The organism is Ruegeria lacuscaerulensis, assembly GCF_013033355.1.
Lineage (GTDB): Bacteria > Pseudomonadota > Alphaproteobacteria > Rhodobacterales > Rhodobacteraceae > Ruegeria > Ruegeria lacuscaerulensis_A.
Genome location: NZ_WQDY01000005.1, coordinates 172,131 through 228,210 on the forward strand (window position 1 = coordinate 172,131; position 56,080 = coordinate 228,210).

General features: G+C 58.8%; 55 protein-coding genes (1 of these 55 running past the window's edge). 35 read left to right on the top strand and 20 right to left on the bottom strand.

The features are described from left to right. From topA to tldD, 3 genes are all read right to left on the bottom strand, one after another. Window positions 1-654 carry the 5' end (the start) of a type I DNA topoisomerase gene (gene topA, locus GOW48_RS11375; protein ID WP_170753765.1) on the bottom strand. The gene continues 1,986 nt to the left of window position 1, outside the view, so 654 of the gene's 2,640 nt are visible here — the first part of the coding sequence; its start codon is at window positions 652-654; its stop codon lies beyond the left edge, outside the window. 152 nt (window positions 655-806) lie between these two features. Continuing rightward, window positions 807-1,937, bottom strand: coding sequence for a DNA-processing protein DprA (dprA, locus tag GOW48_RS11380; protein ID WP_170753768.1), 1,131 nt, complete (start codon window positions 1,935-1,937; stop codon window positions 807-809). A 238-nt stretch (window positions 1,938-2,175) separates the two neighbouring features. Then, window positions 2,176-3,597 (bottom strand): metalloprotease TldD, encoded by a 1,422-nt coding sequence (gene tldD / locus GOW48_RS11385; RefSeq protein WP_170753770.1) that lies wholly within the window; start codon window positions 3,595-3,597, stop codon window positions 2,176-2,178. 176 nt (window positions 3,598-3,773) lie between these two features. Here tldD and coxB point away from each other — a divergent pair, with 176 nt between their 5' ends. From coxB to GOW48_RS11440, 11 genes are all read left to right on the top strand, one after another. Continuing rightward, window positions 3,774-4,685, top strand: a complete 912-nt coding sequence (gene coxB, locus GOW48_RS11390) for a cytochrome c oxidase subunit II (RefSeq protein ID WP_170354946.1) — start codon at window positions 3,774-3,776, stop codon at window positions 4,683-4,685. 73 nt (window positions 4,686-4,758) lie between these two features. Then, on the top strand, window positions 4,759-5,715 hold the full coding sequence (gene cyoE / locus GOW48_RS11395) for a heme o synthase (protein ID WP_170753772.1): 957 nt from the start codon (window positions 4,759-4,761) through the stop codon (window positions 5,713-5,715). Next, window positions 5,712-5,873, top strand: coding sequence for a hypothetical protein (locus GOW48_RS11400; protein ID WP_170753774.1), 162 nt, complete (start codon window positions 5,712-5,714; stop codon window positions 5,871-5,873). Before cyoE ends, GOW48_RS11400 begins: the two co-directional genes overlap by 4 nt. After that, complete coding sequence (locus tag GOW48_RS11405) at window positions 5,873-6,448, top strand: cytochrome c oxidase assembly protein (protein ID WP_170753776.1); 576 nt, start codon at window positions 5,873-5,875, stop codon at window positions 6,446-6,448. The genes GOW48_RS11400 and GOW48_RS11405 overlap by 1 nt, the downstream gene beginning before the upstream one ends. Before the next feature lie 22 nt (window positions 6,449-6,470). Next, the gene (locus GOW48_RS11410) at window positions 6,471-7,286 is read left to right on the top strand and encodes a cytochrome c oxidase subunit 3 (protein WP_170354950.1); all 816 of its coding nucleotides are present in this window, start codon (window positions 6,471-6,473) and stop codon (window positions 7,284-7,286) included. A 155-nt stretch (window positions 7,287-7,441) separates the two neighbouring features. Beyond that, complete coding sequence (locus GOW48_RS11415; RefSeq protein ID WP_170753777.1) at window positions 7,442-8,119, top strand: SURF1 family protein; 678 nt, start codon at window positions 7,442-7,444, stop codon at window positions 8,117-8,119. Continuing rightward, window positions 8,116-9,504 (top strand): threonine synthase, encoded by a 1,389-nt coding sequence (gene thrC / locus GOW48_RS11420; protein WP_170753779.1) that lies wholly within the window; start codon window positions 8,116-8,118, stop codon window positions 9,502-9,504. Before GOW48_RS11415 ends, thrC begins: the two co-directional genes overlap by 4 nt. Continuing rightward, window positions 9,501-10,763, top strand: a complete 1,263-nt coding sequence (locus GOW48_RS11425) for a M16 family metallopeptidase (protein ID WP_170753781.1) — start codon at window positions 9,501-9,503, stop codon at window positions 10,761-10,763. Before thrC ends, GOW48_RS11425 begins: the two co-directional genes overlap by 4 nt. Beyond that, window positions 10,763-11,347, top strand: coding sequence for a GNAT family N-acetyltransferase (locus GOW48_RS11430; RefSeq protein WP_170753961.1), 585 nt, complete (start codon window positions 10,763-10,765; stop codon window positions 11,345-11,347). The genes GOW48_RS11425 and GOW48_RS11430 overlap by 1 nt, the downstream gene beginning before the upstream one ends. A 132-nt stretch (window positions 11,348-11,479) precedes the next feature. Next, entirely contained in the window at window positions 11,480-12,268 is a 789-nt protein-coding gene (locus GOW48_RS11435; RefSeq protein WP_234900848.1) for an MBL fold metallo-hydrolase, read from the top strand. Between the two features lie 38 nt (window positions 12,269-12,306). Further along, window positions 12,307-13,722, top strand: a complete 1,416-nt coding sequence (locus tag GOW48_RS11440) for an FAD-binding oxidoreductase (protein WP_170753785.1) — start codon at window positions 12,307-12,309, stop codon at window positions 13,720-13,722. Between the two features lie 37 nt (window positions 13,723-13,759). Here GOW48_RS11440 and GOW48_RS11445 read toward each other — a convergent pair whose 3' ends face one another. Both GOW48_RS11445 and GOW48_RS11450 read right to left on the bottom strand, forming a co-directional pair. After that, entirely contained in the window at window positions 13,760-14,239 is a 480-nt protein-coding gene (locus tag GOW48_RS11445; RefSeq protein WP_170753787.1) for a fasciclin domain-containing protein, read from the bottom strand. 171 nt (window positions 14,240-14,410) lie between these two features. Beyond that, complete coding sequence (locus tag GOW48_RS11450; protein ID WP_170354959.1) at window positions 14,411-14,950, bottom strand: adenine phosphoribosyltransferase; 540 nt, start codon at window positions 14,948-14,950, stop codon at window positions 14,411-14,413. A gap of 320 nt (window positions 14,951-15,270) precedes the next feature. Between GOW48_RS11450 and GOW48_RS11455 the strand changes: the two genes are divergently transcribed. Further along, window positions 15,271-15,444: a hypothetical protein gene (locus GOW48_RS11455; protein ID WP_170655156.1), complete on the top strand. Its 174-nt coding sequence runs from the start codon at window positions 15,271-15,273 to the stop codon at window positions 15,442-15,444. Here GOW48_RS11455 and GOW48_RS11460 read toward each other — a convergent pair. Both GOW48_RS11460 and GOW48_RS11465 read right to left on the bottom strand, forming a co-directional pair. Next, window positions 15,441-16,070, bottom strand: coding sequence for a LysE family translocator (locus GOW48_RS11460; protein WP_170753789.1), 630 nt, complete (start codon window positions 16,068-16,070; stop codon window positions 15,441-15,443). The two genes, GOW48_RS11455 and GOW48_RS11460, sit on opposite strands and share 4 nt — an antisense overlap. 52 nt (window positions 16,071-16,122) lie before the next feature. Continuing rightward, a complete protein-coding gene (locus GOW48_RS11465; RefSeq protein ID WP_170753791.1) occupies window positions 16,123-17,127 on the bottom strand; it encodes a DUF418 domain-containing protein in 1,005 nt (334 codons plus the stop codon). Between the two features lie 201 nt (window positions 17,128-17,328). On the opposite strand from GOW48_RS11465, the gene GOW48_RS11470 reads away from it, so the two are divergent. After that, window positions 17,329-18,237 carry an alpha/beta hydrolase gene (locus tag GOW48_RS11470; RefSeq protein WP_234899447.1) on the top strand — a complete coding sequence of 303 codons (909 nt, stop codon included), beginning with the start codon at window positions 17,329-17,331 and terminating at the stop codon, window positions 18,235-18,237. A gap of 6 nt (window positions 18,238-18,243) precedes the next feature. On the opposite strand, the gene GOW48_RS11475 is transcribed toward GOW48_RS11470, so the two are convergent. Both GOW48_RS11475 and GOW48_RS11480 read right to left on the bottom strand, forming a co-directional pair. Further along, window positions 18,244-19,116, bottom strand: coding sequence for an S-methyl-5'-thioadenosine phosphorylase (locus GOW48_RS11475; RefSeq protein ID WP_170753793.1), 873 nt, complete (start codon window positions 19,114-19,116; stop codon window positions 18,244-18,246). 76 nt (window positions 19,117-19,192) lie between these two features. Then, window positions 19,193-19,750 carry a hypothetical protein gene (locus GOW48_RS11480; protein WP_170354965.1) on the bottom strand — a complete coding sequence of 186 codons (558 nt, stop codon included), beginning with the start codon at window positions 19,748-19,750 and terminating at the stop codon, window positions 19,193-19,195. 162 nt (window positions 19,751-19,912) lie between these two features. Here GOW48_RS11480 and GOW48_RS11485 point away from each other — a divergent pair, with 162 nt between their 5' ends. Beyond that, window positions 19,913-21,547, top strand: coding sequence for a SulP family inorganic anion transporter (locus GOW48_RS11485; RefSeq protein ID WP_170354966.1), 1,635 nt, complete (start codon window positions 19,913-19,915; stop codon window positions 21,545-21,547). Between the two features lie 133 nt (window positions 21,548-21,680). On the opposite strand, the gene GOW48_RS11490 is transcribed toward GOW48_RS11485, so the two are convergent. Beyond that, window positions 21,681-22,286, bottom strand: a complete 606-nt coding sequence (locus GOW48_RS11490; protein WP_170753795.1) for a flavin reductase family protein — start codon at window positions 22,284-22,286, stop codon at window positions 21,681-21,683. A 72-nt stretch (window positions 22,287-22,358) separates the two neighbouring features. Between GOW48_RS11490 and GOW48_RS11495 the strand changes: the two genes are divergently transcribed. The 4 genes from GOW48_RS11495 to GOW48_RS11510 all read left to right on the top strand — a co-directional run bounded on the left by GOW48_RS11495 (window position 22,359) and on the right by GOW48_RS11510 (window position 24,872). Next, on the top strand, window positions 22,359-22,853 hold the full coding sequence (locus GOW48_RS11495; RefSeq protein WP_170354968.1) for a GNAT family N-acetyltransferase: 495 nt from the start codon (window positions 22,359-22,361) through the stop codon (window positions 22,851-22,853). Window positions 22,854-22,903: 50 nt separating this feature from the next. After that, complete coding sequence (locus GOW48_RS11500) at window positions 22,904-23,647, top strand: EcsC family protein (RefSeq protein WP_170753797.1); 744 nt, start codon at window positions 22,904-22,906, stop codon at window positions 23,645-23,647. A 127-nt stretch (window positions 23,648-23,774) separates the two neighbouring features. After that, complete coding sequence (locus tag GOW48_RS11505) at window positions 23,775-24,230, top strand: DUF1178 family protein (protein ID WP_170753799.1); 456 nt, start codon at window positions 23,775-23,777, stop codon at window positions 24,228-24,230. A 3-nt stretch (window positions 24,231-24,233) separates the two neighbouring features. Next, complete coding sequence (locus GOW48_RS11510; protein WP_170753801.1) at window positions 24,234-24,872, top strand: SDR family NAD(P)-dependent oxidoreductase; 639 nt, start codon at window positions 24,234-24,236, stop codon at window positions 24,870-24,872. On the opposite strand, the gene GOW48_RS11515 is transcribed toward GOW48_RS11510, so the two are convergent. Beyond that, window positions 24,866-25,222, bottom strand: a complete 357-nt coding sequence (locus GOW48_RS11515; protein WP_170753803.1) for a hypothetical protein — start codon at window positions 25,220-25,222, stop codon at window positions 24,866-24,868. The genes GOW48_RS11510 and GOW48_RS11515 overlap by 7 nt on opposite strands. 165 nt (window positions 25,223-25,387) lie before the next feature. On the opposite strand from GOW48_RS11515, the gene GOW48_RS11520 reads away from it, so the two are divergent. The 6 genes from GOW48_RS11520 to GOW48_RS11545 all read left to right on the top strand — a co-directional run bounded on the left by GOW48_RS11520 (window position 25,388) and on the right by GOW48_RS11545 (window position 34,173). Beyond that, on the top strand, window positions 25,388-26,626 hold the full coding sequence (locus GOW48_RS11520) for an aspartate kinase (protein WP_170753805.1): 1,239 nt from the start codon (window positions 25,388-25,390) through the stop codon (window positions 26,624-26,626). Between the two features lie 46 nt (window positions 26,627-26,672). Beyond that, the gene (ptsP, locus tag GOW48_RS11525) at window positions 26,673-28,916 is read left to right on the top strand and encodes a phosphoenolpyruvate--protein phosphotransferase (protein WP_170354974.1); all 2,244 of its coding nucleotides are present in this window, start codon (window positions 26,673-26,675) and stop codon (window positions 28,914-28,916) included. A gap of 125 nt (window positions 28,917-29,041) precedes the next feature. Then, window positions 29,042-30,487 (top strand): glucose-6-phosphate dehydrogenase, encoded by a 1,446-nt coding sequence (gene zwf, locus GOW48_RS11530; protein ID WP_170753807.1) that lies wholly within the window; start codon window positions 29,042-29,044, stop codon window positions 30,485-30,487. 2 nt (window positions 30,488-30,489) lie between these two features. Next, window positions 30,490-32,295 carry a phosphogluconate dehydratase gene (edd, locus tag GOW48_RS11535; protein WP_170753809.1) on the top strand — a complete coding sequence of 602 codons (1,806 nt, stop codon included), beginning with the start codon at window positions 30,490-30,492 and terminating at the stop codon, window positions 32,293-32,295. A gap of 3 nt (window positions 32,296-32,298) precedes the next feature. Next, window positions 32,299-32,931, top strand: coding sequence for a bifunctional 4-hydroxy-2-oxoglutarate aldolase/2-dehydro-3-deoxy-phosphogluconate aldolase (locus tag GOW48_RS11540; RefSeq protein WP_170753812.1), 633 nt, complete (start codon window positions 32,299-32,301; stop codon window positions 32,929-32,931). A gap of 51 nt (window positions 32,932-32,982) precedes the next feature. Then, window positions 32,983-34,173: a pyridoxal-phosphate-dependent aminotransferase family protein gene (locus tag GOW48_RS11545; protein ID WP_170753814.1), complete on the top strand. Its 1,191-nt coding sequence runs from the start codon at window positions 32,983-32,985 to the stop codon at window positions 34,171-34,173. 89 nt (window positions 34,174-34,262) lie between these two features. Here the strand turns inward: GOW48_RS11545 and GOW48_RS11550 are convergent, their stop codons facing one another. After that, window positions 34,263-35,366, bottom strand: a complete 1,104-nt coding sequence (locus tag GOW48_RS11550; protein ID WP_170753816.1) for a pyridoxal phosphate-dependent aminotransferase — start codon at window positions 35,364-35,366, stop codon at window positions 34,263-34,265. A 93-nt stretch (window positions 35,367-35,459) separates the two neighbouring features. Between GOW48_RS11550 and GOW48_RS11555 the strand changes: the two genes are divergently transcribed. Both GOW48_RS11555 and GOW48_RS11560 read left to right on the top strand, forming a co-directional pair. Then, window positions 35,460-36,536: an SMP-30/gluconolactonase/LRE family protein gene (locus GOW48_RS11555; RefSeq protein ID WP_170753819.1), complete on the top strand. Its 1,077-nt coding sequence runs from the start codon at window positions 35,460-35,462 to the stop codon at window positions 36,534-36,536. Window positions 36,537-36,594: 58 nt separating this feature from the next. Then, on the top strand, window positions 36,595-37,377 hold the full coding sequence (locus tag GOW48_RS11560; RefSeq protein WP_170753822.1) for a crotonase/enoyl-CoA hydratase family protein: 783 nt from the start codon (window positions 36,595-36,597) through the stop codon (window positions 37,375-37,377). Here the strand turns inward: GOW48_RS11560 and GOW48_RS11565 are convergent, their stop codons facing one another. The 4 genes from GOW48_RS11565 to GOW48_RS11580 form a co-directional block, all read right to left on the bottom strand. After that, window positions 37,378-37,710, bottom strand: a complete 333-nt coding sequence (locus tag GOW48_RS11565; protein ID WP_170753824.1) for a DnaJ family domain-containing protein — start codon at window positions 37,708-37,710, stop codon at window positions 37,378-37,380. It abuts the gene before it with no gap. Between the two features lie 32 nt (window positions 37,711-37,742). Beyond that, the gene (locus GOW48_RS11570; protein WP_170753965.1) at window positions 37,743-38,906 is read right to left on the bottom strand and encodes a benzoate/H(+) symporter BenE family transporter; all 1,164 of its coding nucleotides are present in this window, start codon (window positions 38,904-38,906) and stop codon (window positions 37,743-37,745) included. A 124-nt stretch (window positions 38,907-39,030) separates the two neighbouring features. Then, complete coding sequence (locus tag GOW48_RS11575) at window positions 39,031-42,183, bottom strand: valine--tRNA ligase (protein WP_170753826.1); 3,153 nt, start codon at window positions 42,181-42,183, stop codon at window positions 39,031-39,033. A 78-nt stretch (window positions 42,184-42,261) separates the two neighbouring features. After that, on the bottom strand, window positions 42,262-42,993 hold the full coding sequence (locus GOW48_RS11580) for a dienelactone hydrolase family protein (protein WP_170753828.1): 732 nt from the start codon (window positions 42,991-42,993) through the stop codon (window positions 42,262-42,264). 116 nt (window positions 42,994-43,109) lie between these two features. On the opposite strand from GOW48_RS11580, the gene GOW48_RS11585 reads away from it, so the two are divergent. The 3 genes from GOW48_RS11585 (at window position 43,110) to GOW48_RS11595 (ending at window position 47,257) form a co-directional block, all read left to right on the top strand. Then, window positions 43,110-45,401, top strand: coding sequence for a xanthine dehydrogenase family protein molybdopterin-binding subunit (locus tag GOW48_RS11585; RefSeq protein ID WP_170753830.1), 2,292 nt, complete (start codon window positions 43,110-43,112; stop codon window positions 45,399-45,401). Continuing rightward, the gene (locus GOW48_RS11590; RefSeq protein WP_170753832.1) at window positions 45,379-46,455 is read left to right on the top strand and encodes a DUF2235 domain-containing protein; all 1,077 of its coding nucleotides are present in this window, start codon (window positions 45,379-45,381) and stop codon (window positions 46,453-46,455) included. The genes GOW48_RS11585 and GOW48_RS11590 overlap by 23 nt, the downstream gene beginning before the upstream one ends. 340 nt (window positions 46,456-46,795) lie before the next feature. Next, the gene (locus tag GOW48_RS11595) at window positions 46,796-47,257 is read left to right on the top strand and encodes a GNAT family N-acetyltransferase (protein ID WP_170753990.1); all 462 of its coding nucleotides are present in this window, start codon (window positions 46,796-46,798) and stop codon (window positions 47,255-47,257) included. 242 nt (window positions 47,258-47,499) lie between these two features. On the opposite strand, the gene GOW48_RS11600 is transcribed toward GOW48_RS11595, so the two are convergent. After that, window positions 47,500-48,078: a GcrA family cell cycle regulator gene (locus GOW48_RS11600; RefSeq protein ID WP_170354987.1), complete on the bottom strand. Its 579-nt coding sequence runs from the start codon at window positions 48,076-48,078 to the stop codon at window positions 47,500-47,502. Between the two features lie 126 nt (window positions 48,079-48,204). Here GOW48_RS11600 and GOW48_RS11605 point away from each other — a divergent pair, with 126 nt between their 5' ends. From GOW48_RS11605 to GOW48_RS11615, 3 genes are all read left to right on the top strand, one after another. Continuing rightward, entirely contained in the window at window positions 48,205-49,008 is an 804-nt protein-coding gene (locus GOW48_RS11605) for an ABC transporter permease (protein WP_170354988.1), read from the top strand. A 100-nt stretch (window positions 49,009-49,108) separates the two neighbouring features. After that, complete coding sequence (locus GOW48_RS22430) at window positions 49,109-50,218, top strand: Hint domain-containing protein (RefSeq protein ID WP_234899445.1); 1,110 nt, start codon at window positions 49,109-49,111, stop codon at window positions 50,216-50,218. Next, window positions 50,215-50,634, top strand: a complete 420-nt coding sequence (locus tag GOW48_RS11615; protein WP_170753834.1) for a NusA N-terminal domain-containing protein — start codon at window positions 50,215-50,217, stop codon at window positions 50,632-50,634. The genes GOW48_RS22430 and GOW48_RS11615 overlap by 4 nt, the downstream gene beginning before the upstream one ends. Here GOW48_RS11615 and GOW48_RS11620 read toward each other — a convergent pair. After that, window positions 50,606-51,514, bottom strand: coding sequence for a DMT family transporter (locus GOW48_RS11620; protein ID WP_170753992.1), 909 nt, complete (start codon window positions 51,512-51,514; stop codon window positions 50,606-50,608). The two genes, GOW48_RS11615 and GOW48_RS11620, sit on opposite strands and share 29 nt — an antisense overlap. Window positions 51,515-51,802: 288 nt before the next feature. Between GOW48_RS11620 and GOW48_RS11625 the strand changes: the two genes are divergently transcribed. Both GOW48_RS11625 and argF read left to right on the top strand, forming a co-directional pair. Further along, complete coding sequence (locus GOW48_RS11625; protein ID WP_170753837.1) at window positions 51,803-52,990, top strand: aspartate aminotransferase family protein; 1,188 nt, start codon at window positions 51,803-51,805, stop codon at window positions 52,988-52,990. A 28-nt stretch (window positions 52,991-53,018) separates the two neighbouring features. After that, complete coding sequence (gene argF, locus GOW48_RS11630) at window positions 53,019-53,945, top strand: ornithine carbamoyltransferase (protein WP_170753840.1); 927 nt, start codon at window positions 53,019-53,021, stop codon at window positions 53,943-53,945. On the opposite strand, the gene GOW48_RS11635 is transcribed toward argF, so the two are convergent. Next, window positions 53,942-54,538 (bottom strand): ferric reductase-like transmembrane domain-containing protein, encoded by a 597-nt coding sequence (locus tag GOW48_RS11635; protein WP_170753843.1) that lies wholly within the window; start codon window positions 54,536-54,538, stop codon window positions 53,942-53,944. The two genes, argF and GOW48_RS11635, sit on opposite strands and share 4 nt — an antisense overlap. 3 nt (window positions 54,539-54,541) lie before the next feature. After that, on the bottom strand, window positions 54,542-55,021 hold the full coding sequence (locus GOW48_RS11640) for a peptidase associated/transthyretin-like domain-containing protein (protein ID WP_170753845.1): 480 nt from the start codon (window positions 55,019-55,021) through the stop codon (window positions 54,542-54,544). A gap of 149 nt (window positions 55,022-55,170) precedes the next feature. On the opposite strand from GOW48_RS11640, the gene GOW48_RS11645 reads away from it, so the two are divergent. Further along, a complete protein-coding gene (locus GOW48_RS11645; RefSeq protein ID WP_170753847.1) occupies window positions 55,171-56,013 on the top strand; it encodes a phytanoyl-CoA dioxygenase family protein in 843 nt (280 codons plus the stop codon). The last annotated feature ends 67 nt before the right edge of the window (window positions 56,014-56,080 follow it).

Consider the following 56,080-nt stretch of genomic DNA (forward strand, 5'->3'; position numbering starts at 1 on the left):
GTTCCCGGCCAGCGTGACCAGACGCGCCTCATAAGTCTGGCCGCGCGGAGTTTCGAACAGAGCTTTGACCGACCAGTATTCGACTGGTTTGAACGCCTCGATCTCCATCTCGCGCTCGACGATCAAGCGCAGGCAGACGGATTGTACGCGTCCTGCCGATTTCGCACCGGGCAGCTTGCGCCACAGGACGGGGGACAGGTTGAACCCCACCAGATAGTCCAGCGCGCGGCGGGCCAGATAAGCCTCGACCAGCGGCATATCGACCTGACGCGGGTTCTGCATCGCTTCGGTCACGGCGTCCTTGGTGATGGCGTTGAAAGTCACACGGCTGACGGGCGTGTCCTTCTTGATCGAGCGGCGCTTGGTCAGCGCCTCTTGCAGGTGCCAGCTGATCGCCTCGCCCTCGCGATCGGGGTCAGTGGCGAGGATCAGGGCGTTGTCTTCTTTCAGCGCGTCAGCGATGGCTTTGACATGCTTGCGGCTGTCATTGCCGACCTCCCATTTCATCTCGAATTCATGTTCGGGATCGACGGATCCGTCCTTGGGTGGAAGGTCGCGCACATGGCCATAAGACGCCAGAACCGTGTAGTCGGGGCCAAGATATTTGTTGATCGTTTTGGCCTTGGCAGGGGATTCTACAACAACTACAGGCATTTAAGGTGAAACCTCGCTCGACGGATTATGCGCCTTCTATGATGGTGCAAAATGTGGAGGGCAAGAGCCAATTGTCAATGCGTTCCTTTGGGCACAGGAATTTGGCGGGAATTTCAAATTGATACGCACAGAATAACGGTGCGTCCGGCAGGTCAGGCCGAGAGGGACAACAACCCGCCGGGCTGTCTTTGTATGCGTCCATCCAACTCCAGATCGACAAGCGCGGGGCCGATCTCGCCCGCCGTCGCGGCGATATCGCGGATCAGTTGATCTTCGGCCATGGGCGAGGGGCCAAGGCATGTTAGAATCGCCTCGTGCAACGCTGCAACCGCCGTGGGGGTTGTCGATTGAACAGGCGGTTCTTTGGGTTGGTCGCCAGTAAGAAGATCGCGTTTCGGCAGAGATTCGATCACATCCTCGGCCGATCGCACCAAAGTTGCGCCATCGCGGATCAAAAGGTTGCAGCCGCCCGCGCGAGCATCAAACGGGTGGCCGGGGACGGCCAGAACCTCGCGCCCCTGATCCAGCGCGTCGCGCGCGGTGATCAGGCTGCCGGATTTTGCGGCGGCTTCGACCACCACAACCGCTTGGGCCAGGCCCGAGATGATCCGGTTGCGGCGCGGAAAATGCCGGGCTTGCGGTGCCACGCCCATGGGCTGCTCCGATACACGCAACCCGGATTCGGCGATTTTATGGGCGAGATCAGTATTCTCGGCGGGATAGATCACATCGACGCCGCCGGCCATTACAGCAACAGTACCTGTATCCAAAGCGGCCACATGCGCCGCGGTGTCGATCCCGCGTGCAAGGCCCGAGACGATGACATGTCCCTTTTTGCCCAGGTCCGTCGCCAGCCCTCGCGCCATCCGCGCGCCGAGTGACGAGCAATTGCGCGCGCCAACCATCGCCACCGTGGGGCGGTGCAATATCGACACGTCGCCGATGGCCCACAGCATTGGCGGGGCATCATTGAGATCGTTCAAAGCGTCAGGAAAATCGGCGGACCCAAGGCACAAAAGCTGCGCTTTGGCAGCTTTTGCGGCCTTGAGTTCCGCCTCAATCACGCCGGGCGGGCACGTTTCATACCCTGCAATACCGGCGGCGCGTGCCATTTCGGGCAGCGCGGCCAGCGCATTCTGCGCTGATCCATGTTCCCGCAGCAGCCGACGAAACGTCGCCGGACCAACCTTGCGAGAGCGCAACAGACGAAGCCAGAAAAACCGATCCTCTTCCGTGGTGGGTGGGAGTGTGGGGTGATAGGAAGAAAGCTGCTCTTCGGTCATCCGTTGCTCCGCCTGATTGCAGAACTGGTTTACGACTGCAGGAGTTAACAGCTTCTGAATCGCTTCAAATTTTCCCAATATTTTTTCGAATTGAGTCGTGAAGATGCTTTAATTCTCTGAAAAAATGGGAAAAATTTCGAGGCGCTGCGCGATAAACCGAAGTGTTTCTGGAGCAAATAAGCGGTCTTCGGGGCGCAGTGTTAACCCTGCACCCCGAGAAAACCGTTTTGATTCTGACCTATGCCGCTGATCCGCCGACGGTTAGCCCATCCATTAAGACAGTCGGCTGTCCAACGCCTACAGGCACCCACTGACCGTCTTTGCCGCACGTTCCCATGCCGGGGTCCAATTCCATATCATTGCCCAACCCTCGAATGCGGTTCAGCGCGGATGGTCCATCCCCGATCAGGGTTGCGCCCTTTACCGGCGCTCCGATTTTGCCGTTTTCCACCCGATACGCCTCGGTGCAGGAAAACACGAATTTGCCATTGGTGATGTCGACCTGACCACCACCAAAACCAACGGCCCAGATTCCGTCTTTGATTTCGGCCACTAGTGATTCAGGGTCGGCATTTCCGCCCAGCATCACAGTGTTGGTCATACGTGGCATAGGTTTATGTGCATAGCTTTGGCGGCGGCCATTGCCGGTTGGCGAAACCCCCATCAGGCGCGCGTTCTGGCGGTCCTGCATGTAGCCGGTCAGGACGCCGTCCTCGATCAGGACGGTGCGCGAACTGGGCGTGCCCTCATCATCAACCGAGATCGAGCCGCGCCGATCCACAATCGTGCCGTCATCCACAACCGTGACCCCTTTTGAGGCGATCTGCTGCCCCATCAGCCCGGCAAAAGCCGAGCTGCCCTTGCGGTTGAAGTCGCCCTCTAGTCCGTGGCCGATCGCCTCGTGCAACAGGATGCCTGGCCAGCCAGGGCCGAGCGCGACTTCCATTACACCTGCCGGGGCAGGGACGGCGTCCAGATTGACCAATGCGATCCGCAGCGCTTCGCGTGCCTTGTCCTGCCAATCGGCGGGGTCTATCAGACCGTCCAGGCCCACGCGACCTCCTCCGCCCGCCGAGCCGCTTTCGCGCCGTCCGTTCTGTTCCACGATGACCGAGACATTCAGACGGGTCATAGGGCGCACGTCCCGAACGATCAGGCCGTCGGGGCGTAGAATCTCGACTTCTTGTACTGACGCGGCGATAGTGGCGCTGACCTGTACGACCCGCGTGTCCAAATCACGGGAAAAAGCATCGATCTCGCGCAACGTTTCGATCTTGACCGGAAAGGTGGCGGATTCGATCGGGTCTTCGTCCGTATAAAGCCGCGTGTTGGTGGCCCGAGGCGCATCCGCCAAGGTGCCGCCGCCATCGCCAACCGCCAGGCGAGCCGTTTCCGCGGCCCGTTTCAACGCACCAATCGAGACATCAGTCGAATGGGCGTAACCGGCCACTTCACCCTGCACGGCGCGCAGGCCGAATCCTTCGGAGGCGTCGTAGGATGCCGTTTTCAAACGCCCGTCGTCAAAGATCAGCGACTCGGATTTCCTGCGTTCGACAAACAATTCTCCGTCCTCGGCGCCGGCAGTGGCAGAGCGCAAAACCGCAAGCGCTTCGTCGTGTGGTAAAGCGCTTTCAAATGGTCGAAACGGGTCGTTGGGCATGGGTTGGGACCTTTCGGGTTTGATCCAGATCAAAAATAGCGTCTGTTTGACGCAAGCATTTTGCTTTATCTACCCACCGGAATATGGTTTTTAACGCGGCTAAAGACAACGGGAGAGGTGCGACTGATTCACACCTTTTCGCCAGGGACGCAAAGATCAAACGATCAGGACAGAATATGAAGAATGCTTTGATGCTTTCGGGCTTTATGACAGCCCTATCCAGCCTGCCCGCCATGGCTCAGGAGCTTGAGATTATTGGCAAACCGGTCGCAGGCGGTGTTGGCTTCCAGCCCGCTGTGACGGATTTGGCAACAGGAATCCAAAGGCTGGACGGGATGATTTTGGTGATCATCACCGCAATCTGTATTTTTGTTGCGGGCCTGCTGGTTTACTGCATCGTGCGCTACAATCAACGTGCCAACCCGACACCGGCGCGGTTTTCGCATTACACTCCGGTCGAGATCGCCTGGACGCTTGGCCCGATTCTGATTCTTGTTTTCATCGGTGCGTTTTCATTGCCGGTTCTGTTCAAACAACAGGAAATTCCCGAAGGCGATGTGGTCATCAAGGTCGTGGGTAACCAGTGGTACTGGACCTATGAGTATGTCGATCACGACTTCGCCTTCGATAGCTATCTGTTGGGCCATCCTGCGACACTGGACGAAGGTGCGCGCCCGGCTGATGCTGATGTAACGCCGTTCGTTCTGGATGATGCGATGCGCGCCAAACTGGCTGACGCGGGTTACAGCGATGACGAGTGGCTGCTGGCAACCGATACGGCTGTTGTCGTCCCTGTCGGCAAGGTGATCGTGATGCAGGTTACGGCCTCAGACGTGATTCACTCGTGGACCATTCCCTCGTTCGGTGTGAAGCAGGACGGTGTGCCTGGTCGTTTGGCCGAACTGTGGTTCCAGGCCGATAAAGAAGGCATCTATTTCGGTCAGTGTTCCGAATTGTGTGGCAAGGATCACGCCTATATGCCGATCACCGTCAAAGTGGTCAGCGAAGAAGCCTATGAGGAATGGCTGCAAGGTGCTCTGGAAGAGTATGCTGGTCAGCCTGTCTCGTACCAAGTTGCCTCGAACTAAGCCCTTCGCGGACTAGGTTGAAACCCGCAGGCTGCGCGGGGAGCGCGCAGCTTCTGCCCCAAAAGGACCCGAAATGAGCGACGCAAGCATCAATGCCAGCCAAGTGACCGCCCCGGCGCACGCGGATGAGGCCAGCTTTGGCGATTATTTCGCCCTGCTGAAGCCGCGCGTTATGTCACTGGTCGTGTTCACGGCCTTGGTGGGGCTGCTGGCCGCGCCGGTGTCGGTGCACCCTTTTGTCGGGTTCTGTGCCATTCTGTTCATCGCCATCGGCGGCGGCGCGTCTGGCGCGCTGAACATGTGGTGGGATGCGGACATTGATCGGGTGATGAAGCGCACCAAGGGCCGACCTATTCCGGCTGGTAAAGTGCAGGAGGGCGAGGCGCTGTCGTTGGGGCTGGCACTGTCGGGCCTGTCGGTGATCATGCTGGGGCTGGCGACTAACTGGTTTGCCGGTGCGTTTCTGGCGTTCACCATCTTCTTTTACGTCGTCGTTTACACGATGTGGCTGAAACGCTCGACGCCGCAGAACATCGTAATCGGCGGTGCGGCAGGGGCCTTCCCGCCGGTAATCGGGTGGGTCGCGGCTACGGGCACAATGTCGATTGAGCCTTGGCTGATGTTCGCCCTGACCTTCATGTGGACCCCGCCGCATTTCTGGGCATTGGCGCTGTTCATGCGCTCGGACTATGACGATGCGGGAGTGCCGATGCTGACCGTGACCCATGGTCGCCGCGCGACGCGCTGGCATATTCTGGTCTACACGGCTCTGCTTGCCACGCTGGCCGTGGGCACCGCGTTCTCGGGCATTGGTGGTCCGATCTATCTGACCGTCGCCGTGGTGATGAACGCGCTGTTCCTGCGCGGCGCGTGGCAGATCTCGCGCCGGACCGAGGAAGATTCCGAGGCGGACAACTTCAAGGTCGAGCGGAGCTTTTTCAAACTGTCGCTGCTGTATCTGTTCCTGCATTTCGGCGCGATTCTGGTTGAGGCTTTGCTGAAACCCTATGGGCTGGGAGGTTGGTCATGAGCTTGCGCAAAAGCCATGAACTGCACGAACGCCGCTTTAGTCGCAATCTGGGCGTGGGCCTGACGCTGGCTGCGTTCATCGTGATCATTTTCGGCCTGACGATCGTGAAAGTCTCGGGCACGAATTTCAACATGGCGCCGCAGGAGGTGCAGAACTGATGGCTCTGTCCGGTCCTCAAAAGACGGTTGCGCAGACTGTGGGCGTCGTGGTGCTGATGGGCAGCCTCGCCTGGGCGGCTGTGCCGTTTTACGATTGGTTCTGTCGCGTCACCGGATTCGGCGGCACAACTGGCGTGGCCGAAACTGCGCCCGAGGATATTCTGGACCGCACCGTTACCGTCCGCTTTGACGCGTCGAAAGCCAAGGATATGGCTTGGGAGTTCAAACCGGTCGAGCGCGAAATGGAAGTGCGCATCGGCGAGACTGGCTTGGCTTTCTACGAGGCGTACAACCCGACCGACCGCCCGATCGCGGGGCAGGCATCGTACAACGTCGCGCCTTACTCGGCGGGTGGGTATTTCCAGAAAATTGCCTGTTTTTGCTTTGAAGAACAGGTGCTGCAACCCGGCGAACGGGTTCAGATGCCAGTAAGCTTTTTCGTCGACCCTGAAATGGTCGAGGATCTGGAAGCGAAATATGTGCATACGATCACTCTGTCGTATACATTCTACGAAATTGACCTGCCCGAGGGCTATGCCGCCCTTGATGCGCAGGCTGATACAAACACGAACTAACGCCTGTAGGTGAGGGACGCTGATGGCACACGCTAAAAACCACGATTATCATATTCTGCCGCCGTCGGTATGGCCGCTGATAGGGGCCATTGGTGGCTTTGTGATGCTGTTCGGTGCTGTCCTTTGGATGCACGGCGTCACATCGTTCATGTTCTGGATGGGTCTGGTCGCCGTTCTTTACACCATGTTCGCCTGGTGGTCCGAGGTCGTGGCCGAAAGCCGCGCGGGCGACCACACGCCCGTGGTGCGCATCGGCCTGCGCTATGGCTTCATCCTGTTCGTCATGTCCGAGGTGATGTTCTTCTTTGCCTGGTTTTGGTCGTTCTTCAAACATCGCATGTACCCGATGTACGACTATGCCGGAACAGAGTACATCCAGCCCGATATCCACGCAGTTGATCCGTTCCACCTGCCGCTGATCAACACTCTGGTCCTGCTGCTGTCGGGCTGCGCGATCACCTGGGCGCACCACGCTCTGGTACATGACAACGACCGCAAGGCGCTGATCAACGGTCTGGCCATCGGTATCGTTCTGGGTATCCTGTTCACTGCGCTGCAGGGCTACGAATATTACGAACTGTTGGCCCATGAAGGTTGGGAGTTTGGTGGTGATCAGTTCTATTCGAACTTCTTCATGGCAACCGGTTTTCATGGTGCCCATGTGATCATCGGAACGATCTTCCTGACGGTCTGCCTGATCCGGGCTCTGCGCGGGGATTTCACGCCTGAGAAACATGTGGGTTTTGAGGCGGCTGCATGGTACTGGCACTTCGTCGACGTTGTCTGGCTGTTCCTGTTCTTCGCCGTCTACATCTGGGGTCAGGCCCCGCTGTTCTGATCCGCTCAGATCGGTAAATTGCAAAAGCCGCCCGTTGGGGCGGCTTTTTCTCTGTCAGGGGCGCAAGATTGCGCCCGATACAATTGCGCGGTTGCAATCGGGGCCGCTCCGCCCTTAACAAGACGCCGGTTTCTGTAACAAGGTTTCACCTGACTATGCGCCGCATTCTGTTCCTGCTGATCTTTGGCTTTGCCGGTCTCGGTGTGCTGATCTCGCTGGGCCTCTGGCAGGTGCAGCGACTGGCCTGGAAAGAAGGTGTTCTGGCCGAGATCGACGCGCGTATCGCGGCTGAACCTGTGAGCCTGCCCCAGAGCGTATCGGAAGATGGCGACAAATACCTGCCCGTGACAATTTCGGGCGATATGGAGCCGGGGGAAATCCACGTTTTGGTCTCGGTCAAGCAGGTTGGCGCGGGCTATCGGATCATCCAGTCTTTCAGCACTAAGGACCGCACCATTCTGGTGGATCGCGGCTTTGTACCGACTACGGCAAAACAGGCCGAGCGTCTCACCGGTTCGATGACAGTGATCGGCAACCTGCATTGGCCGGATGAGATCGACAGCTACACGCCCGAACCCGATATCGACGACAACATCTGGTTCGCGCGAGACGTGCCCAATCTGGCCGCCGCGTTGGGGGCCGAACCCATCCTGCTGATCGCCCGGTCGGAAACCGACCCGGGCATCACACCTTTGCCGGTGGACACGGCGGGCATCCCCAACGATCACCTACAATATGCAATCACATGGTTTGGTCTGGCTCTGGTCTGGGCCGCAATGACCGGTTATTTCCTGTGGCGCAACCGCGCCCCTGCACAGAGTGAAGAGCAATGAAATATATCTCGACCCGTGGCCAAGCGCCGGAACTGACCTTTGAAGAGGCGATGCTGACCGGCCTTGCCCGCGATGGCGGCTTGTACCTGCCCGCCGAGATCCCGGTGATGAGCCATGATGAGATCGCCGCTTTGGCTGGTCTGCCCTATGAAGAGATCGCGTTCCGCGTGATGTGGCCCTATGTCAGCGGCTCGTTCACCGAGCAGGAGTTCAAGGACATCGTTGCCCGCGCTTACGAAGGTTTCGGCCATGACGCCCGCGCGCCGATTAAGCAGCTGAACGAGAACCACTTCCTGCTGGAACTGTTCCACGGCCCCACGCTGGCCTTCAAGGACTTTGCCATGCAGCTGATCGGCCAGCTTTTCCAGGTGGCCCTGAAGCGGCGCAATGATCGTGTGACCATCGTTGGCGCGACCAGTGGCGACACGGGTTCCGCAGCCATTGAGGCGTTTCGCGGACTGGACGCGGTGGATGTGTTCATCCTGTATCCGCATGGCCGCGTGTCCGAGGTGCAGCGCCGCCAGATGACGACGCCTGCGGACAGCAATGTGCATGCGCTCGCCGTGGATGGTGATTTCGACGATTGCCAGGCCGCGCTTAAGGATATGTTCAACGATTTCGATTTCCGTGACGGTGTGAAACTGGCCGGTGTGAACTCGATCAACTTTGCGCGGGTGCTGGCTCAGATCGTCTATTACTTCTCGGCGGCTGTCAGTGTTGGCGCGCCGCATCGCAAGGTCAGCTTTACTGTGCCAACCGGCAACTTTGGCGACATCTTTGCGGGCTACCTGGCCAAGCGCATGGGTTTGCCCATAGACCGTCTGGTTGTGGCGACCAACCAGAACGACATTTTGCATCGCTGCCTATCGGGTGAGGGGTATTTCAAGGGCGACACCATCCCTTCGATCAGCCCGTCGATGGATATTCAGGTCAGCTCGAACTTTGAACGGGCGCTGTACTATGCCTATGGCGAGGATGGCAGCGCTGTGGCGCAGTTGATGGATGAGCTGAAAAGCGGTGGCTTCAACGTCAGTCAGGGCGCGATGGAAGCCCTGCGCGAAAGCTTCGACTCGGGTCGTGTCTCCGAGGATGAAACGCTAGAGACGATCAAACACACGCTGGCCCATAGCGCTGGGCTGGTTTGCCCGCATTCGGCCATCGGCATCAAGGTGGGTGAAGATCACCGTACGGCGGATGTACCAATGATCACTCTGGCCACTGCTCACCCAGCGAAATTCCCGGCGGCGGTCGAGAAGGCGAGCGGAGAACATCCGCCTCTTCCATCCCGCATGTCTGATCTGTATGAACGTCCGGAACGGGTGACACGGATTGCCAATGATCTGGGTGCCCTCGAGGATCATATCAAAGGGCATATCGCCGAGTGACTGTCAGACAAGACCAACTGAAGAACGGATTTCGGATCGTCAGTGAGAACATGCCGGGGCTGCAATCTGCGGCCATCGGCATCTGGGTGACCGCGGGTGCGCGGAACGAGCGGATCGAACAGAACGGCATAGCGCATTTCCTAGAACACATGGCGTTCAAGGGAACCGAGCGGCGGTCTGCGCTGCAAATCGCCGAGGCGATCGAGGATGTGGGCGGCTATATCAACGCCTATACCTCGCGCGAGGTGACGGCCTATTACGCCCGCGTTCTGAAAGACGACGTTGCGCTGGCGATGGACGTGATCGGCGACATCGTTCTGAACCCCATCTTCGACCCGCGCGAGATCGAGGTCGAGCGCGGCGTTATCCTTCAGGAAATCGGTCAGGCTTATGACACGCCCGACGATGTGATTTTCGACTGGCTGCAAGAACAGAGCTATCACGATCAGCCCCTGGGCCGCACCATTCTGGGGCCGACCGAGCGGGTCAGCGCGTTTTCGCGCGAAGACCTGTCGGGCTTTGTGTCCGAGCATTACGGCCCCGAGCAGATGATCCTGTCGGCAGCAGGTGCCGTGGATCATGATGCGCTGATGAAAATGGCCGAAGAGATGTTCGGTCATCTGCAACCGCGCAAAGGGTTGATTGCTGAGGCCGCGAAGTTCACCGGTGGCGAAGCGCGGCAGGAAAAGAATTTGGAGCAAGCGCATTTCGCGCTGGCAATCGAAAGCCCGGGCTATCGTGATGATGCGATCTATACGGCGCAGATTTATTCCACGGCTTTGGGCGGGGGCATGTCTTCGCGCCTGTTCCAAGAGGTGCGCGAAAGCCGCGGGCTTTGCTATACAATCTTCGCTCAGACCGGGGCCTATGCGGATACCGGCACGACGACGATCTACGCAGGAACCTCGGCCGATCAGGTGGGCGAGCTGGCGACGATCACCATCGACGAGATGAAGCGCGCTGCCCAGGATATGAGCCCGGAAGAAGTCGCCCGCGCCCGTGCCCAGATGAAAGCTGGGATGCTGATGGGGTTGGAGAGCCCATCGAACCGGGCCGAACGTCTGGCGCGGCTGGTGCAGATTTGGGGCCGGGTGCCCTCGCTTGAGGATACGGTCGCCAAGATTGACGCGGTCAGCACCGAGGATGTGCGCGCCTTTGCCGAAACCATGGCGGTGCAGGCCCCGGCGGCGCTGGCGCTTTATGGTCCGGTCTCGGGCGCGCCCACTTTGGTGGAATTGCAGGAGAGGCGCGCGGCGTGATGCTTCTGGGCCGACGCAAGCTGAAACTCGAGACAGCGCGCCTCAGCCTGCGCCCGCCGGTGCATTCGGATTTCAACGATTGGGCGGCGCTGCGGCGGGCCTCGAAAGAGTACCTGACCCCCTGGGAGCCGATCTGGGCCAAGGATCACCTGAGCCGCAAGTCATTTACCAACCGGGTCTATTGGGCGCAGAGGTCGGTGGCCAGCGGCACGGCGATCCCGCTGTTTTTGTTTCGCCGGGAAGATGACACGCTTGTTGGCGCGATCACTTTGGACAATGTTCGACGTGGCCCGGCACAAGCTGGGACACTGGGGTACTGGACTGGTCAGGCCTATGCCCGCAACGGGTATATGCGGGAAGCGATCGGGGCGGTAGTTCACCACGCCTTTACCCGGCTGGACCTGAGCCGGATCGAAGCAGCGTGTCTGCCCGAGAACAAAGCGTCGCGGGCATTGTTGGAGCGATCTGCGTTCAAATACGAGGGCGTGGCGCAGTCCTATTTGCAGATCAACGGGCGATGGCGGACGCATGTTTTGTATGCCTGTCTGCGATCCGACCGGCGCGGTAAGACCGACACGGGGTAGGGGGCTCTGCCCCCGTCGCGGCAGGCCGCGCCTCCCCCGAGATATTTATGGCCAGATGAACAAGGGGCATGACTTGGGGCGCAACTGCGCTAATATCGGGTTATGCGCTGGGTGGTTGCAGCAGTGTTGGTGATGTCAGGCGGGGCAGTCGCGCAGGAGCGGCGGCCGAGCCATTGCATTGCTATTGCCGATGCGGCGCCCGGCATTGAATATGTTCACAAGGCGGCTTGGACGGATCCAGTGCCTGAGTTCTCGGTCCGGATCAGCTACGTCGCTCATGCTTCGTTTCTGATTCAGACGCAGGGTGGGCTGAACGCGGTCACGGACTTCACGGGTTTCATTGGCGGTGCGGACCTGATCCCGGATGTGGTCACGATGAACCATGCACACAGCACCCATTGGACCGCGAACCCCGATCCGGCGATTCCCCATGTGTTGCCAAGCTGGGGAGAGTTCGGGCAGGGGATCGAGCATCATCTGGATCTGGGTGAGATGCTGGTGCGCAATGTCTCGACTGATATCCGATCTGTCTATGGCGGGGTCGAAGAGCGCGGGAATTCGATTTTTGTCTTTGAGATTGAAGGGCTTTGCATCGGGCATCTGGGGCATTTGCACCATATCCCGTCAGATGCGCAGTTTGCGGCCTTGGGACGGTTGGATGTGGTCATGGCAGCCGTGGATGGGGGGACGACCATGCCTTTGCCCGAGATGGTGCAGGTGCTGAAACGGTTGAAAAGTTCGGTCATTATTCCGATGCATTGGTTCTCAGGCTTTTCGTTGGATCGGTTTCTCGTCGATATCCGGGACGAATTTCCAGTCGAGCGGGAAGGTGTTTCTGAGTTGGTCGTTTCGCTTCGCACCCTTCCGGACCGGCCAACGGTCGTGGTTTTGGAGCCTCAGTACCTGATTGACATCGAATAAAGCTTGTCGGGTCTGCCGGAGTTGGGCAAGGAAAGCCTATGACTTTGAATCCCGCTGATGACGCCTTTGCCCAATCCGTCCGTGACGCCCTTGGCGGCGAGGTCTTGCGCAAGCCTGAACCGCGCTATTCTGAGGAGCCCCGTCGCAGGTTTTCAGGGCAGGTCGGTCTATTGGCGGCCCCACGCAGAACAGAAGAGGTCGCGGCCCTGGTGCAGCTGGCTTCTGCCGCGTCGGTGCCTGTTGTCCCCTATGGAGGCGGGACTGGATTGGTTGGAGGACAAGTCATGTCCGCCGGACCTGCGCCCCTTTTGATATCGCTAGAGCGGATGACCGCGATCCGCGCTGTTCATCCGACGGAGAATATCCTGATTGCCGAGGCAGGCGCGGTCCTTGCTGATGTGCAGGCCGCCGCCCAGAGTAACAACCGCCTGTTTCCTTTGTCCTTGGCTGCAGAAGGATCGTGCCGGATTGGCGGCAATCTTGCGACCAATGCGGGCGGGGTCAATGTGCTGCGCTATGGCAATGCGCGCGATCTGTGCCTGGGGCTTGAGGCGGTCTTGCCGAATGGTGTGGTCTGGCACGGGCTCAGCCGGTTGCGCAAGGACAATACCGGCTATGATCTGCGCAATCTGTTGATCGGGTCCGAGGGGACGTTGGGCATCATCACGGCGGCGTCTCTCAAGCTGTCCCCGCGTCCGGCTGGGGTCGGAACGGCGATGGTACAGGTTACGTCGCCCGAGGCGGCCATAGATCTGCTGGCTCTGGCGCGGGATCAGTTGGGCGATGGCGTCAGCACGTTCGAACTGATCCACAGGCAAGGGCTGCAGTTTTTGTCCGAGGTATTGCCAGACGTTCGCCAGCCTTTCGCGATTTCACCCGAATGGTCGGTGCTGATCGAGGTTGGTTTGTTCGGCGGATTGGACCCTCAGACAGCGCTAGAGACGCTTTACGCTGCTGCGGACACACGGGGCCTTGTCATGGATGCCGTGATCGCGCAAAGCGAGGCCCAGCGGGCGGACTTATGGGCAGTACGCGAGCGCATTCCCGAGGCGAACCGGTTGATCGGCTCGGTTTCTAGTCATGATATTTCAGTGCCAATTTCGGATATTCCCGAGTTCATCCGGCAGGGTCCGGACGAAATTGCGCGGATTGGACTGTTCCGCATCAATTGCTTTGGGCATCTGGGGGATGGGAATCTGCACTACAACGTGTTCCCTCCGGCCGGGCGCCAACGGTCGGACTATGATGCGCAGCGCGGACAAATAAAAAGCGCTATCCACGATCTGGTGGACAAGTTCGGCGGGTCAGTTAGCGCCGAGCATGGGGTTGGCCGCCTGAAAACGGATGAATTGGAAATATATGGGGATCCGGCCAAGCTGACCGCCATGCGGGCAATCAAGTCTGCGCTTGATCCAAAGGGTATAATGAACCCCGGGGCTGTTCTGAAGTCATAGAAGCGGCTCGGGTGTCCCCGAGCCGCTTTTGGCCGTTTTACGAGGCCGGCAGAATCACTTTGTCGATGACGTGGATAACGCCATTCGTTGTTTCGATATCTGCCTGAACGACAGACGCGTCGTTGACCATCACGCCATTGTCCAGATCAATCGTCACTTCGCCGCCTTGAACGGTTGCAGCCGTCATGTCATCGGACAGATCGCCCGACATCACCTTGCCCGGTACCACATGATAGGTCAGAACGGTGATCAACTGATCTTTATTCTCGGGCTTCAACAGCGTTTCGACAGTACCTTCGGGTAGTGCTGCGAAGGCTTCGTCGGTCGGGGCGAAGACAGTGAACGGGCCATCGCCTTTCAGCGTATCAACCAGCTCGGCGGCTTGAACGGCGGCGACCAGAGTTTCAAAGCTGCCCGCGCCGACAGCAGTGTCCACGATGTCTTTCTTGGCTCCGGCGAATGCAGCCGATGCGATCAGAGCGCCGGACACACCGGCAATAGCGAGTTTGCGAAACATGGTAACAGATTCCCTTGTTGGAATGCCGTCAGTGGCATCGACAAGGGGTACGGCGCCCAATCACAACAAGATCACTGAATATATCGATAAATTGTTATTGAATATGCAGTGACCCGCGCTAAGCCGACGCGGGTTGGAATTTCCACTCACGTTTTTGTGATCGAAGGGCCTTCAAAGACCTTCGAATTCACACAAAACATGCACATCCATGTCCAGATCTTCCAGAACTTTGCGGCCGCCTAGCTCGGGCAGGTCGATGATGAACGAGCAGGACACGATCTCTCCGCCCAATCGTTCGATCAGTTTGATGCCAGCCGCTGCGGTGCCACCTGTGGCCAGCAAGTCATCCACGACAAGAATCTTCTCGCCAGGCTGGATCGCGTCATCGTGGATTTCGACGATGGCCTCACCATATTCCAGTTTGTAGTCTTGGCTGATCGTGGTGCCGGGCAGCTTGCCCTTCTTGCGGATTGGAACGAAGCCAACGCTAAGCTGATGAGCAATCGCGCCACCCAGAATAAAGCCACGTGCCTCTAGGCCCACGACCTTGTCGATGCGTTCGCCCGCATAGGGATGCAGCATCTGATCAATCGCCATGCGAAACCCACGTGGGTCTGCGAACAGGGTGGTCACATCGCGGAACATGATCCCTTCATGTGGGAAGTCGACGATGGTGCGGATGTAATCCTTGACCGACTTGTTTCTGGACATGGCGGACCCCTTTGGCGTCAGAATACGCTGGGCTGTTTGGCCCATTGGGGTCAGTCATGCAAGGATTGATTGTGTGATCTTATTTGCGGCGTTTCAAAAGAACGTTCGGCAAGCTCTTGTATCGGTACAGAGACGAAGGCAGCCACGACAAATGGGGTTTGCGCCAATTGCGTTGGTCTCGCAAAAGAAATGCCTGAGCAGCATGCAGATTCATTGCCATAATCCTTTTTTATTGTTAGGTGCTCGATAACTACAATTTCTATGCTATGTATATACATTGCATCGCACAAAGAATCAAGGGTCTGTCAGGGATAGGGCGCGTGGCTAAGAAAGACGGTAAAAGTTCTACCAAGAAAAACAGTCAATTGGTTCTGCGTTTAGACAAAGACGAGCGTGATGCTTTCGTTGAGCTGTGCAAAGAACTCGATACCTCGGCCGCACGGGAAATCCGGCGGTTCATCCGCGGTTTCATGAAGGAAAACGCCGAGGATTAGGCCGGGCGTCGCAGGACTGCGGTCGCCACGCCCATTCCGATCAGGGACAACCCTCCGAATTTTGTCATGGCATTCAAAACGCCTGCGCGTCCGATCATCATGCGCAACCTGTCAGCCATCAACGCATAGGCCAGAGCGTTCAGCCATGCGAGGCCGACAAATGTCGCGATTAAGATGGCGAATTGCGGGCCCAGGGGGTCTGTTAGACGAATGAACTGCGGGACAAATGCAATGAAGAACGCAATGGATTTCGGGTTCAGGGCCGTGACAGCCGCAGCGTGCCCAAAGACACTGCGCGTTGTAACATCGCGGCCGGTTTCTACCGTCTGTACGCCGCCCACGGGTGCGCTGCGCAAAAGCTTTACTCCAAGCCAGATCAGATAAGCCGCGCCTACCCATTTCAGCACCGAAAACAAGGTTGCTGATGCCAGAACCAGCGCCCCCAACCCAAGCAATGACGCTGTCATCGCGACCAGATCGCCTAAAGCGACCCCTGTGGCCGAGGCGACAGCGACGCTGCGCCCTTTGGACAACGCATAGCTGAGAACCAGCAGAACGGTTGGGCCGGGGATCAGCAGCAAAGCGGTCGAAGCAGCCACAAAGGCAAGCCAGAGATCAAGGGACATAGGGCATCCTGTTAAACGTTTTGCACCACAAAGCCTGTGCGCTGGCGTCAGGTCAAGCCCTCGAACGATCCGTCACGAAGCGCATCAAAGCTTCAAGCGGACCGCGATAGAAGCTCCGACGCCAAACCAATGCAAATCCGGAGGATGCGACACAGAACCCAACGCCATACCCTAAAATCTGAACCGCGCTCAGGGAACCGTTCAGCAATCCGGCTTCGTCCAGAATACCCATGCCAATCAGAATATGCGCCACATACAGCGTCAGGCTGATGCGTCCCGGTGCTGTTAGGGCTGCAGCAATTCCCAGTCGCTGAATGCGTGGCCAAAGCTTCAGCAGCAACCCGATTACGACGCAGGATGATCCGGTTCCTGCCAGGATATAGAACGGGCCGGGCGGTATCGACGCGGTACCAAGATAAGGGTCCGAGACCAGTATCCTGGGAAACAGGGCCAACACCGCGGCTCCAAATCCCCACATGATCAGGCGGTGTTGAATGCAGATCGTATGCAGTTGCGACCGCCCGATGGCCATGCCGATCAAAAGGAGAGCAGCCCATGGCAACACTGGGTGCCAGCCATTGAAAACAGCGTTGCGCAGAAAGCCGGGCAGGGTCCAAAGGTCGGTGTAGGTTAGCGTGCTCCAATCCCAACCCCGATCATAATCGAAGGTCAGGTGCGCCAGAACAGATAGCCCAACGATTCCCAGTGCCCCAAGCCACAAACCGCGTGGAGAGGATGCCAGAAATGCGGCTCCAATCAGGAAATACAACGCGTAGAAATGCAGGATATCGGCGTCAAACACCGTCATGTTGATTAGGCCGAGCACAAACAGAAACGCCGCGCGTCGAAGCACCAAGCTGACCGAGAGCCGGGCCAATCCGATCCCAATGCCTGCCAAAATGACAAACAAGGCCGCCGCGCGCCCTTCTAAAGCGTTTACAACACCAGAGGCCCAATCCTGACCCGAAACGACCTGTGCTGCAATGCGGAAGTTCACCAACACCATGCCGCAATAGGCCAGAAACCTGGCTGCGTCCAAAGCCTCAAATCTTTGCATACTGCCCTCTGATGCGGTCTCGACTGCGGTTTGACACGCCATTGTGGCGCAACTGCGGCTTAAATTCCCAACCGGGATAAACAAATCGCAAGCGCGGGCAACGGTTCACTTTGGGTTCGGTACACAAGAGGTGACCTGCCCCACCGTCGCAGATAAAGATTGGATTAAACCCGCGAGTTGCGCCTTGAAACGTGGCACGTGATGCACGACCTCAGACGAAACCACGTGCTGCGCAAAAAGGAGTTGAAAATGGTGACCGAGACGACAGATACGAACGCGCGCACAAATTCTGCGCGGTCCGGGTTCGGGCGGCCGAAGCTGTTCCTTGTAGTGGCTTTTCTGTTGGTCGGAGTGGTCTATTCAGGCGTGCTTGGGTACATCTATTTCAACCAGCAATCATTGGTTTTCAAACCCGATGGTGAATTGCCGAAACCATCAGAAGTCGGGTTAGCGGACATGGAGGTTGTGTCTCTGCCCATGGCTGATGGCACTTTGCTCACAGCATGGTCAGCCCCTGCGGTGCGAGAAGGTGCGCCGACGGTACTGTTCTTTCATGGTCAGAGCGGGAACCTAAGCGACCGATCCGACAGGTTGCGCGAAATTCTCAACAGTGGGTTTGGCCTGTTCGCCCCAAGTTACCGTGGTTTTCCCGGCAGTGCAGGCGAACCTTCAGAGGAGGCGCTGATAGCGGATGCGATTTTGATGTATGACCGGCTAGAGGCCGATGGTGCCTCGGTCATTTTGCATGGTCAAAGCCTAGGGACAGGAATTGCAGCCGCCGTAGCGGCCGAACGCCCGAATGCCCGAATGCTGGTGCTTGAGGCTCCTTACACAGCGACAGTGGACATCGCGGCCGAGCGATATCCTTTTCTGCCTGTCTCTGCCCTGATGAAGGACCAGTTTAGAACTCGGGACCTGATTGAGAGTGTTAAAGTGCCGACTCTGATCTTCCACGGAACTCTGGATGATACCATTCCGGTTGAGCACGGTCAGGCTTTGGCCGCACTGGCAGGCGAGACCGTTCAGTTGTTCGTCATCCCGGGCGGAACGCATAACGACCTATGGTCACATGGACTGTGGGATAAGGTGCAAACAGCCCTGTCGCGGTAGGCCGGATTACAATACCCGACCAGCCACAGCATCCAGTTTAGCCAGCAGGGCCGGGTCGCGTTTTTCAGGCGCGGTCAGGATCGCATATTCCAGCGCCCGGTCACAGCCATGAGGACAAGGCGCACGGTCCGGCCCAAGCAGATCGGGCAACCCCTTGACCAGTGCGCGTCCTTTCTCGGCATTCCCGGTCAGAGTTGCAATGATTGCGGTCACGTCGACTTCGCCATGGTCTGGGTGCCAACTGTCGTAGTCGGTGACCATCGCGATCGAGGCGTAACACAGCTCGGCCTCACGGGCGAGCTTGGCCTCGGGCATGTTGGTCATTCCGATCACGTCGCAGCCCCAGTGTTCGCGGTACATTTTGGATTCCGCCAGCGTCGAGAATTGCGGTCCCTCCATCGCCAGATATGTTCCGCCCCGGTGGATGTTTATCCCTGCCGCCTTGCCAGCGGTTTCGCATGCATCCGACAGGCGGGGGCACGTCGGGTGGGCGACGCTGACGTGGGCTACACAGCCAGTACCGAAAAAGCTTTTGTCGCGGGCAAAAGTCCGGTCGATGAATTGATCCACGATCACGAAATCACCCGGCGCCATATGCTCGCGAAATGACCCGCAGGCCGAGACCGAGATGACATCGCTTACGCCCAGCCGTTTCAGCGCATCGATATTCGCGCGATATGGAACCTCGGTCGGGGAATGCACGTGGCCGCGCCCGTGGCGCGGCAGGAACGCCATCTCGACCCCGTTCAGTGATCCCGTCAGGATTTGATCTGACGGATCGCCCCATGGTGTTTCAACCGTGACCCATTCAGCGTTCTCTAGCCCGTCAATGTCGTAGATGCCTGATCCGCCGATAACCGCAATCTTGGTCTGGGTCACTTGTTCTCTCCGGGTTGTGGTGCCTGATCCGGGATTTGTGCGCCGCAGTTTTGGGTTTGACAAGGGTCAATACGAATTACTGCAGCGTCAAAAGGTTACGGGTTTGCGCCTGCTGCTGAAAATCACTCCACGCTGCATCAAATTGCTGTAATGGCCATGTCAGGTCCTGCGCCTGTCCGTGTCGGTCACGGAAAACAAAGCGATAAGCGTCTCCGTCCAACATGGCAGCGATGATCTCATCCGCGCCGCTTCCGTCGAAGGTGCAACCAAGGCCGGTCAGGCATCCAGGGCTGCGGGTGCGCCAGACAACGCCGTCGCTGCCGTCAATGCGGAAGCCGGACGGCCAGAACAAGGTGCCGGGTTCTATTCCGAATTCGACCTGAACTCCGGTCGGGGCAGGGGTAATAAAGACGTATTGTGCGCCGAATTTGGGGCGGTACGAGAAGACCTCGGCCCGGCGAATATAGCAGCGCTGCTTCAGCGCGCCGTATTCTTCACGTTCGTCGCAGATCGAGTTCCATACGCCGAACGATTCATAATGGGTCACGCGCCAATTGCTGGCCGTGTCATTGCCCCGCAGGTCCTGTGCGAACGCAGCCATCGGGGCTAGTAGGAAAAGGATCAACCATCGCATGGCCAATAAGTGCGTATCCGTGACGCCCGGTTCAACTCACGACTCTGCGATCGCTCGGTATGCGCTTTTTGCATAGCAGCCTCCCACCTGATGCGGTGGCTCCAAGGTTCGATGACGGGTAGAAAGCCCCTTTCGCGCGCGCACCAACCGACAGGACATCTTATGCCCCGAGCCATGCTGGCAAGCTTTGCCAACCGTATCGCCAAACCCGACCTGCGTTGGGTGCCGGATGAGGGGTTGACCGCCTCGCGCCTGCGGATCGAGCTTTTGTCCGGCCTGACTGTGGCCCTTGCGCTGGTGCCCGAGGCTGTGGCCTTTGCCTTTGTTGCCGGTGTGCATCCGTTGGTGGGGTTGTACGCGGCTTTCATGGTCGGTTTGATCACGGCGCTGATCGGGGGGCGTCCGGGTATGATCTCGGGCGCGACCGGGGCGCTTGCGGTGGTAATGGTGGCGCTGGTGGCAGAACATGGGGTCGAGTACCTGTTTGCGACCGTCGTTCTTATGGGAATTTTGCAGGTGATCGCAGGGGCGATGCATTGGGGGCGGTTCATCCGTCTGGTGCCTCATCCGGTGATGCTGGGCTTTGTGAACGGTCTGGCCATCGTGATCTTTCTGGCGCAGTTGGGCCAGTTCAAGGTGCCCGGCACCATGGAGAACACCGGCCACGGCATGGGCGGAGGTGAGTGGCTCTCGGGTCTGCAACTCTATACCATGCTGGGTCTGGTCGCGCTGACAATGGCGGTGATCTGGGTCATGCCGCGCATCACGCGGGTTGTTCCGGCCCCGCTGGCCGGGATTGTCGTCGTTGCCGCATTGGTAATCGGCTTTGGCCTGGACGTGCCGCGCGTCGGTGATCTGGCCTCGATCGAAGGTGGCCTGCCGCCCTTCCACATCCCGATGGTGCCGCTGACCTGGGAAACCTTTGAAATCATCCTGCCCTACGCCGTCATTCTGGCCGCCATCGGCCTGATTGAATCGCTGCTGACCCTGAATCTTGTGGGTGAGATCACAGGCAAACGCGGCGGTGCATCGCAGGAATGTATCGCGCAGGGCGTTTCCAACGTCGCGACCGGTTTCTTCGGTGGCATGGGTGGCTGTGCGATGATCGGCCAGTCGATGATCAACGTGAAATCAGGGGGGCGGACTCGCATCGCCGGGATCGCCGCTGCGCTATTCCTGCTTATCTTCATCCTTTTTGCCTCACCACTGATCGAACAGATTCCTCTGGCTGCACTCGTCGGAGTGATGTTCATGGTGGTGATCGGCACCTTCGCCTGGAATTCGTTTAACATCATGCGAAAAGTGCCTCTGATGGACGCGTTCGTCATTGTGCTGGTGACGGTTGTGACGGTGATGGAGGACCTCGCGGTCGCAGTAGTCGTTGGCGTGATCGTCTCGGCGCTGGCTTACGCATGGAACAACGCAAAACGCATCCACGCGATTACACGTGACTCGGCGACCGAGAAAGGCGCTAAGGTATATGAAATCCAGGGCCCTCTGTTCTTCGGGTCGTCCGACGGGTTTGTCGAACTCTTCGATGTCTCGAACGACCCTGAAACCGTAATTGTGGATTTCGCCGAAAGCCGCGTTGTTGATCAATCAGCACTTCAGGCCATTGAGAACATCGCCGGAAAATACGAAGCCGCAGGCAAACGGGTCATGTTGCGCCACCTGAGCCGCGATTGCCACAAACTGCTGAACAAGGCCGGCCATCTGATGGTCGATAGTGATGATGACCCGGATTATGAAATCGCGGTGGACTACTCTGTCCGCACCGGCATTCTGGGTGGCCACTGAGGCTATAGGGAGGCTCTGCCTCGCGCTCCGGGATAATTGCAGCCAGATGGGTATAGGATCCCTTACTTCATCTGGCTAAAAATACCTCGGGGGAGACGCCCGCAGGGCGGCGGGGGCAGAGCCCCTTTTGCGATCAGTCATCGGGACGGTTGAGGGAAAACAGTTCCGTGACCACGGAGTAGTCACGGTACCCTAGCCGTGCCAGTGGCTGGAATGTGGTGACGTCGAATTTACCGTCTTTCAAACAGTCGTCTCTTAAATGCACGCCAGTTACTTCTCCGAAGACAACGCGGTTTGCTTCTCCGGGCAGCTTCACGATCTGGGTCAGCTTGCATTCAAGGGCGGCAGGCGCCCCCTGAATCCTGGCGCAAGGAATGGTTTCACACTCTATTGCAGTCAAACCTGCATGGTCGAATTCATCCACGTGTTTCGGCAATCCCGCAGAACTTGCGTTCATTGCATCCCGATGCGCATGCGCCACGACATTCACACAAAAAACACCTGTGGCTTCGATGTTGGCGATACTGTCTTTGCCACCGTCCTGATCTGGTTTCGTGCCCGTCGTGGCGAACATAACCTGAGGAGGAGTATATGCGACGCCGTTAAAAAACGAATACGGGGCCAGATTGTTCACTCCATCCATGTCGCGGGACGAGATCCAGCCGATCGGGCGTGGCGTGATGATGGCGTTGAAAGGGTTATGCGGCAAACCGTGGCCGTCTTCGGGGCGATAGAACATATATACTCCAAGCGTTTGCCCAAGGCGTAACGAAGTGCTAGGGCGAATTCCAGCAAGGAAAAGAGGGCAGGGGTGCAGCAATTCGCGATCAAGCCGGAGGAACCGGACGATTGGTGGGAGGTCGAGGCTTTGTACGACCTGTGTTTCGCGCCGGGGCGCGAGGCATTGTCCTCGTACCGTTTGCGCGATGACGTGCCACCTGTTTCCGGGCTTTCATTGGTTGCACGGGATGGGCAGGGGATTTTGGCAGGTGCGATCCGGTTCTGGCCCGTGCATGTCGGGGGTCATGATGCCCTGCTTTTAGGACCCGTCGCCGTGCACCCAACACACCAGGGCGAGGGTTTGGGCGGATTCCTCATTCACGAAGGCCTGCAAGCGGGGCGCGAAAAGGGGTGGCAGCGCGTTATGCTGGTTGGTGATGCGCCTTATTACGCAAGGTTCGGGTTCTCACGTTTGGAACACATCAAGATGCCCCCGCCAACCAACCCAGATAGGGTTTTGGGCGCGGAGCTGACTGAAGCGGCATGGTTTGGAGTCACGGGTTCGGTGACCCGATGGTCGCGCTGAGCTATTGAAAATCAGACAACAAGTTCCGATGTTTCTGTCAGGAGGATTTCATGCAGGACATCGCTCTTGTAGAAAAACTGGATACAGAGGCCGAGTTGGATCGGCTTGCCGCGCATTACAAATCTGCAGGGGGTGCTGGCGTCAAACTGCTCAACAGTCTTGGCGGATCGGCTGAAACCTTGCTGGATCAGCTGCCAGACCCGGTCAGGCGGGGGCTGACAGGCGCGACTGAACAGGCACTATGGGCTGCTATGCACGCGGCAGAAGGTTCGCGCCGTGCGGTGCCGGATCAAAAGCCATGGGTAAACACAGCCGTGACCACAGTAATGGGCGCGGCAGGTGGGATAGGCGGTGTGTCGTCCGCATTGATGGAGCTGCCAGCGACCACAACAATGCTGCTTCGTGCGATACAGGGTGCCGCCGCGTATGAGGGGTTCAATCCTTCAGAGGACGGAGTGAAGTTCGATTGTGTTCGCGTTCTTTCTGCTGCCGGGCCACTTTCATACGATGACGGCGCCGATCTGGGCTTTTTCTCGGTCCGCCTGACTCTGACAGGGCCGGCCATGCAAAAGCTGATTGCTGCCGTCGCGCCGAAACTGTCAGTGGTTTTGGGGCAAAAGCTTGCGACGCAATCTATTCCTGTCCTTGGGGCGTTGGCTGGCGGCGGGACGAACTTCGTGTACAGCCGGTATTACCAACAAATCGCCCGGGTCCATTTTGGCTTGCGCCGCCTTGCCGTTGACGCCGACATTCCTCATGATCAGCTTTTACGTAAGCTCTCTGCGCGAATGTAGGATATTGGACAGCGCATTGCTTAACCGTGATGCGACAGCGGTGCCCATACGGTTACCTGCAGCCATAGAGGTATTGATATTGCGCTGATGGGCGGTATCTATTCCGCATCTGAAGTCTGGACGGATCATGATTCAATACGCGTTGAAATGCAGTAACGGTCACAGTTTTGACAGTTGGTTTCAATCGGCTGCAGCTTACGACAAGCTGGCAGCTGCAGGGATGGTGTGCTGTGCTGTTTGTGGTAACAGCGAGGTCGAAAAAGCGATTATGACGCCGCGTGTCCGGCCAGCCCGAACCATTGAGGCGCGCTCGGAACCCTCTGAACGTTCGGAAAAGTCGGTGGATATGGCGACGCCTACACCGGATGTTGAGCAGGCTCTTGCCGAACTACGTCGCAAGGTCGAAGAGAACTCGGATTATGTCGGCAAGGACTTTGCCAGTGAGGCCCGCAAAATTCACTTGGGTGATGCGCCTGAGCGGGCGATCTACGGCGAGGCCAAACCCGAAGAGGCAAAGGCCCTGATAGATGACGGCGTTCCGGTGGCGCCTTTGCCCTTTGTTCCAACGCGAAAGACCAACTGACCCATGCATATTGTGATCACCGGAGCAGGCCGTGGAATCGGACGCACTCTGGCGGATCGTTATCGGGCGCAGGGGCATAATGTGACCGGAACCGCTCGCGATGGCAGTGCCGAGATCGTTTTGGATGTCACAAAGCCTGACCAGCAGCGCGCGATGGCGTCACAGCTTAGAGATACTGCCGTCGATCTGCTGATCTGCAATGCTGGTGTCTATCTGGATAAGTCGGAAAGCATCGCGGGTTACCCGGCCGAAATGTGGGCTCAGACATTTGCATCCAATGTGACCGGAGTATTTCTGACAGTTCAAGCGCTTTTACCCAATCTGCGCAAGGCCAAGGGGAAAATCGCCATCTTGTCTTCGCAGATGGCCTCGCACACGCGGGCGCCGGGTGGCAGCTATATTTACCGCTCTTCAAAGGCGGCTGTGTTGAATTTGGGTCGCAACCTGTCAACGGAACTTCGTCATGACGGCATTGCTGTTGGAATCTATCATCCGGGTTGGGTTCAGACAGATATGGGCGGGCCCGCAGCTGAGATCACCGTAGATCAGGCCGTGGATGGCCTGATAGATCGGTTCAAAGACCTGTCTTTGGAAAATACGGGCTGCTTTGATACCTTTGACGGCCAAGCGCATGCTTACTGAGCGGTCAGGGCAACCGTCGGGATCTCATAAACTTCGCCGGGATCGACGAAGATCACCATGACATTGCCTTGCGTCTCATAGCTAAGGCGCGCGGCTGAATTTGTTGAATCCGGCACGCCATCGGTGAAATAGATGTTGCGGACCTCGCCGTTGCCCATTCCAACAGCCAAAGTTATTTGCCCATCGTCATGGCGGCGCAGCTCGGCATTGCAGCTGCGCAGCGGCTCTCCGGCATTTGTTGCGCAAGGGACAGTTCCCAAAGCATTTTTCCCGTCTGTTCCTGCCAGTGTTGAAACCTGGGCCAGCGCTGGTGTGGACAAAAGAGCAAAGACAAGAGCAAGACGGGGCATGTTGGATTTCCTGAAATAACGGACGAGAGCAAGCTGACACCGCTAGGAGCGGTTGTAAAGCGACCGTACGACGCGACCGAACAGGTTTTGAACACTTGCCCTTGCGGCCCCCCTGACTTAAGACGCACGGGATCTGAATTCCAAGGCGCGGAGACGACTGCCCCCATGCCCGTACTCGTGATGAAATTCGGCGGCACATCCGTCGCCAACCTGGACCGTATCCGCCGCGCGGCCAAGCGTATCGGCGTTGAAGTGGCAAAGGGCTATGACGTCATTGTCATCGTCTCGGCTATGTCCGGCAAAACCAACGAGCTGGTGGGCTGGGTGAACGAGACCTCTCCGTTGTTCGATGCGCGGGAATATGATGCTGTTGTGTCCTCGGGCGAGAATGTGACCGCTGGTCTGATGGCGTTGACGCTGCAAGAGATGGATATCCCTGCGCGCAGTTGGCAGGGCTGGCAGGTGCCGCTGATGACCACCAGCGCCCACAGCCAGGCCCGGATCGAGGAAATCCCGACTGAGAACCTGAACCAGAAATTCGGCGAAGGCATGCGGGTCGCCGTGGTCGCCGGGTTCCAGGGCATCAGCCCCGAGGGTCGTATCACCACGCTAGGCCGCGGTGGTTCGGACACGACGGCGGTGGCCTTTGCCGCAGCTTTTGGTGCCGAGCGGTGCGACATCTATACCGATGTGGACGGCGTCTATACCACCGACCCGCGCATCTGTGAAAAGGCGCGAAAGCTGGATCGTATTTCGTTCGAGGAAATGCTCGAACTTGCCTCGCTGGGGGCCAAGGTTCTGCAGACCCGCTCGGTCGAGCTGGCGATGCGCTACAAGGTGAAACTGCGCGTTCTTTCAAGTTTCGAAGAACAATCCGACGAGGCCGGTACGCTGGTCGTCGATGAGGAGGATATCATGGAATCCAATGTTGTGGCCGGTGTGGCCTATTCCCGCGACGAAGCCAAAATGACCGTCGTATCCGTGGCCGACCGCCCCGGCATCGCCTCGATCATCTTCACCGCGCTTAGCGATGAAGGCGTGAACGTGGACATGATCGTGCAGAATATCTCGGATGAGGGGCGCACGGATATGACCTTTTCCTGCCCCACCGATCAAGTGGCGCGCGCCGAAAAAGCCCTGTTGGCGATCAAGGATGCTGGTGAGCTGAACTACGCCGAATTGGTCGCTGACGAAGACGTCTGCAAGGTTTCGGTGGTTGGTATCGGCATGCGGTCGCAATCGGGTGTTGCAGCCAAGATGTTCAAAATTCTCTCGGATGAGGGGATCAACATTAAGGTCATCACAACTTCCGAGATCAAAATTTCCGTGCTTGTAGACAGGAAATACATGGAACTTGCGGTTCAGGCACTGCATGATGCCTTTGAACTGGACAAGGCGGCCTGAGCGTTTCAGCCAAGGGTCTTGCCTGACGCACTAATTTGGGTGGGCCATGGCGGACGGTACCGAAACAGAATCTCGTAAGCTGCTGGGGCGGCTGCGCGAAGAGATGGCGAGCGAGGCCGCCGGTCAGGAACGTCTTGACCGGATCACCAGTCTGATTGCGGATAGCATCAGGGCCGAGGTGTGCTCGATTTACCTGTTCCGCGATGAAGATACGCTTGAACTGTGCGCGACCGAGGGGTTGGCACCCGAAGCCGTTCACCAGACCCGGATGCGCATGGGCGAGGGGCTGGTTGGGCGGGTCGCCAAATCCGGCCAGATCGTCAATACGGCGGATGCACCTTCAGCCAAGGGCTTTCGGTATATGCCCGAGACGGGCGAGGAGCGGTTTTCGTCTTTCCTTGGTGTCCCGATTCAGCGCCTGGGCGAAAAGCTGGGCGTTTTGGTGGTTCAGTCGCGGGACGCGCGGGAATACTCAGCCGATGAGGTCTACGCGCTGGAAGTGGTGGCCATGGTTCTGGCCGAAATGGCCGAGCTTGGCGCCTTTGTGGGCGAAGGCGCGGCCTTGTCGCCCCGTCATCAGCAATCTGTACAGTTGACCGGAGGGCCGGCGCAGGAAGGATCTGCCGAGGGTCATGTCTGGTTGCATGAGCCTCGTGTCGTTGTCACCAACCCGATCGCCGAAGATCCACACCGCGAACGTGAACGCCTGATCGAAGCGGTGGATGAATTGCGGGTGGGCGTCGATAAGATGCTCGAGATTTCCAAGGATGGCGATACCGAGCAGTTGCAGGTTTTGGAAGCCTATCGGATGTTTGCCAATTCCAAAGGCTGGATGCGCCGGATGGAGGAAGACATCGCGCGTGGCCTCAGCGCCGAGGCCGCCGTGGAGAAAGAGCAGTCTCAGGCCCGCGCTCGCATGGGCCAAGTGACAGACCCTTATTTGCGCGAACGGCTGGCGGATCTGGATGACCTGTCGAACCGTCTGCTGCGTATTCTGACGGGGCAGGGCAATACCAATGGCGCAGATCTGCCCCCTGATCCTATCCTGATTGCGCGCAATATCGGCCCCGGCGATCTGTTGGAATATGGCCGGTCACTGAAGGGCATCGTGCTTGAGGAAGGCTCGGTCGGTAGTCACGCCACCATCGTCGCCCGCGCGCTGGCGATTCCGCTTGTGGTGCATGTGGGCCGCATCACGACCGAGGCGCTGAATGGGGATCATATCCTGGTCGACGGCGACAACGGCACCGTGCATCTGCGCCCCGAAGATACGGTGGTCTCGGCCTTCCGCGATAAGATCGCGATGCAGGCGAAGGCGCAGGAACGCTATGCCTCGATCCGCGAAACCCCGTGCGTAACCCGCGATGGTGAGCGGATCAATCTGGTGATGAACGCGGGACTGATGGCCGATTTGCCGTCGTTGAACAATTCCGGGGCCGAGGGTGTGGGCCTGTTCCGGACCGAGCTGCAATTCCTGATCCGCACGCAGATGCCCAAACGATCCGAATTAGTTACGCAATATCAGCGCGTACTGGATGCGGCGGGCGAAAAGCGGGTCGTGTTCCGAACGTTGGATATCGGTTCGGACAAGGTGTTGCCCTACATGAAACACGTGGCCGAGCCCAATCCTGCGCTGGGTTGGCGCGCGATCCGAGTGGGGTTGGACAAGCGCGGCGTGATGCGCATGCAGTTGCAAGCGCTGCTGCGCGCCGCCAATGGCCGCCCGTTGTCGATCATGTTCCCCTTCGTTGCACAGGCGGATGAGTTCCGCGAAGCCCGTTGGGAGGTCAACAAAACCATCGAACGGGAAAAGCGCCTGGGTCACGTCCTGCCGGAAAAGATCGAAGTAGGGGCGATGCTGGAAACGCCTTCGTTGGCTTTTGCGCCGCAGAAATTTTTTGACGAGGTGGACTTCGTCTCGATCGGTGGCAACGACCTGAAACAGTTCTTCTTCGCCGCTGACCGCGAAAACGAGCTGGTGCGCCGCCGCTATGATACTCTGAACGTCAGTTTCCTCAGCTTCATCGAGCGTATCGTCGAGCGCTGCAATATCTCGAACACGCCACTTTCGTTTTGCGGTGAGGATGCTGGTCGCCCGGTCGAGGCTTTGTGCCTGGCCGCTATGGGCATCAGGTCACTGTCGATGCGCCCGGCCTCGATTGGTCCAGTCAAAAGCGTGTTGTTGCGCGCCGATCTGCAATCGCTGCGCAAGATTATCGCGGATGCCCGGCACCGTGGTGAACAATCCGTGCGACCAGCAGTGATGGAATGGCTACGTAATCAGGGGTGATCGCAGCGCCGCAGGGGGCATAATTCAAATCTGGTGTTGATTTTAACGCCGGTTTTGACTAGTTCCACGGTAAATGTTAGCGATAACATGTCTGGCGATGCCATTGAATCTGAAGGAGCCCGTCGATGGTTTCACGCGTTATTCCCGTTAACCCCTTTGATCTGGTGCTTTTTGGCGCGACCGGGGATTTGGCGCAGCGCAAGATTCTGCCCGGACTTTATCATCGATTCGAGGTTGGCCAGATGCCGCCTGATGCACGGGTGATTGGTACAGCGCGGTCTGACATGGACAGTGACGGGTTCCGCGAGCAGCTTCGAGCGTCGATGCAGAAATTCGCACCCGGGTTCAAAAAGGATGTCCTGGATCGATTTTTGGCACAGGTCGAATATGTGCCGGTGGACGCTTTGGGTGATGCGGGGTGGTCGGATCTGGCCAAGACCTTGCGCCCCGATGTGGTGCGCGCGTTCTACCTGTCCGTCGGGCCCAGCTTGTTTTCCGGGATTGCACAACGCTTGAACGATCACGGACTTGCGACGCCGGACAGCCGTATCGTGGTCGAGAAGCCGTTTGGGCATGATTTGGCCTCGGCCAAGGCGCTGAACGAAGGGTTGCGGGCTTGCTTTGAAGAGCATCAGATTTATCGGATCGATCACTATCTGGGCAAGGAAACCGTGCAGAACCTGATGGCTTTGCGTTTCGCCAATTCCCTTTTCGAGCCGCTGTGGAATGCCACCCATGTCGACCACGTCCAGATCACCGTGGCCGAAACCGTGGGGGTCGAGGGGCGGGGGGCCTACTACGATCAGTCTGGTGCAATGCGGGACATGGTCCAGAACCATCTGGTTCAGTTGTTGTGTCTGACCGCGATGGAGCCACCCTCGAAATTCGCGCCCAACGCGGTGCGCGACGAGAAGGTCAAGGTGATCGAGGCGCTGGAACCGGTCGAGCCTAAAGACATCGCCCGCGGTCAGTACCGCGCCTCGGATGGTAAAAACGGCTATGTCGATCATGTGGGCGATCCGGCCAGCCGAACCGAAAGCTATATCGCGTTGAAGGTTCATATCGGCAACTGGCGCTGGGCCGGCGTGCCGTTTTACCTGCGCACGGGCAAACGCCTGCGCGCGCGCGAGTCCGAGATTGCGGTGTTCTTTCGCGACCCGCCGCATACGATTTTCCCGAATGTTGGCCCTCTGCACGGCAACGTGCTGGTGATCCGTCTGCAACCGGACGAAGGCATCACCCTGCGCACCACGATCAAAGACCCGGGTCCGGGTGGGTTCCGTTTGTCCGACGTGGCGCTGGACATGAGCTTTGCCGAGGCGCTGGGCGCGGATGCACGGGCGCAGGACGCCTATGAACGGCTTGTCATGGACGTCATTCGCGGCGACCAGACCCTGTTTATGCGTGGGGACGAGGCCGAGGCCGCCTGGGCTTGGGTTGATCCCATTATTCAGGGTTGGGAGGACCGCGGCGACCGGCCTGCACGGTATGATCAGGGCAGTTCCGGACCCGAAGAAGCCTTGATGCTAATGCATCGCGACGGGCGCCGTTGGCGTCAGATCGGAGGATAAACATGGTTCATTCTGTAATCACCGACGTCACTCAACGTATCATTGACCGCAGCGCCGATCTGCGCGGCCCTCACTTGGAACGGATGGAACAGGCCAAGTCCAAAGGCCCGGCCCGCGCGCACCTGTCCTGTAGCGGTCAGGCCCACGCCTATGCGGGCGCGGGCGAAGACCAACAATCAATGGCCACCGGAACAGCGGGCAATCTAGGGATCGTCACCGCTTACAATGACATGCTCTCGGCGCACCAGCCGTTCGAGCGTTACCCGGCCCTGATCCGCGATGCGATCCGCGCAGCGGGTGGTACGGCGCAGGTCGCGGGCGGCGTTCCCGCCATGTGCGATGGCGTCACGCAGGGCGAGGCGGGGATGGAACTGTCGCTGTTCTCGCGCGATGTGATCGCGCTGGCCACCGGCGTGGCGCTCAGCCACAACACCTATGACGCTGCCGTTTTCCTCGGCGTCTGCGACAAGATTGTCCCCGGCCTGATCATCGGGGCGCAGGCATTTGGCCATCTACCCGCTGTCTTCCTACCCGCCGGTCCCATGACCAGCGGTCTGCCGAATGATGAAAAGGCCAAGGTCCGCCAACAATTCGCGACCGGAGAAGTCGGCCGCGATGAGCTGATGAAGGCCGAAATGGCCGCCTATCACGGCCCCGGCACCTGCACCTTTTATGGCACCGCCAACACAAATCAGATGCTGATGGAGTTCATGGGACTGCACCTGCCGGGCTCTAGCTTCGTCAATCCCAACACTCCCTTGAGAGATGCCCTGACCGAGGAAGGCGCCCGCCGCGCCCTGTCTCTCAGCGCGCTGGGCAATCACTATACGCCCGTGTGCCAGATCCTCGACGAACGCGCTTTTGTGAACGGGATTGTCGGCCTGATGGCCACAGGGGGTTCCACCAACCTGCTGATCCACCTGATCGCCATGGCCCGCGCGGGCGGGATCGTGCTGGACTGGCAGGATTTCTCTGACATTTCCGCTGTGGTGCCTTTGGTCGCGCGGGTCTATCCCAACGGTTTAGCTGATGTGAACCATTTCCACGCCGCAGGCGGGCTTGGCTATTGCATCGGCACTTTGTTGGAGGACGGCCTGCTGCACCCCGATACGCTGACGGTCGCAGGGCAGGGGCTGCACAATTACACCAAAGACCCCAAGCTGAAAGATGGCGAGTTGGTCTGGGAAGAAGGCGCGGGCCAAAGTCTGAACGAAAAAATTCTCCGTCCGGCCAGCGACCCGTTCCAACCCACCGGTGGCCTGTCACGCCTGACGGGCAATCTGGGAACGGGCGTCATGAAAGTCTCGGCCGTTGCCCCCGAACATCAGGTGGTCGAGGCACCGGTCCGCGTGTTCCACGACCAAGACGCGGTCAAAGCCGCGTTCAAGGCGGGAGAGTTCACTGGCGATGTCATTGTAGTCGTCCGCTTTCAAGGGCCAAAGGCCAACGGAATGCCTGAACTGCACTCGCTGACGCCCATGTTGTCGATCCTGCAGGGCAGGGGCCACAAGGTCGCGCTGGTCACCGATGGCCGCATGTCGGGCGCATCCGGCAAAGTCCCGGCTGCGATCCATGTGGTTCCCGAAGCGCTGGACGGTGGTCCCATTGCCTGCCTGCAAGACGGCGATATCCTGCGCGTTGATGCGGTAAAAGGCGATTTGGAAATCCTGACGCCCGGCGTGTTGGACCGCCCGCCCGCCACCGCCGACCTCAGCGCCAATCAGCACGGCGTCGGGCGCGACCTGTTCGGAGCCTTCCGCCAGAATGTCGGGTCCGCTGACACTGGCGCCAGCATTTTCGGAGTGTAAAACATGTCCAAAACCCAACGCACCCGCGAGATTTGCGCACTGGCCCCGATCGTGCCGGTTCTGGTCGTCGATGACGCTGCTCAAGCACGGCCTCTGGCCGAGGCGCTTGTCGCAGGCGGCCTCCCCGCGCTTGAGGTCACGCTGCGCACCCCCTCGGCGCTCAGTGCGATCCGCGCCATGGCGCAGGTGCCGGGCGGTGTGGTCGGCGCAGGCACGCTGATCACCCCCGAAGACGTCCGCGCCGCGAAAGAGGCAGGTGCTCAATTCGGTGTCTCACCGGGCGCAACCGATGCCTTGATCGCAGCGTGTGAGGCCGAGGGCTTGCCGTTACTCCCCGGTGCTGCCACTGCGTCCGAGGCGATGCGTCTGCTGGAACAGGGCTACGACATGCTTAAATTCTTCCCGGCCGAAGCGTCCGGGGGCGCCCCGGCGCTTAAGGCTATTGGCGCGCCCCTTCCGCAAATCACATTCTGCCCGACAGGTGGCGTGTCTCCGTCAAATGCACGCGATTACCTGTCCTTGTCGAATGTTGCCTGCGCAGGCGGTAGCTGGGTCGCGCCCAAACAAATGGTCATGGATGGCGACTGGACCGGCATCGAAAAACTTGCACGTGAGGCGTCGCAGCTGATGGATTGACGCCGCGCCGGACGTCACTAAATTGGGCGTCAATTCAGACAGGTTGACCCCATGACAAATCACATCTCTCTCGCGCAGGGGCGCGAGTATCTGGCCATTCCTGGCCCCTCAGTAATGCCCGACGCAGTGTTGCAAGCGATGCATCGGCCTTCGCCCAATATCTACGAAGGCGAACTGATCGAGATGATGCCCGCCCTGACCGCCGACCTAAAACGTGTGGCCCGAACCGACCACCATGTGGCGATTTACATCGCCAACGGTCACGGCACGTGGGAGGCAGCCTTGTCCAACGTGATCGCCCCCGGCGAAACGGTGCTGGCCCCTGCGTCGGGTCGGTTCACCTATGGCTGGGCAGAAATGGCCGAAGGGATCGGGGCCACGGCGCAGGTAATCAATTTCGGTACATCCTCGGGGTGGGACTTCGACCTGATTGCCGAGGCCCTCCGCGCCGACAAAGCGCAAGAGATCAAGGCCGTACTGGCGGTGCATGTGGATACGTCGAGCTCGATCCGCAATGATATTCCGGCTCTGCGGGCCCTTTTGGATGACCTGAACCACCCGGCGCTGCTGATGGCAGATTGCATCGCCTCGCTGGGCTGCGACCGGTTCGAGATGGACGCCTGGGGCGTCGATGTCATGGTCACCGCCTGCCAGAAAGGGCTGATGACCCCGGCTGGCATCGGTTTTGTCTATTTCAATGAAAAAGCCGCTGCCAAACGCGCCACAATGCCCCGCGTTTCACAATATTGGGACTGGATACCCCGCACACAGCCCGAACTGTTCTACCAGTATTTCAATGGCACCGCGCCGACGCATCACTTGTATGGGCTGAGGGCTGCGCTCGACCTGATCCACGCCGAAGGGATCGAACATGTCTGGACTCGCCACGAACGTCTCGCCACAGCTATTTGGGCGGCCTGCGAGACATGGGCCGATGGTGGAGCCCTCCACCTCAACGTCGCCGACCGTACCGACCGCAGCCATGCCGTCACGGCGCTGCGCCTGACCGACGGGCAGGGAACCCCGTTACGCCGCTTCACCGAAACCCAACTTGGCCTCACCCTCGGAATCGGGTTGGGGATGGAGGATTGGGACGGCTGTTTCCGCCTTGGCCATATGGGTCACGTAAATGGCCAAATGGTGATGGCAATGCTTGGCGGGATGGAAACGGCCATGGCAGCCCTCAACATACCTCGCGGCACAGGCGCGCTGGAGGCCGCTGCCGCGATCTTGGCCGCGTGAACAGAGGGTCCGCTCTTCATCTGGCCAAAAATATCTTCGGGGGGAATCGCGCATCGGCGCGATGGGGGGGCGGACAGCCCCCTATGCGATCAGCCGCCTCGCGCTACGGCCAATGCTTCTGGCAGCGCGGCTGCAAACAAATCCAGATCAGAAACCGCGCCACAGCTGACCCGAATGCAACGGTTCTGGGGCGCCACAAAAGGCATCCGAACAAAAATACCCCGAGCGACCAGTGCCTCCAGCACAGCCTTGGCAAAAGCCCCATCCCGGCCACAATCGATTGCCACGAAATTCGTGGCCGAGGGCAAGGCTTCCAACCCATTTTCCCGCGCGATCTGTCCAATCCGATCGCGCGCGTCGGTGATCTTCGCCTGAACTTGCTCCAACCATTCGGCATCCTGCAGTGCCGCCAGCGCACCGGCTTGCGCCGCGCGATTCATCCCGAAATGATTGCGAACCTTGTTGAACGCTGAAATTAAACCGGGCGCAGCAATCGCATATCCCACCCGTGCACCAGCCATGCCATAGACTTTGGAAAACGTGCGCATTCGGATCACCCTTGGATCACCGGCATTAATCGGCGCAGCAGTACCTTCTGGCGCGCATTCTACGTAGGCTTCATCCAGCACCAGTAAACATCCTGTGGGCAGTTTCTCCATTGCAGAAACGATGTCTGCACCCATGTGCCAACTGCCCATCGGGTTGTCTGGATTGGCCAAATAAACCAACTTGGCTTCAACCTTTGCCGCCTTTGTAAACAACGCGTCAAGGTCTTCATGGTCACCACGATAGGGTACCTTGTGAAGGATCCCTCCGAACCCGGCCACGTGGTAGTTAAAAGTCGGGTAGGCCCCGTCCGAAGTCACCACTGCATCGCGGTGACCAACGAACAAGCGCACAAGATATCCAAGAAGACCGTCAATTCCTTCCCCCACGACGATATTCTCAGGCGCGACGCCGTGATGGTCGGCCAAGGCGTTACGCAGATCATAGTTCTCGGGATCGCCATACATCCAGATGCCAGTGTCGGCCATCGCTTCGATTGCCCGTGGTGAGGGGCCGAAAACGCTTTCATTCGCACCCAATCGGGCCACAAATGGTGCGCCCTGCTGCCGCTCCTGCGTTTCGGGGCCGACGAACGGCACTGTGGCAGGCAAAGACAGGGCAAGAGGAGTGTATCGAGGTTGGGTCATGTGGGCAGATAAACGCAAGGTCACCCTTCAGGCAAGCTTGTGTTCCAAGCTGTCGCCGCGCAGTCTGCTTGCAAGGCAGCGGGAGGAACATTCATGCGCATCGTATACGGCCTGATTCTGATCGGGCTTGCCTATCTGGTATTCTGGCCGGTTGATGTTGATCCCGTTGCATGGGAGCCCCCAAAAGCCCCGGAATTTTCCGGCGAATTCGTGGAAAATAACGCGCTGGACAAGCTGGAGCTGATCCGCCTGCCCGAAGATGCAGAGGGCCCTGAAGACCTTGCAATCACGGGAGATGGCGCGATCTACACGACTGCGTTGTCCGGTGCGCTGTACCGCATTGATGGAAACACGCCTGAAAAAGTGGATGATCTTGGCGGTCGCCCGCTGGGGCTGAAGGCCGGACCGGATGGGGTGCTTTACATTGCCGACAGTTTCCGTGGCCTGATGCGCTGGACCGGCCCCGGTACGCTGGAAACGCTGGTTTCCGAGATTGCGGGTGCGCCGGTGGTTTATGCCAATCAGCTGGATGTGGCGCAGGACGGCACGGTCTATTTCTCGAATTCTTCCGATCGGTTCGACCCCGAGACAATGGGCGGCACCAAGCCAACCTCGGTACTGACCATCTGGGAGCAGTCGGATACAGGCTATGTGGCCCGACGCAATCCTGACGGCAGCACCGAGAAAGTGGCTGAGGGGTTTGTCTATACCAACGGGGTCGCCCTCTCCCCGGACGAAGACTTTCTGCTGATCGCCGAAACCGGTCGCGCGCGCGTCCACAAGCTGTGGCTACAGGGTCCGAAATCCGGCCAGCGCGAGGTTCTGTTGGATAACCTGCCGGGCTATCCGGACAATATCGAGGCGCAGGGCGACGGGACCTACTGGATGGCGTTCGCCAGTCCGCGCGTGCCAACCGAGGCGCTTATGCCCTATCCATTTCTGCGCAAGGTGATCTGGCGACTTGGGCCAATGGTAAGGCCGGCACCGATTCACAGGGGAATGCTGATTCAGTTCGACGGTGAAGGAAACATTCTTCAGAACCTACAAGATCCGGGGGGGCGGCTGGGTATCACGACCGGTGGCCGGGTTGTGGGGGAGGATTTTTATGTCATGACGCTGGATTCGCCGTGGTTCGGTCGGATGTCTGCATCAGACCTGCCCCCACGTTGATCTGGAACTTGACGATCCTTCGGGGCATTGTTGTGCAAACCTGAATTGAGAGGCCCGCATGTCACGCGTATCCGTCGAATACAAAGATCATATCGCCCACGTTACGCTGACACGCGGCGACAAGATGAACGCGTTGGATGATGCGATGATCAAAGCCATCCTGAACGCGGGTCAGGAAGTGGCCGCCTCGGACGCGAGGGCGGTAGTCCTGTCGGGTGAAGGCAAAAGCTTTTGCGCCGGGTTGGACATGGCAAGTTTTGCCAAGATGGCGCATATGGATCCGTCGGAATGGTTGATGACACGCAGCCATGAAGACGCGAATGAGATGCAGGAACTCGCTTTGATCTGGCGGCGCTTACCTATGCCGGTGATCTGTGCGGTCCAGGGCGTGGCCTATGGTGGTGGTTTGCAGATCGCGCTAGGCGCAGATATCCGGATTGCCCATCCCGACACCAAACTGGCGGTGATGGAGATGAAATGGGGCATTATTCCCGACATGGGGGGGATGGTGTTGCTGCCCAAACTGGTGCGTACGGATGTGCTGCGCCTGCTGACCTATACTGCGCGACCCATCAGCGCGGCGCAGGCGGAGGAATGGGGACTGGTAACCAAGCTTTCAGATGACCCGCTGACCGAAGCGATTGCGCTGGCTGAAAACATCGCCGGGCAAAGCCCCTCAGCCGTGCGCGCCGCAAAGCGCCTGATCGACTTGGCCGAAACTCAACCACGTGCCGAGGTGCTTTTGGCCGAATCCTCAGAACAGGTGGAGTTGATCGGCAAGCCCGAGCAGATGGAGGTCATCGCAGCCCGGATGCAAGGCCGCAAGCCGGTCTTCAAGTGATCACCGCATGAAGGTGCGTCGCGCATCGCGGGCCATGTTATAGCGCATTTCCAGATCTGCGATGCGCGCCATCGCCCGCTTGCGGGCCTTCGGATCGGTCAGCTTGGCATAGTCCTTGCGGGCGGTATCGAGGTCTTTCTTGATCGCAAATTCCTGGGGCAGAACACCCGCCTGTGCCATAATCCTGCGACCAGCTGCGATGGCTGGATCGCACTGCGCATCGGACGAACGATCAGGCAGAGGTTTGCCTTCCCCCTCAAGGCCCTGCAATTGCCCTTCGGCTTGCGCCTTCCTGATCTGGCGTTCAATGAGTTTTCCAAACGATCCAAACATGGGCTGATAATAGGTCAGAGTAAGGCAAAGCGCTAGCGGATGCGGTTCGACACCAGATAGGCGAGCCCCCCGGCCAGCAAGCCCCAAACCGCTGCCCCCAGACCAAAGACCGAGATACCCGAGGCCGTGATCGCAAATGTCAGAATAGCGGCCTCGCGCTCGGTCGGAACCTCCAGTGCGGCGGCGGTGGCGTTGGCCAGCACTCCGATCAGCGCAATGCCGGTCAGGGTGCCCATCAGCAGCGGATCAGCGTGTAAGGCAAAGCCGGTTATGGCCACAGCGAACACGCCGAAGATGCAATAGAACACGCCCGCCATCACTGCCGACCAATAGCGTTGGGTAGGATCGGGGTGACTATCCTCGTTCGAACACATTGCAGCGGTGATCGCAGCCAGACAAGTGGCCGGAGCGCCAAACGGTGCAGACAGGATGCTGGACGCGCCAACGGACGAAAAAAACCGACCCGATGCGGGGTCATAGCCAAAGCTGCGCATCACCGCGATGCCGGGGATGTTCTGGGTGGCCATAGTGACGATGAAAAGCGGGATGCCGATTCCGATGACCGAGGCCAGCGAGACTGTGGGCATCGTCCACACCGGGGCCGACACCCATTGCGCTGGCGCTACCGATGCCTCACCCGCGTTCAGGATGACCATGATCGCTGCGGCCACCACAGCTGCCGGCACGGCAAACAGGCGGTTGATCCGACCGGCGATGAACCATGTCAGGATCACGGGCAGCGCCTGCCAGGGCAACTCGACAGCGGCTTTGAATGGGACGATACACAACGGCAGCAACACGCCGCCCAGCATCGCCTGCGCCAGTGTTGTGGGGATCGCGGCGGCGAACCGGCCCAAGGGTCTCCAAAGCCCTGCTAGTACCGTCAACGCGCCTGCACACAGGAAGGCCCCCGTGGCCTCGGCAAATCCGGCGGCGGGCATGGCGGATACGGCCAGCAGCGCAGCGCCCGGCGTGGACCAGGCTACGCTGATCGGCTGCCGGTACCACAGGCTTAACCCGATTGCCGTCAGCCCCATCGCAATCGCCGCCATCATCAAACCGGACGCGGATTGCGCCGCCGATGCCCCCATCGCGGCCAGCCCTTGCAGCACGATTGGGAAGGAACTGAAAAAGCCGACAATCGCGACGACCAACCCGGTCGAGACGGTCTGGAGCGGAGGGGCTGCGCGTGTCATCTGGGCCTCGGGCGTTGTCATGTGCCAGAGCTAACAAGCCTTTGAACCACGCGGCAAGCCCTTTGATGGCAAAAGAAAACCCCGCCAAAGGGGCGGGGTCTGCTTTAGTGTATATGCCTGAAGATCAGGCGATCTCGGCCAGACGGGCCAGCGCCTCGTTCAGCTTGGCCTCTTCTTCCTCGCGGGCGGCTAGGTTGGCTTTGGCTTCCTCAACCACCTCTTCCGGGGCCGAGGCCACGAATTTGGGGTTGTTCAAACGTCCGCGCAGACCGCCCAACTCCTTGGCCAGTTTACCCTTGGCTTTCTCCAGCCGTTCCTTTTCGGCACCAATGTCGATGATATCGGCCAACGGTAGGCCGAAAGAGGCCCCGGGAGCGGCGATCGAGATGGTGCCTTTGGGCAGTTCATCGGCCTTGGTCAGGCTGTCGATCCGGGCCAGACGCTTGATCAACGCCTCGTTGCGGTCCCATGCGGCTTGGCCATGGGCGTCGATTTCCGTCACCAGCATCGGCACGTAAAGCCCTGCCGGAACCCGCATCTGGGCACGGGCCGAGCGGGTGTTTTCGATGACCGAGATCACCCAGTTCATCTCACGATCCGCATCGGCATCGACCAGTTCGGTGCCATAGGTCGGCCAGTCGGCGTGGACGACCATTTTCGCGCGGTCGGCGGTCAGCCCCCAGAGTTCCTCGGTGATGAACGGCATGATCGGGTGCAGCAGGACCATGCACTGATCCAAAACCCAGCGCATGGTGGCGCGGGTTTCGGCCTGCGCCTCGGCGTCGTCGCCTTGCAGCAGGGGTTTCGACAGCTCCACGTACCAGTCGCAGACCTTGCCCCAGACAAAGGCATAAAGCCCGTTCGCGGCGTCGTTGAAGCGGTAGCTTTCCAGTGCCGCGTCAACCTCGGCCCGCACGCGGGCGGTTTCGCCGATGATCCAGCGGTTCACGGCGGCTTTGGGTTTCAGGTCGGCCACGTCCAGTTGCGGGACGTTGTCGGTGAAGACCTCGTTCATCTCGGCAAAGCGGACGGCGTTCCACAGCTTGGTGCCGAAGTTGCGATAGCCGGTGATGCGGTCGCGGGACAGTTTCAGGACGCCGCCGATGGCCGCCATCGAGGCGTTGGTGAAGCGCAGCGCGTCGGCACCGAATTCGTCCACGATCTCTAGCGGGTCGATGACGTTGCCGGTGGTCTTGGACATCTTCTTGCCCTTCTCGTCGCGGACGAGCGAGTGCAGGTAGACGGTGTGAAACGGGATTTCGTTCACCACGGCCAGTTGCATCATCATCATCCGGGCGACCCAGAAAAACAGGATATCCGCGCCTGTGATCAGAACGTCGGTGGGGAAGTAGCGCTCCAATTCCTCGGTCTGCTCGGGCCAGCCCAGCGTGCCGATGGGCCAGAGGCCGGAGGAGAACCACGTGTCGAGGACATCGGGGTCGCGCCACACCGGATAGACCAGCTTGGTTGGGTCTTGTTCGACCGCGTATTGGGCAAGACTTTCGGCGAACTGATGGATCGCTTCATGCTTGTCTACGACTTCGATGACCGTCGCGTGGCTCAAAGGGCTAGGAATGTTAGCGTTGTCGTCGAGGAATTTTTCAGTGACGGCCTCAAGGCTTGCGGCACATTCCATGACATTGCCACGATGCAGCATGCCGCCTTCGTTCAGCAAACGGCCCAATTCGACCAGATCAAGGTTGCCGTCGTTTTCGTCATCCTTGAAGTTCTCGGCCGACAGATCGAGCCCATACCAAACCGGAATCTGATGGCCCCACCACAGCTGACGCGAGATGCACCAGGGCTCGATGTTTTCGAGCCAGTGGTAATAGATCTTTTCGCCCGACTCCGGGATGATCTTGACCGTGCCGTCCTTGACCGCATCCAGCGCAGGGCCGACTACCTTTTCGGCGTCGACGAACCACTGGTCAGTGAACATCGGCTCGATAACGACTTTCGAGCGGTCGCCGAAGGGCTGCATGATCGGTTTGCTCTCGACCAGAGGGACCAGCGCCGCCGGGTCGTCATCCTCGCCCAGCTTGGTGCCCAGACGCGGATCATCGGCGCGGGTCATCACGGCCAGACCGTCGGCGGTGATTTCTTCGACGACTTTCGCACGCGCTTCGAACCGATCGAGGCCGCGCAGGTGATCGGGGATCAGGTTGATCGCGTCGATCTCGTTCTCGGTGAATTCGCGACCACGCGCGTATTCCTGTGCCTTGTCGGCCTCATCGGCATAAGTCGCGCCATCGGCCCGCATCGCGCCTTTGGTGTCCATCAGGCGGTACATCGGAATGCCGCCGCGCTTGGCGACCATGTTGTCGTTGAAGTCATGCGCGCCGGTGATCTTTACCGCGCCCGAGCCGAAATCAGGATCGGGATACTCATCGGTGATGATCGGAATCTGGCGGCGATGTTCTTTCGGGCCAACCGGGATTTCGCAGAGTTTCCCGATGATTGGGGCGTAACGCTCATCCGACGGATGAACCGCAACCGCGCCGTCTCCCAGCATGGTTTCGGGGCGGGTCGTGGCGATCGAGATATAGTCGCGCTCTTCCTCAAGGACGACGTTCCCGTCCTCGTCCTTTTCGACATAGGTATAGGTCTCGCCCCCGGCCAGCGGGTATTTGAAGTGCCACATGTGGCCCGGTGTCTCGATGTTCTCGACTTCCAAATCCGAGATCGCAGTCTCGAAATGCGGGTCCCAGTTGACCAACCGCTTGCCGCGATAGATCAGGCCCTTTTCGTACATATCGACGAAAACCTTGATGACCGCGTCGTGAAAATTCGCAGAATTTTCGTGGCCTGTGCGCGGATCACGCGGTGCGCCCGCCATGGTGAAGGCGTTGCGCGACCAGTCGCAGGAGGAGCCCAGACGCTTCAGCTGTTCGATGATCGTGCCGCCGTATTCGCCCTTCCATTCCCAGACCTTGTCGAGAAACGCCTCGCGCCCCAGCTCACGACGTCCCGGCTGCTGGGTGGCGGCCAGCATCTTTTCCACCTGCATCTGCGTGGCGATGCCGGCGTGGTCCTGACCAGGCTGCCACAGCGTGTCGAACCCGCGCATCCGGTGCCAGCGGGTCAGGATGTCTTGCAGGGTGTTGTTGAACGCGTGGCCCACGTGCAAAGCGCCCGTCACGTTGGGCGGCGGGATCATGATGGTAAAGCTTTCGTCGCGCGAGCGGTTCGCGCCTGCCTTGAAGGCTCCGGCCTGTTCCCAGGCCTCGTAGATGCGGGCCTCGGCCTCGGCCGCGTTGAATGTCTTTTCCATCGCCATGGGGTGCGTCCTGCGTCATCAATCTCGGGTCAGCGATTGCAATAGCGAATGGAGGCGGGAAGGGGAAGGGTGCGTGTGCTATCCGGCCTGTGCAAATCGGGCACGGAAGTAATCCTGCACCCTCTGATAGGCCGGTTCGTGGAAATCCAGCGTCAGCAGAGAGTGATCCTTGCCCTCATATTCCTGCGTTTCAAGGTCGTCACCAAAGGCGTCTTGCAGAGCACACATCAGCCGTTTCGGGGCCAGCTTGTCATCCGCATAACGCATTGCAAGCCCCGTGCCTTTGGCGACCATGCCCGCACGGGCTTGTGCGATGTCATCGGGGCTCATTTGCAGCTTATCGCCGCCAAAGATCGGTAAGGCGGGCTGGCTGGCGACGCCGCCCAGAACCGCGTCCTCGGCCATCAGGGTCAGAGCGAAGCTGCCGGTCAGGCACATACCGATGACACCCACGCCTGCTGCGTTGTCACGGGACTTTATCTCGGCCGCCAACGACCGCATCCAGCCTGCGATGGGGCTTTGGCGGCCTTTGAGGAACATGTTGAACTCGCGCCGGACGCAGAACAGTCGGGCCATGTTGCGGCCCATCGTGACTTTGCCATAGGTGCCGAACATATGCGGCAGGTAGACACGAAACCCCGCCCCGTTCAGGCGTTTGGCCAGATCCAGCGTTTCCGGTCCGATTCCGGGCAATTCCTGCAGGATCAGGATGGGTGGGCCTTCGCCCCCGGCATAAACGTCATGGGTTGCGGTCTTGCCGCTCGTCATCGCGGCAGAGAAAGGGAAAACGGTATCATGTGTCCAGGTCATGGGGTCTGAGGCTATCGGAATCCCGCAGAACTTAAAGTCCAAACCCCTGTCTTTTTCTGGACATCGCCCACACGCGGGCTACGGTCGCCTTCGGAACCGCGCAGGAGGGTCGCCCCATGGAAAAATTCGGCAGAAGCCAGCCCGTCAAACGGACCGAGGATCAGAGGTTTCTAACCGGGCAGGGGCACTACATGGATGATGTTGTACCAGAAGGTGCCATGCACGCCGTGTTTGTCCGCTCGCAGGTGGCGCATGGGGTGATCACGGCGCTTGATCTGGACGCGGCGCGCGCAGCTGATGGGGTTCGGCTAGTGATGACGCTGGAGGATCTGAAAGAGGCCGGGATTGACACCGTGATCAATGCGACGACGGTCAAGAACCGGGACGGCTCGCCCGCAGCAGCGCCTGCGCGTCACATGCTGTCGACCGACCGGGTGCGCTTTGTTGGGGAACCGATCGCGGTGGTTATTGCTGACACTCAAGCCCAGGCCCGTGACGCTGCCGAACTGGTCTTGGTCGAGATTGACGAACGCCCCGCCAAGCTGGACGTGGACGCGGGCGGAGAGACCTTGCACCCCGAAGCGTCGGATAATCGCGCATTTGACTGGGGTCTGGGCAACGAGGCCGCGACCGAGGCCGCGTTTCAGGCTGCGGCGCATACTGTATCGCTCAATGTGGTGGATAATCGGGTCATCATAGCCTCGATCGAGCCGCGCGGCTGTCAGGCCAACTGGGTCGATGGTCGCTTGCATTTTGCCTATGGCGGACAGGGGGTTTGGGCCATGCGCGCTCAACTGGCGCAAAAGCTGCGGGTTGAGCCTGAAGACATCCGCGTCACCACTCCGGATGTAGGTGGCGGCTTTGGTATGAAGGTGATGCCCTACCCGGAGTATTTCTGCACTGCCGTTGCAGCGAAGAAGCTGGGAAAACCCGTGCACTGGATTTCCGACCGGTCCGAGGCGATGCTGTCTGACCATCATGGCCGCGACCTGACCTCGCTGGCCGAACTGGCCTTTGATGCCGATCACCGGATCACGGCCTATCGCGTTCACAGCAAGATCAATCTGGGGGCCTATAACAGCCATTTCGGGCAGGCGATTCAGACTAGCCTGTTTAGCAAGGTTTTGATGGGCGTCTACGACGTCCAGACGACCTATCTGCGGGTCGAAGGGTTCTTTACCAACACCACACAGGTCGATGCCTATCGCGGTGCGGGCCGCCCCGAGGCGATTTATGTGCTAGAGCGCGTGATGGACCGCGCCGCGCGCGAACTGGGCGTGGACCCGTGGGAGCTGCGCCGCAAGAACTTCATCCGCCCCGAGGCGTTTCCCTACACCTCGGCCACCGGCGAGACCTATGATGTGGGCGACTTCAACATGATCCTTTCCCGCGCGGGCGAACAGACTGCGGGGTTTGCAGCCCGCAAGGCCGCCGATGCCGAACGCGGCCTGATCCGGGGGCAGGGCCTGTGTTACTATATCGAAAGTATTTTGGGCGATCCTTCCGAGAACGCGAAAGTGGAGTTCTGCGAGGATGGCACCGTGAACCTCTATGTCGGCACCCAATCGAACGGGCAGGGGCATGAGACGGTTTATGCCCATTTCTTGTCCGATCAGACCGGGATTTCGGCGGACCGGATTAATGTGGTGCAGGGCGACAGCGATCAACTTCCTCATGGTGGCGGTACTGGTGGGTCTCGGTCCGTTACGGTGCAAAGCACGGCCACACTGGCGACAATCGACGTCATGATCGCCGCATTCACGCCCTATCTGGCCGATAAGATGGGTGTGGAGGAGAGCGATGTGACCTTCGATCACGAAACCTTTCGCGCGTCGGGGTCGAACCTGACGCCTACCCTGACCGAGGCCGCGGATATGGCCCGCGCCGATGGCCGTACTGATCTGCTGCAACATCACGCGCGCGCCAACCTGGATGCGCGCAGCTATCCCAATGGCGCACATGTTGCCGAAATCGTCATCGATTCTTACACCGGAGAAACCTGGGTCGACCGCTATACAGTGGTCGATGATTTTGGTAACCTTATCAACCCGATGCTGGCCGAAGGGCAAGTACATGGCGGTGTGGTCCAGGGGATCGGACAGGCGCTGACCGAGCGTGTTGTGCATGATGCGCAGGGGCAACTGCTCACGGCTTCGTTGATGGACTATGCCTTGCCGCGCGCCGCCGAGATACCCATGATTAAGTTTACCTCGGCGCCGGTTCCGTCAACTTCAAACCCGATGGGTATGAAGGGATGCGGTGAGGCAGGCACCGTGGGCGCGCTGGCCGCAGTGGCAAATGCGGTTCAGGATGCGCTCTGGGATCACGGGGTGCGACAGGCGGATATGCCTTTCACACCTCAAAGAGTATGGGAGTTGCTGACGCATGGATCTGTCGCGGCTGAGTAGAAAGGTACTGGGATGGCTCGGACGGCCTCTGCGGTCCGAACACTCAGCCGAGTCGCGCCACCGTGAACCGATCAGCCATGTGATTATCCTCGACGGGACCATGTCGACGCTGGAACCGGGGTATGAGACCCACGCGGGCCAGACCCTGCGCCTGTGTTGCGAGATGGGCAGCAAGGTTTCTGTCTTTTACGAATCCGGGGTGCAGTGGGAAAGCTGGAAGTCCTCGCTGGACGTGATGATGGGGCGGGGGATCAACCGCCAGATCAGGCGTGCTTATGGCTATCTGGCATCGCGCTACAAACCCGGCGACAGGATTTATTTCATCGGCTATTCGCGCGGAGCCTACGGCGTGCGCAGCCTTGCCGGGGTGATCGATTTGATCGGGTTGCTCAAGGCCGAACACGCGACCGAGCGGAACATCAAACAGGCCTACCGACACTATGAATGCAACGCCAACGGCAAGGCGGCGGCTGAATTCCGGCAAGCCTTCTGCCATGAGGATGTGGCGATCGAAATGGTTGGTGTCTGGGACACGGTAAAAGCGCTGGGCCTGCGCCTGCCGCTGCTGTGGCGCTGGGCCGAAGAACGCCATTCCTTCCACAACCATCAGCTCGGCCCCGCCACGCGCCACGGCTATCACGCCATGGCGCTGGATGAGACCCGCGAGGTGTTCGAACCGGTTTTGTGGAAATGTACCCCCGATTTCAAAGGTCATGTAGAGCAGGTCTGGTTCCGCGGTACGCACGGGGACGTCGGCGGCCAGTTGAACGGGTTCGAAAAGGCCCGTCCGCTCAGCAACATTTCCCTGATCTGGATGCTGGACAAGGCCGAGATGCACGGTCTGCCTCTACCTGACGGGTGGCGCGAGCGGTTCCCGACCGATAAATCGGCGCGGTCGGTGGGCACATGGCGCGGCTGGGGCAAGATTTTCCTGCTGCGTAAGTACCGAAAAGTGGGGCGCGACCGGTCCGAGCGACTGCATGTCTCGGTCTCGCCGGATGATCTGCCGGGGTGGGTGCCGATTCCGGATTTGCCGTCACATCCGGCGCAGTGAGAGGTTGAAGGTGGGCCAGTGCCTCCAAGATTACCGGAACCTCAATGTCGGGGTTTATTCCAATCTTACTTCGCCTTGCTCGTAAGCTACTGTACTGATATCCTTACTATACGCTTGGCACATAAGCTGGGCAGTGGAGATTTCATGTTTACGATTGCGGGAAACCGCTAAGTCCTGAATGCAGGACGACTAAGCCAAATCGTGCCTGCACGAAAGTGTTAGGCTTTCATTTTCGCGTGGCTCGTGAACGCTCAAACTAACATCACCGATGCATGAGCTTTGCGCCCGTCACATCACGCGTATTTGCTTGATTGGCGGCACGAAGAAAGACGGAAAATCAATGAAAATTCGACTAACAAAGCAAAACGATATCGCTGCCTTGCAGGAGGTGCTTAACGGCACAGAGCTTTACCCCAGTGAAATGCTCCCTGACATGGTGGATGGATTTCTATCCGACGGTCAAGGCCTCGAGATTTGGCTGACATGTGAAAAAAACAGTAAGGCTGTTGGGTTTTGCTATGCTGTCCCCGAGGAACTTGCCGAAGGTGCATGGAACATGCTCGCCATCGCAATTCTGCCAACCGAGCAGGGTAAAGGTTTTGGCGGCGCCATCGTTAAGCATCTAGAAGTCGAACTCAAGAAGCGTGGACAACGCATTTTGATAGCCGACACTTCGGGTTCAGACGAGTTCGCAAAGACACGCGTGTTCTATCGCAAAAACGGCTACAGCGAGGAAGCTCGTATCAGGGATTTCTGGGCGGCGGGGGATGACAAAGTCGTTTTCTGGAAGTCGCTGATCTAATCCCCATGTGTTGTTCTTGACCTGTCCTCAGACAGGTCAGTTTCACGTGTTTGCCCAACTTGGTAACGGCAGTTGCGTCATGCACGTCCGACGCCTTGACTTGAAACACCCTCGCAGCTTTCTGCGAGGGTGTCTTCCTCGAAAGAGCCCGTGATTTTGCAAAACTGCCGATAAGAGGGTCTGAGAAACGGCTAAAGCCTTTCCACATCCCACAATACAGAATTGGGTTCTGTCGTTCCCGATCACCGCCGCCGGTCGCGGCGTGAACTCATGGGCTGGAACGCCACGCCCACATGCGCCTCGCAATAGGGTTTGCCGGCTTCAACCGGCAGACCGCAGAACCAGAAATCCTCGGTCGCGGGGTCGCCGACGGGCCATTTGCACGTCTTCTCGGTCAACTCCATCAAGGTTAGCTTCTTGGCCTTTTTCTCGACCTCGTTGACCTTGGCCAGTGCCTCGGGGCTGATCTCATTGGCCGAGGGTTGCGGCGGAAGCGGCTGACCGGCGGGGATGATCTGGCGGCGGGCTGGCACGGCGGGCTTCGCCTCGGCCGCCGGGGCAGGCGCGGGGCGCGCGGGTTCGGTCTTTGGTGCAGGTTTCGGCTTGGCCTCGGCCTTGGGGGCTGCGGGGGCTGGCTTTTCCTTGGGCTCGGCCTTGGCGGGGGTGGCTCCGGTGGCGCGGTTCGACAGACCCAGACGGTGGACCTTGCCAATAACCGCATTGCGGGTCACACCGCCCAGTTCCTTGGCGATCTGGCTGGCCGACTGGCCCTCGCCCCACATCTTTTTAAGCAGCTCTACACGCTCGTCAGTCCAGGACATCATTTGCCTTTCAAAAGCGGAAAGCGGCCCCGGATTCGGGCCGCCTTGGGAAATCGTCTCAGCCCCCTATTTTAATCACTGCCGCCCGAGTTACAAGCGGTCTTCGAATCAGGTCAGAGGCAGAGCATGCAGATTCCCGCAGAACACACCGAACGTCGCTTTGGAAGGGTCAACTGGATGGGTCTTTACACGCTGTCCAGACGTGAGACCCTGAGGTTCATGTCCGTTTGGACCCAGACTTTACTTGCCCCGTTGGTCACCGCCGGATTGTTTCTGCTGATCTTCAATATTGCCATCGGCCCCAGTCGATCAGCAGTGATGGGGGTACCGTTTTTAACTTTTCTGGCGCCAGGGATCATGATGATGACGGTGATCCAGAACGCGTTTGCCAATACTTCCTCTTCGATGATGGTTGCTAAAGTACAGGGCAACATCGTTGACACCCTCATGCCGCCTCTGTCACCGTTGGAAATCCTTCTGGGCTATCTGGCCGGAGCCATCGTGCGCGGGGTGCTTATCGCATCGATCGTGGCCGTTGCGCTGGCTTTGGTGTTGGGAATCGTGCCGAAATATCCTCTGATCGCGCTGGTATTTGTTGTCTTCGGTGGAGCATTGATGGGTGCTTTGGGCTTATTGGCTGGGATTTTTGCCAACAAGTTCGACCAGATGGCCGCGATTACCAACTTCATCGTGACGCCTTTGGCCTTCCTGTCAGGCACGTTTTACTCGGTTCAGGCATTGCCACCAGTGCTTAATGTCCTCAGCCATGCAAACCCGATTTTCTACCTGATCGACGGATTGCGCTTTGGAATGATCGGGGTTTCTGACAGCCCAGTATGGGTAGGGGTGGTGATCTGCGGTGTGGCTACGCTCGTGATTGGCGGTTCGGCGTGGACAATGCTGCGGACAGGCTACAGATTGAAATCGTAGAAGCGGAAAACCTTTAAAGTGAGAAAATTTGGTTAAATGTTAACGGCTTGTGTGTTAGGCGGTCGTTGCAGATAACAATGCGCGGTCTGAAAGGCTGAATATGCAGGAATTGATTGTTGGGGGCGACTTTGAAAGCCCCGGTATTTCGAATGCCAGCAATTTCCAGATTTTCGGATCCTATGGGTCATGGACAGGCACGGAAATTGAGATTGGCCGCGAAAACCTGTTTCTAAACACAGGCGATACGACGAACTTGGTTCTGGAACTGGATGGGAACCGAAACGAAACCTCTGTCGCGGAACAAACCTTTACAGTCACTGGTGACAATAAATCCGCAACACTGAGCTTTGATATCGCAGCTCGTCAAACCGGCAGCGGTGGCCCTTTTGATGATCCTGTGTTGGTCGAAGTTCTCGATTCCAATAACAACGTCATTTTTACGCAGACCGTGACGCCCACTTCTGACGGGTCATTCACGCGGGTAGAGTTCAATTTCGATTTTGGCGCCGAAGGCGACTATACTTTGCGATTTACCGAAGGGGGGGATGACAACAGCCTTGGCAGCATCCTCGAAAATATTTCGCTTATGGTCTGTTTTGCCGCCGGCACGCGGATCAAAACACCGCGCGGTGATGTAAACGTCGAAGACTTGCGGGTCGGTGATCTTGTTTCGACGTTGGAAGGTGAAGCAAAACCGATCCGGTGGATTGGCTCTAGAACCCTGGATCGGTTTGATCTTTTGGCCAATCCGAACATGCGTCCGGTTCTGATCCGCCAGGGCGCTCTGGGGCAGGGGATGCCCAATCATGATCTGAAAGTGTCACCACAGCACCGGTTGATGCTGCGATCCAAGGTGGCTCAACGGGTTTTGGGCGACGCGGAGGCGCTGGTTCCTGCCAAAAAGCTAACTCACCTGCCCGATATCGACGTTCAGGCGGACTGCACTGAAGTCCAATACTTTCATTTTGTCCTTGAAGAGCATTCGATAGTCATTGCTGAACACGCCTACACCGAGTCGCTGTACACGGGAAGCGAAGCGCTAAAGATGCTGGGTCCTGACGCTTTGGAAGAGCTGGCATTCCTTTTCCCGGATCTGGCCGTTACCCAACCGACACCTGCACGCCCATTGCATTCGCGCGGCAAGCTAATCGAAAAGATGTGCCTGCGGCTTGTGCAAAACCAGAAGCCGGCGGTGGAGCTTGCGCAATGACCTCATCGTCTCTTGTCGAAGGCGGCACCACGATAACGCTTGAGACGGACCGGACGCTGCTGACTTTGGCTGCCAAGCTCGCTGAGAAACAAATGATGTCGGCGCAGGACGCCATTGGCGAAATCGAGCAGGCCTTTACACGTGCCGCCGAGGCCGAGCACGGCCCCGAATATCTGTTCTGGGCAAAGATTGGAAAAGATGGTGCGATTTCTGTCGCTCAAGTCCTGAAAATTGTTGAGGTATTGACTGACCAATACCGCGAAGTTGCTCTTTCAGACCTAAGAAACAATTTCCCGGATGCGCAGATTGGCCAGTTTGTTGTCAATGCAATTGACCCGGTCCACCCACCTAAGGTCGCGCATTGGCTCAGCCCGCGCGCCACGGATATCAGCGGTTTGGATCTTTCCTTGACGTGATCGGGGGGGCGGTACGCGCCTCGCGCCAGACCAGCACCAGTCCACCGAACAGGATGATGGCAGAGCCGGTCAGGCTGATATGATCCGGCACTACGCGAAACACGGTAAAATCGTAAAGCGCAGCGAACACCAGGGTGGCATAGCTGATCGGCGCCACAAACGACGCATCGGCGCGTGCCATGCCATTGACGAAGCACGCTTGCGCGCAGGCCATCAACACGCCGATTCCCGCCAATGCTGCCCATTGTTCTGATGTAGGCGTTCGGAAAACGAAACTGACTGCGACTGAGGCGATCGTTAGTCCCATCGCGTTGTTGATCAGCAGGATCTGCAATGGCACCTCGCGACCCGCAAGTTTTTTAATGAATATTAGTTCCATCCCGATAGATGCCGCAGCTGCCAGCGCCAGCAAGGCTGCAGGTTGAAAGCTGTCGGGCGTAGGGCGCAGCAGAACGAGAGCCCCGGCCAGAGCGACGGCGGCGGCGAACCAGCGCCAGGGGCCAATGCTCTCTTTTAGGAGTGGAATGGCCAGGATCATCGCAAAAACCGGGTTCAGGAACGAGATCGCCGTGGCATCCGAGATTGGTATATACGCAACGGAAGCAAACATGAGCGTGATGCCGACCCACCCAAAGCTGGTGCGCCCGATATGTAGACCCCAATGTGGACGACTGAGGCGCGGACGCAAAACGCCAACTGTGCAGGCGATCACCAGAAATGCGAACAGAAAGCGGCCGTGGCTTATCTGCATCGGGTGCAGGGGCGGGCCAAGCTCGTCGGTTCCAAGGGCTTTGGCCAGGAGGGTTGTTCCTGCCAACAGCGCACTGGCGGCAAGGATCAGAAGTGCCGCAAGGGGCGGGTTGTGGCGCGCAGGTGTCATGCTCAAGCGGTGGGGCACTCTCGGTCAAATGACAAGTGTCAATTTCACACAACAATCGCATTTTGAGCCGTGCGCAATTTTGGGGTTCCCTGACCGGGCGCGCCCCGCTATACGACGGGCATGATCAAAAACGCGCATATTCTGTTACTCCGACGCCGACGCATCGCTGCGTAACCGGCCAGTTTGATCTATTGCGCTGTAAATCCGCGCAAACCTCACCAAATCAGTTGACGACTAGGGCCTTCGTGTATCACTCACGGGGCTTAACATATCGAAAAGGATGATCCGATGATCCCGTCCGTTCTGCCGACCTATAACCGCGCGCCCCTGACCTTTGTGAAGGGTGAAGGCGCTTGGCTGACCGAGGCGGATGGCCGACGTTTTCTGGACCTCGGCGCCGGGATCGCGGTGAACGCGCTGGGGCACGCGCATCCGGCGCTGGTCAATGCGTTGACGGAACAGGCGCACGTGCTGTGGCATGTCTCGAACCTTTATCACATCCCACAACAGCAGGCGCTGGCCGACAAGCTTGTTGAACATACCTTTGCCGACACGGTGTTCTTCACCAATTCCGGGACGGAATCGTGCGAGTTGGCCGTGAAAATGGCGCGCAAGCATTTCTACGACAAAGGCCAGCCCGAGCGGGTCGAGATCATCACCTTTGACGGCTCGTTCCACGGTCGGTCTTCGGCCGGGATCGCAGCGGCCGGGTCCGAGAAGATGACCAAGGGCTTTGGCCCTCTGCTGCCCGGTTTCGTACATGTCACGTTCGGCGATCTCGACGGTGTGACCAACGCAATCACGGCCCAAACTGCTGCGATCATGATCGAGCCGGTGCAGGGTGAGGGCGGTATTCGTCCCGTGCCAGATGCAGAACTAAAAGCCCTGCGCCAGATTTGCAACGACAACGGCCTGTTGCTGATCTTTGACGAAGTGCAATGCGGTGTTGGCCGCACCGGCAAGCTGTTCGCCCATGAATGGGCAGGTGTGACGCCGGATATCATGATGGTCGCCAAAGGCATTGGCGGAGGCTTCCCCTTGGGTGCCGTTCTGGCTACCGAGGATGCGGCCAATGGCATGACTGCGGGCACGCATGGGTCGACCTATGGCGGCAACCCACTGGGCTGCGCCGTGGGGTGCGCGGTGATTGACCAAGTATCGACGCCTGCATTTCTTGAGGGTGTGAACCGCAAGGCGGGCCTGCTGCGGCAAAAGCTGGAAGGTCTGATCGCCGATCATCCTGATGTATTCGAAGAGGTGCGTGGCGCCGGCCTGATGTTGGGTCTGAAGTGTAAGCCCACCAATATCGACGTGGTGAACGCAGGTTATGACAACGAAGTTATCACCGTGCCTGCCGCCGACAACGTGATCCGCCTGTTGCCACCGCTGACCCTGACCGAGGACGACATCGCGCAGGCCGTGATCCGTCTGGAAAAAGCGGCCGCGCAGGTTGCTGCAAACATGGCCTCGGCCTGAGAGATACTTGAATAAAAAGTGACATGATATGAACCACTTCCTTGATATCCACAAAACCGACGCCGCCGCGCTGCGTGGCATGATTGATCAGGCCAGCGCAATGAAACAGGCGCGCCTTGGGCAGCCTAAAGCGGCGCTGGATGATGAACAACCGCTCAAAGACCGTATGGTCGCGCTGATCTTTGAAAAACCCTCGACCCGGACACGTGTGTCTTTTGATGTGGGCGTGCGCCAGATGGGTGGGCAGACAATGGTGCTGTCCGGAAAGGATATGCAGCTGGGCCATGGCGAAACGATCGCCGACACCGCCCGCGTGCTGTCGCGCTATGTGGACATGATCATGATCCGTACATTTGACGAGACGATCCTGACCGAAATGGCTGAATATTCGGACGTGCCCGTTATCAACGGCCTGACCGATCGTACCCACCCCTGCCAGATCATGGCCGACGTCCTGACTTTTGAGGAACACCGTGGCTCCATCGCGGGTAAAAAAGTGGTCTGGACCGGCGACGGCAATAACGTCTGCGCATCGTTCCTGCACGCGGCGGGTCAATTCGGCTTCAACCTGACCTTCACTGGCCCTGCGCAGTTCGATCCCGAGGAAGAATTTATGGGATTTGCCCGTCAGAAGGGGTCGCGGATCGTTGTGGAACGTGATCCGTTCAAAGCGGTGGAAGGGGCTGACTTGGTGGTAGCTGACACTTGGGTCTCGATGCATGACAGCCAATCCGCCAAGGAGCGTCGCCACAATCTGCTGCGCCCCTATCAAGTCAATCCCGAACTGATGTCCCATGCCAAGCCCGATGCACTTTTCATGCACTGCCTGCCTGCCCACCGTGAGGAAGAAGCCACGTCCGAGGTCATGGACGGCCCGAATTCGGTGATTTTTGACGAGGCCGAGAATCGCCTGCACGCGCAAAAGGCAGTCATGCGCTGGTGTCTGGGCGTTTAACGTCTGGAAACATCCCAGACGCGTAATCTGACGAGCGTTCGCGCGCTCGTCAGTAAGATCAAAACGCAGAGTATGATCTTGCTCATGATCTCCATCGTGCCTTCGATCAGTAGCGCGTGGATGATGCTGCCTGCGATAGTTACTGATGCCAGCGTGGTGTGTGTCAATCGCCAGACTCGAAATCGAAGGGCTGTGCGCTGACGCAATATCCCCAACGCAGCGGCCGCGAATGCTGTCCACATCGCGATCACGCCCCAAGCCGAGAATGGCGTAGGCGACGTGAAGGTGAGGGCATCAACGACGTCCGGCGGGCTGGTGATCCATAATCCTCCGACGTGGATCACAATCGCGCCGACCAATGCCATCCCAACCCAGCGATGCAGATGGCGGCCGAACACAGGCGTAAGACCGGGCAAGTCTTTTGCGGCCAATAGTGGCTGCAACAACAAAAGGCTCAGGCAGGCGACACCCGCAAAACCTGCCGCGATATAGACCGGATCCCGCCACGCGAGGTATGGGCTGAACCCAGCGGCAATGACCGGGATGAAAATGACGGCGATCAGAACCGCCCAAATCGCCGTGATCTGACGCATGTATCAGGCAGGTTGAAGTACGAAATGTGCGGCAAGTGTTTTGTCCCTCGCGCTGGACATCACCGGACGCAGGAACACCGTTTTGAATTCACCGCTGTCATAGGCAAGATGGCCATGCGGTTGGCCAAATGCAGGCACAATCTGCGGCATCTCCAGCCGAAACTCTCCGTTGGAATCTGTCAACGTGGCCCCGTGGCTTTGAGGGTCGCGTTCATGGCCTTCGGTTGTATGGGCCCAGATCTGGATGCGCTGACCGGGCAGTGGCGCGCCATCGCCGGCGCGGCGTACAGTTCCGGTCATCCAGAACCCGCCGCCTCCGATCCGTTCAACGATCGGCGCGCCCGCGCGATAGTTGTTGGATCCGCCCCTCATGGAGGGTGTTGCCGCCAAGCCCTTTGCCCGAGCAGGCACAAACAGACCCGAGGCTAACACGGCCCCTCCGCCCGCGATCAGAGAGCGACGGTTGAGTGATGAACGGGTCATGGAAACCTCCTGAAGCCTGCAACCATATAATAGATAGCACGCTTGCCATCCATTCCGAGGGGTGTTTGCGAATTGTGAATTCCTTTGACGGATGGCCAGTCGGCTGCAATCCTGACCTACAGGATGTTGTTGCCCATGAGGCCCGCCACATGACCCAAACAGATCGTATCACCCAAGACGAAATTGCCGCCTTTCAGCGCGATGGGGCAGTTGTTCTAAGATCCAAGTTCTCGACCAATTGGCTTGATCTTTTGCGCGCCGGGATCGATGCCGATCTGGCCAACCCGACCGACAATTTTGCCCGTCATACCAAAGACCTGCGTGCGCCCGCGTATTTCGAGGATTACTGGGCTTGGAACAAAATTCCTCAATTCCGGGATTTCGTCCATAACTCGCCCTGTGGGTCGCTTGCTGCACAGCTTTTGGACGCCGAAGCGATCAATCTGGTCATGGACAACTGGTTCCTGCGAGAGGCGGGATCCACCTCGCGCCCACCGTTTCATCAGGATTTGTCCTATTTCGATTTCGAAGGGACAATGTGCGTTTTGTGGCTGCCGCTTGAACCCGTCACCAAGGAAAACGGTATTGCCTTCGTCAAAGGCTCGCATTTATGGGACAAACTGTTCATGCGCGTTCGTTTTGCTGACGGCCACCCAAGTTATGAACCGACCGAAGTTGCCGGACGTACATATCATCCACCGCCCGACGTAAACGCGGACCCAGATGCTTTTGAACTGTTGCAATGGGATATGGCGCTTGGGGATTGTATCTTTTTTGACATGCGAACTCTGCATGGTGGGCTGTCCTCGGTCACACCAACCCAGACGGTTCGGCGGTTTACTTTGCGAATGACGGCACCGGACGGGGTGATCCGGTATCGTGGGGACTGGGCCAAAGGCGAACGCGCACAGTTCGAGGCCGCAGGATATCGCGAGGGTGATCGCATCGCGGGGCCGTTTTTTCCGCAGTTGTGGCCTCGTCAGGCTAGCTGATCTCATCAACTGGGGGTGGGGGCCAGCGCACTGATTGTGTGCGTATATGATGATATTATTGCCGATT

Bases quoted from the DNA above. Each gene is read 5' to 3' on its own strand.
- dprA (WP_170753768.1), bottom strand. From the start codon at position 1,937: ATGACCGAAGAGCAGCTTTCTTCCTATCACCCCACACTCCCACCCACC.
- tldD (WP_170753770.1), bottom strand. From the start codon at position 3,597: ATGCCCAACGACCCGTTTCGACCATTTGAAAGCGCTTTACCACACGAC.
- coxB (WP_170354946.1), top strand. From the start codon at position 3,774: ATGAAGAATGCTTTGATGCTTTCGGGCTTTATGACAGCCCTATCCAGC.
- cyoE (WP_170753772.1), top strand. From the start codon at position 4,759: ATGAGCGACGCAAGCATCAATGCCAGCCAAGTGACCGCCCCGGCGCAC.
- GOW48_RS11400 (WP_170753774.1), top strand. From the start codon at position 5,712: ATGAGCTTGCGCAAAAGCCATGAACTGCACGAACGCCGCTTTAGTCGC.
- GOW48_RS11405 (WP_170753776.1), top strand. From the start codon at position 5,873: ATGGCTCTGTCCGGTCCTCAAAAGACGGTTGCGCAGACTGTGGGCGTC.
- GOW48_RS11410 (WP_170354950.1), top strand. From the start codon at position 6,471: ATGGCACACGCTAAAAACCACGATTATCATATTCTGCCGCCGTCGGTA.
- GOW48_RS11415 (WP_170753777.1), top strand. From the start codon at position 7,442: ATGCGCCGCATTCTGTTCCTGCTGATCTTTGGCTTTGCCGGTCTCGGT.
- thrC (WP_170753779.1), top strand. From the start codon at position 8,116: ATGAAATATATCTCGACCCGTGGCCAAGCGCCGGAACTGACCTTTGAA.
- GOW48_RS11430 (WP_170753961.1), top strand. From the start codon at position 10,763: ATGCTTCTGGGCCGACGCAAGCTGAAACTCGAGACAGCGCGCCTCAGC.
- GOW48_RS11435 (WP_234900848.1), top strand. From the start codon at position 11,480: ATGTCAGGCGGGGCAGTCGCGCAGGAGCGGCGGCCGAGCCATTGCATT.
- GOW48_RS11440 (WP_170753785.1), top strand. From the start codon at position 12,307: ATGACTTTGAATCCCGCTGATGACGCCTTTGCCCAATCCGTCCGTGAC.
- GOW48_RS11445 (WP_170753787.1), bottom strand. From the start codon at position 14,239: ATGTTTCGCAAACTCGCTATTGCCGGTGTGTCCGGCGCTCTGATCGCA.
- GOW48_RS11450 (WP_170354959.1), bottom strand. From the start codon at position 14,950: ATGTCCAGAAACAAGTCGGTCAAGGATTACATCCGCACCATCGTCGAC.
- GOW48_RS11460 (WP_170753789.1), bottom strand. From the start codon at position 16,070: ATGTCCCTTGATCTCTGGCTTGCCTTTGTGGCTGCTTCGACCGCTTTG.
- GOW48_RS11465 (WP_170753791.1), bottom strand. From the start codon at position 17,127: ATGCAAAGATTTGAGGCTTTGGACGCAGCCAGGTTTCTGGCCTATTGC.
- GOW48_RS11470 (WP_234899447.1), top strand. From the start codon at position 17,329: ATGCACGACCTCAGACGAAACCACGTGCTGCGCAAAAAGGAGTTGAAA.
- GOW48_RS11480 (WP_170354965.1), bottom strand. From the start codon at position 19,750: ATGCGATGGTTGATCCTTTTCCTACTAGCCCCGATGGCTGCGTTCGCA.
- GOW48_RS11485 (WP_170354966.1), top strand. From the start codon at position 19,913: ATGCCCCGAGCCATGCTGGCAAGCTTTGCCAACCGTATCGCCAAACCC.
- GOW48_RS11490 (WP_170753795.1), bottom strand. From the start codon at position 22,286: ATGTTCTATCGCCCCGAAGACGGCCACGGTTTGCCGCATAACCCTTTC.
- GOW48_RS11500 (WP_170753797.1), top strand. From the start codon at position 22,904: ATGCAGGACATCGCTCTTGTAGAAAAACTGGATACAGAGGCCGAGTTG.
- GOW48_RS11505 (WP_170753799.1), top strand. From the start codon at position 23,775: ATGATTCAATACGCGTTGAAATGCAGTAACGGTCACAGTTTTGACAGT.
- GOW48_RS11510 (WP_170753801.1), top strand. From the start codon at position 24,234: ATGCATATTGTGATCACCGGAGCAGGCCGTGGAATCGGACGCACTCTG.
- GOW48_RS11515 (WP_170753803.1), bottom strand. From the start codon at position 25,222: ATGCCCCGTCTTGCTCTTGTCTTTGCTCTTTTGTCCACACCAGCGCTG.
- GOW48_RS11520 (WP_170753805.1), top strand. From the start codon at position 25,388: ATGCCCGTACTCGTGATGAAATTCGGCGGCACATCCGTCGCCAACCTG.
- ptsP (WP_170354974.1), top strand. From the start codon at position 26,673: ATGGCGGACGGTACCGAAACAGAATCTCGTAAGCTGCTGGGGCGGCTG.
- zwf (WP_170753807.1), top strand. From the start codon at position 29,042: ATGGTTTCACGCGTTATTCCCGTTAACCCCTTTGATCTGGTGCTTTTT.
- edd (WP_170753809.1), top strand. From the start codon at position 30,490: ATGGTTCATTCTGTAATCACCGACGTCACTCAACGTATCATTGACCGC.
- GOW48_RS11540 (WP_170753812.1), top strand. From the start codon at position 32,299: ATGTCCAAAACCCAACGCACCCGCGAGATTTGCGCACTGGCCCCGATC.
- GOW48_RS11545 (WP_170753814.1), top strand. From the start codon at position 32,983: ATGACAAATCACATCTCTCTCGCGCAGGGGCGCGAGTATCTGGCCATT.
- GOW48_RS11550 (WP_170753816.1), bottom strand. From the start codon at position 35,366: ATGACCCAACCTCGATACACTCCTCTTGCCCTGTCTTTGCCTGCCACA.
- GOW48_RS11555 (WP_170753819.1), top strand. From the start codon at position 35,460: ATGCGCATCGTATACGGCCTGATTCTGATCGGGCTTGCCTATCTGGTA.
- GOW48_RS11560 (WP_170753822.1), top strand. From the start codon at position 36,595: ATGTCACGCGTATCCGTCGAATACAAAGATCATATCGCCCACGTTACG.
- GOW48_RS11565 (WP_170753824.1), bottom strand. From the start codon at position 37,710: ATGTTTGGATCGTTTGGAAAACTCATTGAACGCCAGATCAGGAAGGCG.
- GOW48_RS11570 (WP_170753965.1), bottom strand. From the start codon at position 38,906: ATGACACGCGCAGCCCCTCCGCTCCAGACCGTCTCGACCGGGTTGGTC.
- GOW48_RS11575 (WP_170753826.1), bottom strand. From the start codon at position 42,183: ATGGCGATGGAAAAGACATTCAACGCGGCCGAGGCCGAGGCCCGCATC.
- GOW48_RS11580 (WP_170753828.1), bottom strand. From the start codon at position 42,993: ATGACCTGGACACATGATACCGTTTTCCCTTTCTCTGCCGCGATGACG.
- GOW48_RS11585 (WP_170753830.1), top strand. From the start codon at position 43,110: ATGGAAAAATTCGGCAGAAGCCAGCCCGTCAAACGGACCGAGGATCAG.
- GOW48_RS11590 (WP_170753832.1), top strand. From the start codon at position 45,379: ATGGATCTGTCGCGGCTGAGTAGAAAGGTACTGGGATGGCTCGGACGG.
- GOW48_RS11595 (WP_170753990.1), top strand. From the start codon at position 46,796: ATGAAAATTCGACTAACAAAGCAAAACGATATCGCTGCCTTGCAGGAG.
- GOW48_RS11600 (WP_170354987.1), bottom strand. From the start codon at position 48,078: ATGTCCTGGACTGACGAGCGTGTAGAGCTGCTTAAAAAGATGTGGGGC.
- GOW48_RS11605 (WP_170354988.1), top strand. From the start codon at position 48,205: ATGCAGATTCCCGCAGAACACACCGAACGTCGCTTTGGAAGGGTCAAC.
- GOW48_RS22430 (WP_234899445.1), top strand. From the start codon at position 49,109: ATGCAGGAATTGATTGTTGGGGGCGACTTTGAAAGCCCCGGTATTTCG.
- GOW48_RS11615 (WP_170753834.1), top strand. From the start codon at position 50,215: ATGACCTCATCGTCTCTTGTCGAAGGCGGCACCACGATAACGCTTGAG.
- GOW48_RS11620 (WP_170753992.1), bottom strand. From the start codon at position 51,514: ATGACACCTGCGCGCCACAACCCGCCCCTTGCGGCACTTCTGATCCTT.
- GOW48_RS11625 (WP_170753837.1), top strand. From the start codon at position 51,803: ATGATCCCGTCCGTTCTGCCGACCTATAACCGCGCGCCCCTGACCTTT.
- argF (WP_170753840.1), top strand. From the start codon at position 53,019: ATGAACCACTTCCTTGATATCCACAAAACCGACGCCGCCGCGCTGCGT.
- GOW48_RS11635 (WP_170753843.1), bottom strand. From the start codon at position 54,538: ATGCGTCAGATCACGGCGATTTGGGCGGTTCTGATCGCCGTCATTTTC.
- GOW48_RS11640 (WP_170753845.1), bottom strand. From the start codon at position 55,021: ATGACCCGTTCATCACTCAACCGTCGCTCTCTGATCGCGGGCGGAGGG.
- GOW48_RS11645 (WP_170753847.1), top strand. From the start codon at position 55,171: ATGACCCAAACAGATCGTATCACCCAAGACGAAATTGCCGCCTTTCAG.